The sequence below is a fragment of the Acidobacteriota bacterium genome, assembly GCA_009861545.1.
Taxonomy (GTDB): domain Bacteria; phylum Acidobacteriota; class Vicinamibacteria; order Vicinamibacterales; family UBA8438; genus WTFV01.
Map to the genome: position 1 here is coordinate 1 of VXME01000025.1, position 57,433 is coordinate 57,433.

The 57,433-nt window shown below is 68.1% G+C and carries 52 protein-coding genes and 1 pseudogene (1 of these 53 cut by a window edge); 27 read left to right on the top strand and 26 right to left on the bottom strand.

Going from position 1 to position 57,433, the window contains the following annotated elements; translation table 11 throughout:
• Both F4X11_03575 and F4X11_03580 read right to left on the bottom strand, forming a co-directional pair.
• A partial coding sequence (locus tag F4X11_03575) for a PQQ-binding-like beta-propeller repeat protein (protein MYN64095.1) occupies positions 1–1,209 on the bottom strand: 1,209 nt, incomplete at its 3' end.
• Between the two features lie 167 nt (positions 1,210–1,376).
• Complete coding sequence (locus F4X11_03580; protein MYN64096.1) at positions 1,377–3,287, bottom strand: hypothetical protein; 1,911 nt, start codon at positions 3,285–3,287, stop codon at positions 1,377–1,379.
• A 221-nt stretch (positions 3,288–3,508) separates the two neighbouring features.
• Between F4X11_03580 and F4X11_03585 the strand changes: the two genes are divergently transcribed.
• Positions 3,509–4,429 carry a sel1 repeat family protein gene (locus F4X11_03585; protein ID MYN64097.1) on the top strand — a complete coding sequence of 307 codons (921 nt, stop codon included), beginning with the start codon at positions 3,509–3,511 and terminating at the stop codon, positions 4,427–4,429.
• A 77-nt stretch (positions 4,430–4,506) separates the two neighbouring features.
• On the opposite strand, the gene mutY is transcribed toward F4X11_03585, so the two are convergent.
• From mutY to F4X11_03605, 4 genes are all read right to left on the bottom strand, one after another.
• Positions 4,507–5,592 (bottom strand): A/G-specific adenine glycosylase, encoded by a 1,086-nt coding sequence (gene mutY / locus F4X11_03590; GenBank protein MYN64098.1) that lies wholly within the window; start codon positions 5,590–5,592, stop codon positions 4,507–4,509.
• 101 nt (positions 5,593–5,693) lie between these two features.
• Positions 5,694–6,599, bottom strand: a complete 906-nt coding sequence (locus F4X11_03595; GenBank protein MYN64099.1) for an NAD(P)-dependent oxidoreductase — start codon at positions 6,597–6,599, stop codon at positions 5,694–5,696.
• 26 nt (positions 6,600–6,625) lie between these two features.
• Positions 6,626–7,588: a polyphosphate kinase 2 gene (gene ppk2, locus F4X11_03600; protein MYN64100.1), complete on the bottom strand. Its 963-nt coding sequence runs from the start codon at positions 7,586–7,588 to the stop codon at positions 6,626–6,628.
• Between the two features lie 48 nt (positions 7,589–7,636).
• On the bottom strand, positions 7,637–8,185 hold the full coding sequence (locus F4X11_03605; protein ID MYN64101.1) for a Uma2 family endonuclease: 549 nt from the start codon (positions 8,183–8,185) through the stop codon (positions 7,637–7,639).
• A gap of 249 nt (positions 8,186–8,434) precedes the next feature.
• Between F4X11_03605 and F4X11_03610 the strand changes: the two genes are divergently transcribed.
• The 3 genes from F4X11_03610 (at position 8,435) to F4X11_03620 (ending at position 11,866) form a co-directional block, all read left to right on the top strand.
• Positions 8,435–9,439: a hypothetical protein gene (locus tag F4X11_03610; protein MYN64102.1), complete on the top strand. Its 1,005-nt coding sequence runs from the start codon at positions 8,435–8,437 to the stop codon at positions 9,437–9,439.
• A 67-nt stretch (positions 9,440–9,506) separates the two neighbouring features.
• A complete protein-coding gene (locus tag F4X11_03615) occupies positions 9,507–10,625 on the top strand; it encodes an SMP-30/gluconolactonase/LRE family protein (protein MYN64103.1) in 1,119 nt (372 codons plus the stop codon).
• Complete coding sequence (locus F4X11_03620; protein ID MYN64104.1) at positions 10,622–11,866, top strand: beta-lactamase family protein; 1,245 nt, start codon at positions 10,622–10,624, stop codon at positions 11,864–11,866. Before F4X11_03615 ends, F4X11_03620 begins: the two co-directional genes overlap by 4 nt.
• 79 nt (positions 11,867–11,945) lie before the next feature.
• Here F4X11_03620 and F4X11_03625 read toward each other — a convergent pair whose 3' ends face one another.
• Complete coding sequence (locus F4X11_03625) at positions 11,946–12,563, bottom strand: Uma2 family endonuclease (GenBank protein MYN64105.1); 618 nt, start codon at positions 12,561–12,563, stop codon at positions 11,946–11,948.
• Positions 12,564–12,619: 56 nt separating this feature from the next.
• Here F4X11_03625 and F4X11_03630 point away from each other — a divergent pair, with 56 nt between their 5' ends.
• Together F4X11_03630 and F4X11_03635 are read left to right on the top strand one after the other, a co-directional pair.
• Positions 12,620–15,100, top strand: coding sequence for a carbohydrate binding family 9 domain-containing protein (locus tag F4X11_03630; protein MYN64106.1), 2,481 nt, complete (start codon positions 12,620–12,622; stop codon positions 15,098–15,100).
• Positions 15,101–15,158: 58 nt separating this feature from the next.
• Entirely contained in the window at positions 15,159–17,525 is a 2,367-nt protein-coding gene (locus F4X11_03635; protein ID MYN64107.1) for a carbohydrate binding family 9 domain-containing protein, read from the top strand.
• Here F4X11_03635 and F4X11_03640 read toward each other — a convergent pair.
• Positions 17,503–17,706 (bottom strand): type II toxin-antitoxin system HicB family antitoxin, encoded by a 204-nt coding sequence (locus F4X11_03640; protein MYN64108.1) that lies wholly within the window; start codon positions 17,704–17,706, stop codon positions 17,503–17,505. The genes F4X11_03635 and F4X11_03640 overlap by 23 nt on opposite strands.
• Positions 17,707–17,805: 99 nt before the next feature.
• Between F4X11_03640 and F4X11_03645 the strand changes: the two genes are divergently transcribed.
• The 3 genes from F4X11_03645 (at position 17,806) to F4X11_03655 (ending at position 23,231) form a co-directional block, all read left to right on the top strand.
• The gene (locus tag F4X11_03645; GenBank protein MYN64109.1) at positions 17,806–19,734 is read left to right on the top strand and encodes a Na+:solute symporter; all 1,929 of its coding nucleotides are present in this window, start codon (positions 17,806–17,808) and stop codon (positions 19,732–19,734) included.
• A 74-nt stretch (positions 19,735–19,808) separates the two neighbouring features.
• Positions 19,809–22,040 (top strand): amidase, encoded by a 2,232-nt coding sequence (locus F4X11_03650; GenBank protein ID MYN64110.1) that lies wholly within the window; start codon positions 19,809–19,811, stop codon positions 22,038–22,040.
• A 546-nt stretch (positions 22,041–22,586) separates the two neighbouring features.
• Positions 22,587–23,231: a hypothetical protein gene (locus F4X11_03655; protein ID MYN64111.1), complete on the top strand. Its 645-nt coding sequence runs from the start codon at positions 22,587–22,589 to the stop codon at positions 23,229–23,231.
• Here F4X11_03655 and F4X11_03660 read toward each other — a convergent pair.
• On the bottom strand, positions 23,114–23,470 hold the full coding sequence (locus F4X11_03660; protein ID MYN64112.1) for a hypothetical protein: 357 nt from the start codon (positions 23,468–23,470) through the stop codon (positions 23,114–23,116). The two genes, F4X11_03655 and F4X11_03660, sit on opposite strands and share 118 nt — an antisense overlap.
• A 19-nt stretch (positions 23,471–23,489) precedes the next feature.
• Between F4X11_03660 and F4X11_03665 the strand changes: the two genes are divergently transcribed.
• The 3 genes from F4X11_03665 to uppS all read left to right on the top strand — a co-directional run bounded on the left by F4X11_03665 (position 23,490) and on the right by uppS (position 26,310).
• The gene (locus F4X11_03665; protein MYN64113.1) at positions 23,490–24,938 is read left to right on the top strand and encodes a transcriptional regulator; all 1,449 of its coding nucleotides are present in this window, start codon (positions 23,490–23,492) and stop codon (positions 24,936–24,938) included.
• Between the two features lie 215 nt (positions 24,939–25,153).
• Positions 25,154–25,483, top strand: coding sequence for a hypothetical protein (locus F4X11_03670; GenBank protein ID MYN64114.1), 330 nt, complete (start codon positions 25,154–25,156; stop codon positions 25,481–25,483).
• A 107-nt stretch (positions 25,484–25,590) separates the two neighbouring features.
• On the top strand, positions 25,591–26,310 hold the full coding sequence (gene uppS, locus F4X11_03675; GenBank protein ID MYN64115.1) for a di-trans,poly-cis-decaprenylcistransferase: 720 nt from the start codon (positions 25,591–25,593) through the stop codon (positions 26,308–26,310).
• On the opposite strand, the gene F4X11_03680 is transcribed toward uppS, so the two are convergent.
• The gene (locus tag F4X11_03680; GenBank protein ID MYN64116.1) at positions 26,265–26,573 is read right to left on the bottom strand and encodes a hypothetical protein; all 309 of its coding nucleotides are present in this window, start codon (positions 26,571–26,573) and stop codon (positions 26,265–26,267) included. The two genes, uppS and F4X11_03680, sit on opposite strands and share 46 nt — an antisense overlap.
• On the opposite strand from F4X11_03680, the gene F4X11_03685 reads away from it, so the two are divergent.
• The gene (locus tag F4X11_03685) at positions 26,559–28,031 is read left to right on the top strand and encodes a cytochrome P450 (GenBank protein MYN64117.1); all 1,473 of its coding nucleotides are present in this window, start codon (positions 26,559–26,561) and stop codon (positions 28,029–28,031) included. The two genes, F4X11_03680 and F4X11_03685, sit on opposite strands and share 15 nt — an antisense overlap.
• Before the next feature lie 164 nt (positions 28,032–28,195).
• On the opposite strand, the gene F4X11_03690 is transcribed toward F4X11_03685, so the two are convergent.
• Positions 28,196–29,062 (bottom strand): aminoglycoside phosphotransferase family protein, encoded by an 867-nt coding sequence (locus tag F4X11_03690; GenBank protein ID MYN64118.1) that lies wholly within the window; start codon positions 29,060–29,062, stop codon positions 28,196–28,198.
• Positions 29,063–29,109: 47 nt separating this feature from the next.
• Complete coding sequence (locus F4X11_03695; protein MYN64119.1) at positions 29,110–30,891, bottom strand: PQQ-binding-like beta-propeller repeat protein; 1,782 nt, start codon at positions 30,889–30,891, stop codon at positions 29,110–29,112.
• Between the two features lie 137 nt (positions 30,892–31,028).
• On the opposite strand from F4X11_03695, the gene F4X11_03700 reads away from it, so the two are divergent.
• The 7 genes from F4X11_03700 to F4X11_03730 all read left to right on the top strand — a co-directional run bounded on the left by F4X11_03700 (position 31,029) and on the right by F4X11_03730 (position 36,187).
• On the top strand, positions 31,029–32,474 hold the full coding sequence (locus F4X11_03700; GenBank protein MYN64120.1) for a hypothetical protein: 1,446 nt from the start codon (positions 31,029–31,031) through the stop codon (positions 32,472–32,474).
• Entirely contained in the window at positions 32,471–33,391 is a 921-nt protein-coding gene (locus F4X11_03705; protein MYN64121.1) for a hypothetical protein, read from the top strand. The genes F4X11_03700 and F4X11_03705 overlap by 4 nt, the downstream gene beginning before the upstream one ends.
• The gene (locus F4X11_03710; GenBank protein ID MYN64122.1) at positions 33,388–34,674 is read left to right on the top strand and encodes a hypothetical protein; all 1,287 of its coding nucleotides are present in this window, start codon (positions 33,388–33,390) and stop codon (positions 34,672–34,674) included. Before F4X11_03705 ends, F4X11_03710 begins: the two co-directional genes overlap by 4 nt.
• Before the next feature lie 3 nt (positions 34,675–34,677).
• Positions 34,678–35,187: a hypothetical protein gene (locus tag F4X11_03715; protein ID MYN64123.1), complete on the top strand. Its 510-nt coding sequence runs from the start codon at positions 34,678–34,680 to the stop codon at positions 35,185–35,187.
• Positions 35,188–35,309: 122 nt separating this feature from the next.
• On the top strand, positions 35,310–35,510 hold the full coding sequence (locus F4X11_03720; protein ID MYN64124.1) for a hypothetical protein: 201 nt from the start codon (positions 35,310–35,312) through the stop codon (positions 35,508–35,510).
• Complete coding sequence (locus F4X11_03725) at positions 35,507–35,767, top strand: hypothetical protein (GenBank protein MYN64125.1); 261 nt, start codon at positions 35,507–35,509, stop codon at positions 35,765–35,767. The genes F4X11_03720 and F4X11_03725 overlap by 4 nt, the downstream gene beginning before the upstream one ends.
• A 33-nt stretch (positions 35,768–35,800) precedes the next feature.
• A complete protein-coding gene (locus F4X11_03730) occupies positions 35,801–36,187 on the top strand; it encodes a hypothetical protein (GenBank protein ID MYN64126.1) in 387 nt (128 codons plus the stop codon).
• A 45-nt stretch (positions 36,188–36,232) separates the two neighbouring features.
• Here F4X11_03730 and F4X11_03735 read toward each other — a convergent pair whose 3' ends face one another.
• The 4 genes from F4X11_03735 to F4X11_03750 form a co-directional block, all read right to left on the bottom strand.
• Entirely contained in the window at positions 36,233–37,987 is a 1,755-nt protein-coding gene (locus F4X11_03735; protein MYN64127.1) for a hypothetical protein, read from the bottom strand.
• 51 nt (positions 37,988–38,038) lie between these two features.
• The gene (locus tag F4X11_03740) at positions 38,039–38,605 is read right to left on the bottom strand and encodes a nucleotidyl transferase AbiEii/AbiGii toxin family protein (GenBank protein MYN64128.1); all 567 of its coding nucleotides are present in this window, start codon (positions 38,603–38,605) and stop codon (positions 38,039–38,041) included.
• Between the two features lie 221 nt (positions 38,606–38,826).
• Positions 38,827–40,128, bottom strand: coding sequence for a flagellar biosynthesis protein FlgA (locus F4X11_03745; protein ID MYN64129.1), 1,302 nt, complete (start codon positions 40,126–40,128; stop codon positions 38,827–38,829).
• Positions 40,129–40,138: 10 nt separating this feature from the next.
• Positions 40,139–40,933 (bottom strand): proline hydroxylase, encoded by a 795-nt coding sequence (locus F4X11_03750; protein ID MYN64130.1) that lies wholly within the window; start codon positions 40,931–40,933, stop codon positions 40,139–40,141.
• A gap of 29 nt (positions 40,934–40,962) precedes the next feature.
• Here F4X11_03750 and F4X11_03755 point away from each other — a divergent pair, with 29 nt between their 5' ends.
• The 4 genes from F4X11_03755 to F4X11_03770 all read left to right on the top strand — a co-directional run bounded on the left by F4X11_03755 (position 40,963) and on the right by F4X11_03770 (position 43,848).
• Positions 40,963–41,340: a cupin domain-containing protein gene (locus F4X11_03755; GenBank protein MYN64131.1), complete on the top strand. Its 378-nt coding sequence runs from the start codon at positions 40,963–40,965 to the stop codon at positions 41,338–41,340.
• A gap of 405 nt (positions 41,341–41,745) precedes the next feature.
• A complete protein-coding gene (locus tag F4X11_03760; protein MYN64132.1) occupies positions 41,746–42,702 on the top strand; it encodes a hypothetical protein in 957 nt (318 codons plus the stop codon).
• Positions 42,699–43,088 carry a type II toxin-antitoxin system VapC family toxin gene (locus F4X11_03765; protein ID MYN64133.1) on the top strand — a complete coding sequence of 130 codons (390 nt, stop codon included), beginning with the start codon at positions 42,699–42,701 and terminating at the stop codon, positions 43,086–43,088. The genes F4X11_03760 and F4X11_03765 overlap by 4 nt, the downstream gene beginning before the upstream one ends.
• Positions 43,089–43,110: 22 nt before the next feature.
• Positions 43,111–43,848, top strand: coding sequence for a haloacid dehalogenase type II (locus F4X11_03770; GenBank protein ID MYN64134.1), 738 nt, complete (start codon positions 43,111–43,113; stop codon positions 43,846–43,848).
• Between the two features lie 137 nt (positions 43,849–43,985).
• Here F4X11_03770 and F4X11_03775 read toward each other — a convergent pair whose 3' ends face one another.
• From F4X11_03775 to F4X11_03820, 10 genes and pseudogenes are all read right to left on the bottom strand, one after another.
• A complete protein-coding gene (locus tag F4X11_03775; GenBank protein ID MYN64135.1) occupies positions 43,986–44,687 on the bottom strand; it encodes a hypothetical protein in 702 nt (233 codons plus the stop codon).
• A gap of 31 nt (positions 44,688–44,718) precedes the next feature.
• Complete coding sequence (locus tag F4X11_03780; GenBank protein ID MYN64136.1) at positions 44,719–45,426, bottom strand: DUF4433 domain-containing protein; 708 nt, start codon at positions 45,424–45,426, stop codon at positions 44,719–44,721.
• Between the two features lie 492 nt (positions 45,427–45,918).
• Positions 45,919–48,886: pseudogene (locus tag F4X11_03785) on the bottom strand (HsdR family type I site-specific deoxyribonuclease).
• Positions 48,887–48,912: 26 nt separating this feature from the next.
• Positions 48,913–49,269, bottom strand: coding sequence for a hypothetical protein (locus F4X11_03790; protein MYN64137.1), 357 nt, complete (start codon positions 49,267–49,269; stop codon positions 48,913–48,915).
• Positions 49,266–49,493, bottom strand: coding sequence for a DUF433 domain-containing protein (locus F4X11_03795; protein ID MYN64138.1), 228 nt, complete (start codon positions 49,491–49,493; stop codon positions 49,266–49,268). Before F4X11_03795 ends, F4X11_03790 begins: the two co-directional genes overlap by 4 nt.
• Positions 49,494–49,755: 262 nt before the next feature.
• Entirely contained in the window at positions 49,756–50,919 is a 1,164-nt protein-coding gene (locus F4X11_03800; protein MYN64139.1) for a restriction endonuclease subunit S, read from the bottom strand.
• A complete protein-coding gene (locus tag F4X11_03805; GenBank protein MYN64140.1) occupies positions 50,912–52,441 on the bottom strand; it encodes an SAM-dependent DNA methyltransferase in 1,530 nt (509 codons plus the stop codon). Before F4X11_03805 ends, F4X11_03800 begins: the two co-directional genes overlap by 8 nt.
• A 41-nt stretch (positions 52,442–52,482) precedes the next feature.
• Positions 52,483–53,988: an SAM-dependent DNA methyltransferase gene (locus tag F4X11_03810; protein MYN64141.1), complete on the bottom strand. Its 1,506-nt coding sequence runs from the start codon at positions 53,986–53,988 to the stop codon at positions 52,483–52,485.
• Positions 53,989–54,113: 125 nt separating this feature from the next.
• Positions 54,114–54,830, bottom strand: coding sequence for a hypothetical protein (locus F4X11_03815; protein MYN64142.1), 717 nt, complete (start codon positions 54,828–54,830; stop codon positions 54,114–54,116).
• 7 nt (positions 54,831–54,837) lie between these two features.
• On the bottom strand, positions 54,838–55,551 hold the full coding sequence (locus F4X11_03820) for a haloacid dehalogenase type II (protein MYN64143.1): 714 nt from the start codon (positions 55,549–55,551) through the stop codon (positions 54,838–54,840).
• Between the two features lie 136 nt (positions 55,552–55,687).
• Between F4X11_03820 and F4X11_03825 the strand changes: the two genes are divergently transcribed.
• From F4X11_03825 to F4X11_03835, 3 genes are all read left to right on the top strand, one after another.
• Positions 55,688–55,903 (top strand): hypothetical protein, encoded by a 216-nt coding sequence (locus tag F4X11_03825; protein MYN64144.1) that lies wholly within the window; start codon positions 55,688–55,690, stop codon positions 55,901–55,903.
• A 153-nt stretch (positions 55,904–56,056) separates the two neighbouring features.
• The gene (locus tag F4X11_03830; protein MYN64145.1) at positions 56,057–57,067 is read left to right on the top strand and encodes an ornithine cyclodeaminase; all 1,011 of its coding nucleotides are present in this window, start codon (positions 56,057–56,059) and stop codon (positions 57,065–57,067) included.
• A gap of 328 nt (positions 57,068–57,395) precedes the next feature.
• Positions 57,396–57,433, top strand: partial view of an alpha/beta fold hydrolase gene (locus F4X11_03835; protein MYN64146.1) — the 5' end (the start) only. 889 nt of this gene lie beyond the right edge of the window; 38 of the gene's 927 nt are visible here — the first part of the coding sequence; it begins with the start codon at positions 57,396–57,398; its stop codon lies off the right edge, out of view.

Here is a 57,433-nt window from a genome sequence, read left to right on the forward strand (position 1 = left end):
GGTGGGAAACGGCTGCGTCGGTGCGGCCTGCTCGCCAGGCACGGTCGATGCGGGTACCGGGCGTTCTTCAATCGGCCAGACCGGCTCGCCGGTGACCCGGTCGAACACGTACGTGAACGCCTGCTTGGTTATCTGCGCCACCGCCTTGATCTCGCGGCCGTCCACGGTGATGTCGATCAGCGTGGGCGGGGTCGGAATGTCATAGTCCCAGATGCCGTGATGGATAAGCTGGTAGTGCCAGACCCGCTCGCCGGTCCGCGCGTCCAGACACACCAGGCTCTCGGCGAACAGGTTGTCGCCGGGCCGATGGCCGCCGTACAGGTCGTTCGTGGGGGTCTCGACCGGAACGTATACGTAGCCGAGCTCGTGATCGGCGGACATCGGGGCCCACACCCCGGTGTTGCCGCTGTAGCGCCAGGAGTCGTTCTCCCAGGTGTCGTTGCCGAACTCGCCCGGCTGCGGGATGGTGTGGAAGATCCACAACTGCTCGCCGGTGCGCGCGTCGAACCCGCGGACGAATCCGGCCGGAAAGTCCGGCGACGGCGCGGTGGCGCGCAGCGCCGCCCCGACCACGATCACGTCGTTGACGACGAGGGCCGGGGAGTTCAGGCCGATCTGGCCGGGCTCGATGGGCGGGCGGTCGGTCCCGTCGTTGATGCCCTGGAAGAGATCGACGACGCCCTGCTCGCCGAAGGTGGGAATCGGATATCCGGTCGCGGCGTCCAGCGCAACGAGGTGATACCCCTTCGTGACATGGATGATCCGCTCGTCGCCCTGCCCGTCCGTCCAGTACGACACGCCCCGGCCCGAGCTGGCCCGCACGGGCGCGACGTCGCCCCGCTCGCCCTCGTCGAGGCGATACATCCACAGCGTCTCGCCCGTGGCCCCGTCGATGGCCGCGACGTTGCGCCGCTGGCCGGCGGAGGTGTACAGCACCCCGCCGACCATCAGCGGCGTCGCCTGGTAGTTGAAGTCGACGCGGGGGCCGAAGTTGTCCGTCCGCCAGCGCCACGCGATCTGGAGGTCGGCCACGTTGTCGCGGTCGATCTGGTCGAGCGCCGAGTACTTGGTGCTGCCCGAATCCGCGCCGTAGTACCGCCACTCGCCGTCCTGCGCGCCCTGTTGCGCCGGAGCGGACACGCTCGTAGCGAGCAGGACGGCGACAACGACCGGAATCGTCCGGATACACCGATTCAACAGCGTCGACATGTGGTGCTCCTGTTCTCCACGGCGCGGGACGAAGCGCGATCCCGACAGGTGTGCGAGGGCTCGACGCCACAAAGGCGCGGCCTCACAAGAAAAGTGGGGAGAGCGTCACGCTCTCCCCACTGCCAGCTCGACAATCGTCGCCGAACGCGACCGCTGCGGTCGCGCTGCTACTGTCCGCCGGAATTCGTCTCGGTGGACGGCCCCGGGAACGGATACCCCGGCGGTCCGTACGTGTAGTAGGCCCCCAGGTCGTCGATCTTGTCCATGTCCGGATACAGCACGCCGAAGGCGGGCGCCTCACGGCTGCCGCGCGGCGAGTACCAGACGGCGCCGTCCCGCGTGATCTGAATCTTGGGCGAATCGGCGTGCCGCTGCGGCTTCGGATAGAACGTGAACTCCTCGCTGCGCGGATCGAACTTCCAGAGCGTGGCGCCGTACTCCCCGTCCGTCCGCTGGCCGACGTCGGGGGCCCAGATGTTGTCCTCCGGGTCGGCGGCGACGTCGTACGGCTCCGCGTTCTGCTGCGGGATCGACCACTCGGTCATCTTGCCCGTGGACTGGTCCAGCTTGACCAGCTTGCCGTCCCGCTTGCCGGCCGAGTAGATGCCCCACCAGATGTTGTTCTGCGAGTCCACGTTCAGGCGCCGCGTGTGCCCGGGGTAGGTGGGCGCGGTGAACTCGGTCCACGAGTTGTTGGATGTGTCGAACTTGACGATCTTGCCGCCGCTCCACAGCGCGATCCAGATGTTGTCGTTGCGATCGGCGATGACGCCGTAGGGGATGGCATGCGGGGTCGGGATGCGGAACACCGACACCTCGCCGGTCGCCCGGTCCCACTTGCTGATGGCGCCGCCCATGATCCACCCGATGTAGATGTTGCCCTTCGAGTCCATCGCCAGCGACTGCAGGAACTTGGTCGGGTTGCGGACCACGTCGTCGGGATCCATCGGGATCTGGTACTCGAACTCCTCCGTCTCGGGGTTGAACCCCAGCAGCCGCTTCTCCGCCGCGCCGGTGCGGCCGCGGTGCTCGGGCAGCCAGATCAGGCCGGTCGGATCGATGAGGATCTCGTGGTTGCCGTTGCGCGGATCGGGATACAGATACTCCCACTGCTCGCCGGTGCGGGGATCGAGCTTGACCAGCCGGTGCGGGATGCCCCGGTCCACCAGCCAGACGTTGCCGTCGGCGTCGAAGCGCGGATCCTGCCCGTAGCGCCCGACCCGGTCGCGCGCCCACGGCTCGGCGTTGACGCCCTCGTCCGGCCCGTCCTTGGCGAGGTAGTACTCGATGTACATCGCCTTGCCGAGGGCCTCCTCGTCGACCGGCGTCTGCTGCTCGATGGCCACGCGCCGGCGCTTGCTGTCCGGCCCGAAGTTCTTCACGACGTAGGCGAGCAGGTCGTCGCGGTCCTGCCGGCCGAAGCGGAACATCGACGCGCGGAACGACAGCAGCCCCTGCCCGTAGCGCGTGGGATCCTGCTCCCCGAGCGTGCTGCCGACCATGTGGTCGATCCAGGACATCCATTGCCGCTCGGTGCCCGGCCGCGTGGGGAAGAAGTTCTCGCCGTGGCACGCCATGCAGACCTGCTCGGCGACCTCCTTGCCGGGGCCCGGCGGGTAAATCTCGTCGTAGCTCGCGTACTCGAAGGCCCCGGCCCGGCCGCTCTCCATCGCCGTCCGGCCGGCGGGGATGACGAGCGGGGGCGCGTCGCCCTCGAGCGGGCCCAGCGTCAGATCGATCTCCCCCGCGTCGCCGGCGCCCAGCGTCAGGGTCTGAACGTCCGACTCGAGGTGCTTCGTGCTGGCGCTCACCTCGTAGGCGCCCGGGAACAGGGCGACGGCCCGGTAGCGCCCCTGGTTGGTGTAGACCATGTACACCATGTCCCGGTCGAGGTTGCGCAGGTAGACCTGCGCCGCCGTGAACGACTCGGAAGCGGTCACCGTCCCTGACAGAGTAGCCGTTCCAGGCACCTCCGCCTGCAGGCCGACCCCGGTCAGGACCAGGACCGCCGCGCACGCGGCCGCGGCCAGCAGCCGGGCAGGGTGTCGGTTCGCGCCGCGCATTCTCGAAAGCATCATCGTCTCTCCTTGGACGTCCGCGCGCCGGACATCTGTTCCCTGGACGTTCGATGGGATGTGTGAGACAGAGAATGCGCCCGGCGGCAGGTCAAGTCAAGTCGCGCGCGCCCGCGCCGACCCGTGTCGACAACCGGAGACAGCGCCTGCCGACGACGCGCAGAGCCCGGACCTCGCCTCCCCGCGTGCGGATCCCGCCCGGCGGGTCATGACGCCGGAATAGAATCAGGTTTCCACGGCGACCCCTCGGCGCCGCGGCGCCCGCAACGCCGGCGGTCGCCCAGACGAAGGAGATCGACAGCGTGAGGCCCGCGAGCCTGCTCGTCGTTTCGCTGTCGGCGCTCGCTCTCATCCAGTGCGCGGCCGCCGTCGATACGGTACAGCGGCCTGACGTCGCGCCGGCCGACATCGCCGAGTTCGGTATCGCCCAGCTTCGTCTCGCCGCCCAGGAGGGAGACGCACGGGCGCAAGTCGAGCTTGGCGCCCGGTACGAGAACGGTCGCGGCGTGGAACAGGACTACCGTTCCGCGGTGGTGTGGTTCCGGCGCGCGGCCGAGCAGGGCCACGCGCCCGGCCAGGCGGCCCTGGGTTTCCTCTACAGCACCGGCCGCGGCGTGGAGCGGAACGATGCGGTCGCGACGTCGTGGCACCGCCGGGCAGCCGAGCAGGGGAACGCCCGCGCGCAGAACAACCTCGGCACCCAGTACCGGAACGGCCACGGGGTGGCGCGCGACGACGAGGAGGCGGTCCGCTGGTTCCGGCAGGCGGCCGAGCAGCAGAACGGCTTCGCGCAGAACAACCTCGGCGAGATGTACCGGGACGGCCTCGGGGTGGCGCAGGACGACGCCGAGGCGGTGCGCTGGTTCCGGCGGGCGGCCGAGCAGGGGCACGACTTCGCGCAGGTCAACCTCGGCTTCATGCACGACCGCGGTCGGGGCGTGCCGCAGGACGACACCGAAGCGCTCGGGTGGTATCGCCGCGCCGCCGAGCAGGGTCACGTGCAGGCGCAGTTCAACCTGGGCGTCATGTACCTGGAAGGCCGCGGCGTGCCCCGGGATTTCGTGGAGGCGGCGCGCTGGTATCGTCTGGCCGCCGCACAGGGCCACGCCGAAGCACAGCAGTTGGTCGGCGACGACGGCCGCTGAAAGCTGGAAACGGCCAACGCTCTTACCGCGGTTCGAAGTGTCGCTCGGGAAGCCTCCTCACGCCCGCGGGTCCGGGATCACGCGCCGGTCTTCGGCGCATCGAACAGCGTGGTCACACCGACGAGCCGGGCCGCGACGGTCGACAGGCCCAGCCGGTGATCGGCCGGATCGATCCAGCGTCCCACGCCGTCGCGCACTGCCGCCGGCCGCGCCCGCAGACGTACGTAGACCGGCTCGACGTCGAGGTCGAAGTGAGTGAACCCGTGCCGGAAGACGCCGGCCTGCTGGACCTGATCCACCAGGTCCGCCGCGATGCCGGCCTGCTCGAGGAACCGGCTCACGGACTCGCCGGCGTCACGCTCCGGCGGCGACCACAGGCCGCCCCAGATGCCGTCCGGCGGCCGCCGCTCCACCAGGCAGGCGCCCTCCGGATCGACGACCACGAAGAAACGGCTGCGCTCCAGACGGCGCTTCCGGCGCGGCGGCTTCTCCGGGTAGCCCTCGGGATTGCCCGCCGCATGCGCCTGGCAGTCCGCGCGAACGGGGCAATCGGCGCAACGCGGCCGGGTCCGGCGGCACACCGTGGCGCCCAGATCCATGATGGCCTGGGTGTAGTCCGCCACGCGTTCGTCAGGCGTGTGGGATTCGGCCAGCCGCCACAGCTCGTCGAGGGTTCCGGCCGACGACACCGCCCCGGCGACCCGGTGCCGGCGCGCCAGCACCCGCTTGACGTTGGCGTCCAGGATCGCCGCCCGCCGGCCGTGGCTCTGGGCGGCGATCGCCGCCGCGGTGGAGCGGCCGATCCCCGGCAGCCGCTGGATTCGCTCCAGTTCGTGGGGAAAGACCCCGCCGTGCTCCCGCACGACGACGCCGGCCGCCCGGTGCAGATTGCGCGCCCGCGCGTAGTACCCCAGGCCGCTCCACAGGTGCAGCACCTCGTCGAGATCGGCGTGCGCCAGGCTCGCCAGGTCCGGGAACCGCGCAAGGAACCGTTCGAAGTAGGGGACGACCGTGCTCACCTGGGTCTGCTGCAGCATGATCTCCGCCACCCAGACCCGGTACGGCGTGCGCTCGTATTGCCAGGGGAGGTTCTTGCGGCCTTGGACGTCCCACCAGGCGAGGAGGCGATGGGAGAAACCCGCCGCCGACCGCTCATCAGCCACGTTTCTTCATCAGCGGCGCGCCATGCGAGGCCAACCGCACGCCGGTCGCCGGACCCCGATGGTTCGCCTTCCTTCTCGCCGGCCGCTTCCGTGCCGCAGCCTCAGGCGGACCGGGGGTCGATCCGGACCTCCTGCCCCATCCGCTCCTCGTAGACCTTGACCATCGCGCTCTTCGGCTCGTCGCCGAACCCCATCTCGATGGCCGCGCGGTAGGCCTTCACCATCGCCTCGACGAGCGGCAGCGAGGCGTCCAGATGCGACGCCGCCTCCTGGATGTTCACGATGTCCTTGTAGGCGGCCCGCAGCGAGAAGTCGCCGTCGAAGCGGCGCTTCATGATGCGGGGCACGAAGTGCTCGCTGGCGAAGCTGCGGGAGTTGCCCGTGGTGAGGACCTCGGCAACCTGGGCCGGTTGCAGTCCTGCTTTCACGGCGAAGGGCAGGACCTCGCAGAACGCGGCGATGTTGACGTCGTAGACGATGTTGTTGACCGCCTTCATGAGCTGGCCCATGCCGACGTCGCCGCAGTGGACGACGAACTCCCCCATGACGTCGAGGTACGGCTTCGACCGCGCGAACAGATCGTCGCTGCCGCCGAACATCATGGTCAGCGTCCCCTGCTCGGCCCGCAGGGGCATCCCGGAGACCGGACAGTCGGCGTAGGACAGCCCCGCGTCCCGAGCCCGCTCGGCCAGCCGCCGCGCCGCCCGGTGGTTCATGGTCGTGGTGTCGACGACGGCCGGGGTCTTTCCGCCCCGGGCTACTCCACGCTCGCCGAACAGAACCTCGCCCGCTTCCTTGTCGGACGGCACGCACAGAAAGATCAGCTCGGCGCTCGCGGCCAGCGCCGCCGGATCCGCGGCCACGGAGGCGCCGTCTTCGGAGAGCGATCGCGCCGCCTCCGGAAGCACGTCCCAGACGACGAGCGGAACCCCCGCCTTCAGCAGGTTCCGGGACATGCCCGAACCCATGCGGCCGAGCCCGATGAATCCGACGGTGCGTTCGTCCATGCGCGCGCAGCATAACACCGCGCGGCCTACCTGCCGGCGGCGGGATCGGCGGCCCCGATCATGTCGGCGCTGGCGACGATCAGCGGGTCGGCCCGGCCCACGACGCGGGCGTCCTTGTTCGTATAGGGCAGCGCCGCCAGGAAGTGCCGCATGCAGTTCAGCCGCGCGCGCTTCTTGTCGTCGGACTTCACTATCGTCCACGGCGCGTCGGCGGTATCCGTATAGAAGAACATCGCCTCCTTGGCGGCGGTGTATTCATCCCACTTGTCGAACGACTGCCGATCGATCGGCGACAGCTTCCAGTGCTTCAGCACGTCCTTCTCTCGCGCCTCGAACCGGCGCCGCTGTTCCTCGCGGGTGACGGAGAACCAGTACTTGAACAGCCTGATCCCGCTGCGCACGAGCATGCGCTCCAACTCGGGCGCCTGGCGCATGAACTCCAGGTAGTCCTTGGGACCGCAGAACCCCATCACGCGCTCGACGCCGGCGCGGTTGTACCACGAGCGGTCGAACAGCACGATCTCGCCGCCGTGCGGCAGGTGGCGGACGTAGCGCTGAAAGAACCACTCGGTCTGCTCGCTCTCGGTGGGCTTTTCGAGCGCCACCACCCGGGCGCCGCGCGGATTGAGATGCTCGGTGAACCGCTTGATGGTCCCGCCCTTGCCGGCGGCGTCCCGGCCCTCGAACAGGATGACGACCTTCCCGTTCGTGGCCTTCACCCAGTCCTGAACCTTGAGCAGCTCGACCTGCAGCGCCGCCTTCTCCCGCTCGTAGGGCTTGCGGGCGAGCTTCTTTCCGTAGGGGTACTCTCCGGTCTCGAAGAGCCGGCGGATGACGTCGCGGTCGCGCTCGACCGGGGCGGCGGAGCCCCCCTTTCCCGCGCCGTCCTCCACGAGACCATCGTCCATTCGCGGCGCATCCACCGCCGGCCCGCCGCTGTCTCCCGCCTTCTTCATTGCCTTGTCCCGCGAAACCCTCATTCGAGGCATGCCCAGCGGTGTCACCGCTTCAACCGGATTCGGACAGATCGGACCGCCTCAGAAACCCGCCTTCCAGATGGCTGCAACGTCGAGCACGAACCCCGGTAGCACGGACTCGCCGGTAAGGACGCCCGATCCGGTGCGCTGCTCCGCGACGCCATCGGCGCGGTAGATGGCGACCTGCCGCCGACCCGGATCGACGAGCCAGCCCAGGCGGGCGCCGTTGTCCCGGTATTCCTCCATCTTTCGCCGGACCACGGCGCGGGAATCCGACGGCGAGAGCAATTCGATGACGAAGTCCGGACACAGCGGCAGGAATCCCTGCTTGTCCTCGGCCGGAAGCCGCTCCAGTCGGGCGCGCGCAACCCAGGCCGCATCCGGCGACCGCACGGCGCCGTTGGGAAGCTCGAAACCGGTCGAGGAATCGAAGGCCACACCGCTCCCGTCGTCCTCGGCCCAACGAAAGACGGCGGCGAACAAGCGGCCGCTACGCGCCCCCGTTTCCCCGCCCGTGGGCGCCATGACCGCGATGCTCCCTTCCGCGTTGCGCTCGATGCGCACGTCCCGATTCAGTTGGCAGAACCGCAGGAACTGCTCGCGGTTCATGTCGATGACCGGTTGCACGTGCAATTCCAACGCCAAACTTTGCGCACGAAACCGCGGGGAGCCTACCACCATGACCACAGGCTAGGAGATTGTGCTGTAGAACGCAACGGAGCGACTTCATACAGCTCAAGCGCCCGGCGCATGCGTTCCGCGCAATCAACGGCGGCTCGGTCGAGCTTGCGCCCGAACCCGTCGGAGGCCATCATGGGCCTGCGTCTACAGAAGACGGGTACGCACGAGGAGGACGAGATGAGCCGAAGGTGTCTCGCGGCGGTATCGATCGTGGCTGCGATCATGGCGCTGACGCCCGCGTTTGCCGCGGCTCAGGATGCCGCGGAGGCTTCGCTCCGGACCGGCTGGGGCGACCCGGCCCTGCACGGCATCTGGGATTTCCGCTCCATCACACCCCTGCAGCGGCCCGAGCAGTACGCGGGCCGGGAGTTCCTGACGGCGGAAGAAGCGGCAGGCCTCGAGCAGGCGACCGTCGACCGCGAGCTGGAGTTGCTGCTGCGGCCGGCCCGGCGTACGCGGGCGGGCGCCAGCGTGGACCGCGGAGAGGACGGCGCGCTCGGCGCCTACAACGACCTCTGGCTGGACCGGGGAACGACGACCCAGAACTCGCGGCGCACGTCGCTCATCGTGGACCCGCCGAACGGGCGCATGCCGCCGTTGACCGCCGAGGCCCAGCGCAGGCGCGAGGAACGGGCCGCCTACCGGCGCGAGCACCCCGCCGATTCGTGGGAGGATCGGGGCCTGAACGACCGGTGCATGTTCACCACCGGGCTGCCGATGGTCCCGAGCGCCTACAACAACAACGTGCACGTGTTCCAGACGCCCGACCACATCGCGATGCTCGTCGAGATGACCCATACCGTGCGCATCGTCCCGCTGGACGGACGCCCCCGCGGCGAGCAACCGATCCGGCAATTCGTGGGCGAGTCGCGCGGCCACTGGGAGGGCGACACCCTGGTCGTCGAAACGATGCACTTCAACCGTCTCGTCGGCCTGCGGGGCTCGACCCCGAACGCGCGCCTGGTCGAACGATTCAAGCGGGTTGGCCCGGACGTCATCGAGTACGAGTTCACCATCGAGGACCCGGCCACTTGGACGAGCCCGTGGGCGGCGCTGGTGGAGCTGCAGCGGACCGACGAGCCGCTCTACGAGTACGCTTGCCACGAAGGGAACTACTCGATGGAGGGCATCCTGGCCGGTGCGCGGGCCGATGAGCGGAAGGCGGCAGCGCAGGCGAGATGACCGAACGGGCCGATAGAGAACGCGAGACGCCGTTCCAGGCCCTGAATGAATAACGGAGGAGAGCCCCATGACGAGACGCACCGTTTGGATGATGACGATACTGCTGCCGCTGCTGATGGCGGCGTGTGGCGACGACCAGCCGCAGGTGACGGGAACCGCCCACGTGCTGCGGGTGCTCGAATCGCTCGAGAGCCAGCAGGAAACCGTGATCGACCGGCTCACGGCGCTCGAGGAGAGCGTCGGAGCGCTGGAGGAGGGCGGCGGGGCGGACGCCGCGCCCGCGGGCGGCGGGGCGACGGGCGCCGAGGTGACGGTGGCGACCACGGTGGCCTTCACGGAGGGTCCGACGGTGGCCGAGGACGGCACCCTGTACTTCACGGACCTGGGCAACAACCGCATCATGCGGCTGTCGACCGACGGTGAGCTTTCCACCTTCCGCCAGCCGAGCAACGACGCCAACGGCCTGATCTTCGACAGCGAGTGGCGTCTGGTGGCCTGCGAGGGGGGCGACGGCGAGACGGGCTTGCCCCGCGTCACCCGCACCGACATGGAGACGGGCGAGATCGAGGTGCTGGCCGACGCCTACGAGGGCCGGGAGCTGCATCGGCCCAACGACCTGACCATCGACGGCCAGGGCCGCATCTACTTCACCGACCGGCCCGGCCCGAGCCCGACGCCGGAACAGACCGGGGTGCATAGCGTCTACCGCATCGACCCGGACGGATCGATCGAGCGCATCCTCACCGAGCCCGAGGTCCTGCGCCCCAACGGCATCGTGATCTCGCCCGACGACGCCACGCTGTACGTCATCGAGATCGATCGGGCCGAGGGCGGGCCGCGGATGGTCCGCGCGTTCGACCTCAGTCCGGAGGGAACGGCCGGCAACATGCGGGTGCTCTACGACTTCTATCCGGGACGGAGCGGGGACGGCATGACCATCGACAGCCAGGGCAACCTGTACGTGGCCGCGGGGCTGAACCGGCCGCGCGGGACCACCGAGACGCTCGACACGGTCGCCGGCGTCCACGTCATCTCGCCGGCCGGCGAGCTGATCCGGCACATCCCGATCCCGGAGGACACGATCACGAACGCGGCGTTCGGCGGACCGGATCTGCGGACCCTGTACGTGACGGCCGGCAAGACGGTGTTCAGTGTGCGCACCGACATCGAGGGGACGAGACGATGACGCGACAGCACTCGCGAGCGCGTGACATGGCGCCAGCCGTCGTTACGCAGTCCTACCGCTTCCACGCGCTCCTGCTGCCGGCCGCGTTGGGATCTCGTCGCCTTCACGGGCTCCTGCTCGTGGCCGGGCTGGCTGTCGGCACGGCGGCCGCGACCGCGTCGGCCCAGTCGGCGGGCGCTCCCGCCACGGCCCCCTCGGTGGCTCCCGCCCCGCTGCATTACGCGGAAGTGGTCGAGGAGGCGCGCGCGCTGGTGCGTGCGGATCTGGCCGCCCGCGGCTACCCCGGCATCGCTATCGCCGTGGCGGTCGACGGCGAAACCGTCTGGTCAGAGGGCTTCGGCTACGCCAACCTGGAGCACCGGGTGCCGATGCAGCCGTCGGTGAAGTTCCGCGTCGGCAGCATCTCGAAGTCGCTGACCGCGGCGGCGGTGGCGAGGCTGGTCGAGGACGGCCGCCTGGATCCGGACGCACCGGTCCAGGAGTACGTCCCCTCGTTCCCGGAGAAGTCGCACCCCATCTCGGCGCGGCAGCTCGGCGGCCACCTGGCCGGTATCCGGCACTACCGGGGCAACGAGAACTTCATCCGCGACCCGTACCCGACGGTGCTCGACGGCTTGACCATCTTCGCCGACGATCCGCTGCTGCATGAGCCGGGCACGATGTTCGCCTACACCAGCTACGGCTTCAACCTGCTCAGCGCCGTGGTCGAAGGCGCCGCGAAGAAGCCGTTCCTCGACTATATGCGCGAGGCGGTCTTCCGTCCCCTGGGCCTGCGCGACACGGTCGCCGACTTCGTGGTCCCCATCATCCCCGGGCGGACGAGCTACTACGTGCGCGACGACGCCGGCAGCGTGGTGAACGCGCCGTGGGTAGACAACAGCTACAAGTGGGCCGGCGGCGGATTCCTCTCGACGACCGGGGACGTGCTGGCGTTCGCCAACGCCCACCTCGACGACGACTTCCTGTCCGAGGCGTCCCGGAAGCTGCTGTTCACCGAGCAGAAGACCCGCGACGGCGAAGGGGTCGGCTACGGCCTCGGCTGGTTCATCCGGACGCGCGAGGACGGGCGGCGCCTGCTGTCCCACTCCGGCGGCTCGGTCGGCGGCACGTCGCTGATGGTGATGGAGCCCGAGTCGCGCGTGGTCGTGGTCGGCCTGATCAACCTGACCCGCGCGAACAACGGCGTCGTGCGCGAGGTGCTCGATCTGTTCATCGACGCCGCGGCAGCGACGGTGCACTGAGCTTCCCGACGGGGAACGACCGTCAAGTCGAGCGCCGGCGCGGTGACCGATCCCGGTGGTCGCCGAGTACGGATGGCGGCTATCCCTCGGCGTCGAACAGAGCTGTCACGTCGACGGCGACGCCGTCCAGCAGCGGCGACGTCGCCACGTCGCCGCGGGCGAACACACCGTGCTCGAAGTAGGCATTGGCGGTGAGGCCGAGCACGGTGACGGTTTCGGCGCGGGGATCGACGATCCAGTATTCGGGTATGGCGGCCTCGGCGTAGTCGGCGCGCTTGACGACGAGATCGCGGGCAGGGTCATCGGGACTGACGATCTCGACCACCAGGTCCGCGCCCAGCCAGAAGCGGTCTCGACGACGGAAATCGGACCGGTCGCGAAGCAGCAGCAGATCCGGCTCGCGGAACTTCCCCTCGCGCACCCGCATCCGCAATCCCGAGGTCACGACGACGCCGTCGCGGGGCGATTCATGCACGTGGGCGTAGAGCAGCCGGTAGAGAAAGAGCAGGATGATCTGATGCCTCTCGGTCGGCATGGGGAGTACTTCGACGCGGCCGTCGGTGAACTCGATCAGGCGGCGTGTGCGGTCCGTGAGCCAGAGGTAGTGCTCGTCGCTCCAGGAGCCCTGGGACGGCATGGCATCGGAGAGGACAGCGTTCAGCGCCTCCTGAGACGTTGCCGCCACGCTCGTTGCCATGCCACAGGCTAGCGCAAGCGCCCTGCGCGATTCAACGGGCGAGTAAACTCCACTGCATGTCGATGGATCAGCCCGACGGAAAGGCGGCTCGCACGAGGCAGACCGCAAGGCTCGCAGGCGCGCTCGTGGTGTGCGCCTTGGCGCTGGGGGGAGCGACACCGCTGGCCGCCGCCCCCCAGGAGAACGCCGGCCCGGAGCGTGCCGCTGTTGCTGCCGGCGCGGAGACCCTGCCCTCTTCGCAGCCACCACGCCAGACCACGCCCCCGCCGGCGGGGTTTCAACCCGCAGGCCCGTTCATCGATGGTCCGCCGGCCCCGGTGCCGCCGGCCACGATCAACCGCGACGCCAGCGGCGGGGCGACGGTGCGCGCCGTCCGGCTGGATGAACCCCTGCGGGTCGACGGCGTGCTCGACGAGCCGATCTACGCTCGCGTCGAGCCGTTCGGCGGGTTCATCCAGCAGTCCCCCGACGAGGGGGCCCCGGCCACGGAGGGAACCGACAACTGGATCCTCTTCGACGACGAGTCGATCTACGTGGGGGCACGCGTCTACGAGTCGGTCCCCGAGTCGGAGTGGGTCGCCAACGAGATGCAGCGCGACTCGTTCCGGATCATCAACAACGACGGCTACATCGTCGTGTTCGACACGTTCTACGACCGCCGCAACGGCTTCACCTTCCGGGTCAACCCCATCGGGGGCTTCCAGGATCAGCAGATCACCGACGAAGGCAACCCGAATCCCGACTGGAATCCCGTCTGGGACGTGCGCACGGGCCGCTTCGACGGGGGCTGGACGGTGGAGATGGAAATTCCGTTCCAGTCGCTCCGCTTCCGGCCCGGCCCGAACCAGGTATGGGGCATCCAGTTGGGCCGGGACATCAGGTCGAACTTCGAGGAAGCCTATCTGACGGCGGTGCCGATCTCGGCCGGACCGGGACAGTTCCGCCTGTCGGTCGCCGGCACCCTGGTGGGCCTGGAGGTGCCGGCCGACAGCCGCACGTTCGAGATCAAGCCCTACGCGATCGGCTCGCTCAACACCGACCGGACCGCCGTGCCCCCGATCTCGAACGACGGTGACGGGAACGGCGGCGTCGACGTCAAGTACGGCCTCACCGAGAACCTGACGGCGGACTTCACCTTCAATACCGACTTCGCGCAGGTCGAGGTGGACGAGCAGCAGATCAACCTGACGCGGTTCAGCCTGTTCTTCCCGGAGAAGCGCGAGTTCTTCCTCGAGAGCCAGGGCATCTTCGACTTCGGGCGGGTGGCCGGCTTCGGCGGCTTCGGCGGCTCCGCGCGGGGAATCCTCAACGCGCCGCCGGGCGTGTTCCCACCCGGCGACGCGCCGACCCTCTTCTTCAGCCGGCGGATCGGTCTGGACCAGGGGGGACGAACCGTGCCGATTCGCGGCGGCGGACGACTGACCGGCAGGGTGGGCGACTTCAGCGTGGGCGCCATCAACATCCAGACCGACGATGCGCGGGCCAGCGACGCCCTCCCGACCAACTTCAGCGTGCTCCGCGTCAAGCGCGACATCCTCCGCCGGAGCCGCGTCGGCGCCATCTTCACCAACCGCTCGGTCTCGACGAGAGGCGACGGCGCGAACCAGGCCTACGGACTCGACGGGTCGTTCTCGTTCTACGACAACGTCAACATGTACGGCTACTACGCGCGGACGAACACGCCGGGCCTCGAGGGACGGAACGAGAGCTACCAGGCGGCATTCTCCTACGAGGGCGACCTCTACGGACTGCTCGTCGATCACCTGCAGGTCGGCCGCAACTTCAACCCGGAGATCGGTTTCATGCGCCGCGAGGACTTCCGGCGCAGCTACGTCTACGCGCAGTTCAGCCCGCGGCCGGAAGGCATCGAGGCGGTGCGGCAGTTCACCTGGGGCGGCAGCGTCGACTACATCGAGAACAGCGCCGGGCAACTCGAGACCCGCATCCTGTCGGGCCGCTTTCAGACCAGCTTCGAGAACAGCGACAGGCTGAGCGCGGACATTCAGCAGGACTACGAGTTCCTCCCCCGGCCCTTCGAGATCATCGACGGCGTGACCATCCCCGTCGGCGGCTACGAGTTCACCGACTTCCAGGTGTCCTACAGCATGGGACCGCACCGGCGCGTGGCCGGCGGCCCCTCGTTCCAGTACGGCGAGTTCTTCGCCGGCAACATCACCGCGGTCGGCTTTTCGCGCGGCCTCATCGAGGTCTCGCCGCAGTTCGCGGTCGAGCCCAGCATCTCGTGGAACCGGATCACGATGCCGCAAGGGGACTTCACGGCCCGGGTGGCCACCACGCGGCTCACCTACGGATTCACGCCCCGCATGTTCGCCAGCGCGCTGCTGCAGTACAACTCGACCAACAACGTGCTCAGCACGAACGTGCGCCTGCGCTGGGAGTACCAGCCGGGGAGTGAACTGTTCGTCGTCTACAACGATCAGCGGGACACCTTCATGAACCTCAGGAACCGCGGCGGCTTCCCGATGTTGGAGAACCGCGCCTTCGTGGTGAAGCTCACCCGGCAGTTCCGCTTCTGAGCCGTGACCGTCAGGCAGCGCCGCCAAACCCGTCGCAAGGCTCCGTAAACTCCACGACATGTCGCCGCCACAGCTCGACGGGAGAGCCCCCGCCGCCGGTCACGCCGCGAGGCTCGCGGCCGCGCTCGTCTTCTGGGTCCTGCCACTGACGGCGCCGGCGCAATCCCCGCCAGCGGGATTCGCGGGCCCGCTGATCGACGGTCCGGCGGCACCAGTGCCGCCTGCCACCATCAACCGCGACGCCAACGGCAGGGCGACGGTCCGGGCCGTGCGCCTCGAGGGACCCTGGCGGCTCGACGGCGTGCTCGACGAGCCGATCTACGACCGCGTGGAGCCGTTCGGCGACTTCATCCAGCAGGCGCCCGACGAGGGGGCGCCGGCAACGGAGGCGACCGACGCCTGGATCTTCTTCGACGATCAGTCGATCTATGTGGGCGCCCGCGTCCACGAGTCGGTTCCCGAGTCGCAGTGGATCGCGAACGAGATGCAGCGAGACTCGTCTCAGCTCATCAACAACGACGGATTCATCGTCGTGTTCGACACCTTCTACGACCGCCGCAACGGCTTCGCCTTCCGGGTCAATCCCATCGGGGGGTTCAGCGATCGGCAGATCACCGACGAAGGAGACCCGAATCCCGACTGGAATCCGGTCTGGGACGTGCGCACCGGTCGCTTCGACGGCGGCTGGACCGTCGAAATGGCGATCCCGTTCAAGTCGCTCCGCTTCCGGCCCGGGGCCGAGCAACTGTGGGGCATCCAGTTGGGCCGGGACATCCGGTCGAGCTTCGAGGAGGCGTACCTCACGGCGGTGCCGATCTCTGCCGGGCCGGGACAGTTCCGCGTGTCGGCGGCGGGCACCCTCACCGGCCTGCAGGTGCCGGCAGGCAACCGCACGTTCGAGGTCAAGCCCTACGTGATCGGCTCGCTCGCCACCGACCGGACCATCGTGCCCCCGATCTCGAACGACGGCGCCGGCCAGGCGGGCGGCGACGTCAAGTACGGACTCACCGAGAATCTGACGGCGGACTTCACCTGGAACACCGATTTCGCGCAGGTCGAGGTGGACGAGCAGCAGATCAACCTGACGCGGTTCAGCCTGTTCTTCCCGGAGAAGCGCGAGTTCTTTCTGGAGAGTCAGGGCATCTTCGACTTCGCGCGGGCGCCCGGCGCCGGCGGCGGCGGGGCCGCGCGGCGGAGCGTCGGCGCGTCGGGCTTCTTTGGAAGCGGGGACGCCCCCACCATCTTCTTCAGCCGGCGGATCGGCCTCGAGCAGGGACGCACCGTGCCGATTCTGGGCGGCGGACGCCTGACCGGCAAGGTGGGTGATTTCAGCGTGGGGGCCATCAACATTCAGACCGACGACACGCCGGGCGCCGGCGCGGTGCCGACCAACTTCAGCGTGCTCCGGGTCAAGCGCGACATTCTGCGGCGGAGTCGGATCGGCGCGATCTTCACCAACCGGTCGGTCTCGCTGACCGGCGATGGCGCCAACCAGGCGTATGGAGTCGATGGGGCTTTTTCGTTCTACGACGACGTCAACCTCTACGGCTACTACGCGCGCACGAACACGCCTGGCCTCGAGGGAAGGAACGAGAGCTACCAGGCGGCGTTCTCCTACGACGACGACCTCTACGGCCTGCGCGTCGATCACCTCCTCGTCGGCAGGAACTTCAACCCGGAGGTGGGTTTCCTGCGCCGCGACGACTTCCGGCGCACCTTCGTCTCCGGACAGTTCAGTCCGCGACCGGCCGGCCTCGCGGCGGTTCGCCAGTTCACCTGGGGCGGCAGCGTCGACTACATCGAGAACGGCGCCGGGCAGCTCGAGACCCGGATTCTCCAGGGGCGCTTTCGGACCGCCTTCGAGAACAGCGACAGCCTGAGCGCGGACATCCAGCGGGACTACGAGTTCCTTGCCCGGCCCTTCCACATTACCGACGACGTGACCATCCCCGTCGGCGGCTACGAGTTCCAGGACTTCCAGGTGTCCTATCGCATGGGACCGCACCGCCGGTTGGCGGGCGGCCTGGTGTTGCAGCACGGCGAGTTCTTCGACGGCGACATCACCGCGGTCGGCTACTCGCGCGGCCGCATCGAGGTCTCGCGCCAGTTCGCGGTGGAGCCGAGCATCTCGTTCAACCGGATCACGCTGCCGCAGGGACAGTTCACGGCCCGGGTGGCCACCACGCGGCTCACCTACACGTTCACGCCCCGCATGTTCGCCAGCGCGCTGCTGCAGTACAACTCGACCAACAACGTGCTGAGCACGAACGTGCGCCTGCGCTGGGAGTACCAGCCGGGGAGCGAGCTGTTCATCGTCTACAACGACCAGCGGGACACGTTCATGAACCAGATGCGCGGCCGCCGCTTCCCGATACTGGAGAACCGCGCCTTCGTGGTGAAGCTCACCCGGCAGTTCCGCTTTTGAGACGGGAGCGGCAGAAGCCGTCCTCGCGGCGGTCGTTGAGAATCAGTGCGATGGCTGCCAGGAGGCTGCGTCGCGCTTCACCCTTGGTTCGTCCCTGTCCGTTGGCGCCGGGGATCTCCGGGCAGTAGGCGAGGTGCCATGCGCCGTCACGCTCGAACACCGCCGTGAACTCGTTTCGCATCTCGACAGCTACGATGGTCCGGCCTCGACCGGGAGTCAAGCGTCAACCCGCAGTCGGACGCCTCCTTCGTCGCAGGCCAGCCCATGGCAGAATCGACGCGTGAGCTCGATCGACGCGCTGATCGTCATCCTCTTCATCGCCTACGCCGTCGGCGTCGGCCTCCGGAACCGCCGGCAGGCGTCGAAGAACCTCGAAGAGTACTTTCTCGCCGGCCGGTCCCTGCCCGGCTGGAAGGCGGGGCTCAGCATGGCGGCCACCCAGTTTGCCGCCGACACGCCCTTGCTCGTGACGGGTCTGGTGGCCACCGCCGGGATCTTCGGACTGTGGCAGCTCTGGATCTTCGGCGTCACCTTTCTGGTGCTCGGCTTCGTGCTGGCCGGCGCGTGGCGCCGGGCCGGCGTGGTGACCGACGCCGAGCTGGCGGAGGTGCGCTACGGCGCCAGGCCGGCGGCCGTGTTGCGGTGCGTCAAGGCTCTCTACTTCGGCACCATCATCAACTGCGTCGCCCTCGCCTGGGTGCTGTTCGCCGCCGCCAAGATCGCCGAGCCGTTCCTGCTGTGGAACGAATGGCTGCCCGGGGAGATCTTTCAACCGGTCGTCGGCCTGGTGGACGCGGTAGGCGTGCCGCTGACCATCGGCGGGCTCGCCGATCCCGACGTCTGGATCAAGACCGCCAACAACCTGCTGTCGCTCGTCATGATCCTGACGGTCGTGGCGCTCTACTCGGCCACCGGTGGACTGCGGAGCGTCGTCGCGACCGACATCGGCCAGATCACCGTCATGGCCGTCGGCACGCTGGCGTTCACGACGATCGTCGTGTCGGAGGCGGGCGGGCTCGGCGGGATGCAGGCGAAGCTGCACGAGATGTTCGCCGGCGGCGGACCGGGGGGGATTCTGCCCGACGAGATCCTGGCGTTCACGCCGGGACGAGCGAAAGACGTCACCCTGTCGGTGCTCTCGCTGCTGGGACTGCTGTGGCTCATCAACTCCGTTTCCGACGGCAGCGGGTATCTCGCCCAGCGCGCCATGGCCTGTCGCAGCGATCGCGACGCCAGGACGGCCGCGGTCGTCTTCACGTTCGCTCAGGTGCTGCTGCGCAGCCTGCTCTGGCTGCCGCTCGCCGTCGGGCTGCTGGTTCTGTTCCCACCCGACCCGGGGCTCGCCCCCGGCCTGATGCAGGCCGACCGGGAGGCGACGTATGTCCGGGGGATGGCGGAGCTGCTGCCGCCCGGCGTGACCGGGTTGATGCTGACCGGCATGCTGGCGGCGCTCGCCTCGACCGTCGACACGCATCTGAACTGGGGCGCCTCGTACTGGACCAACGACATCTACAAGCGGTTCATCTGCCAGGCGTGGCTGAAGACGGAGCCGAGCGGCCGCTCGCTCGTCTGGGTGGCGCGCGCCGCGAGCGTGCTGACCCTGGTGATCGCGATGGCGGTGATGAGCCAGTTGACGTCCATCAACCAGGCCTGGCAGATCAACCTTCTGTTCGGCGCCGGGCTCGGCGTGGTGCTGGTGCTGCGGTGGCTCTGGTGGCGGATGAACGCGTGGGCGGAGATCGCGGCCATGGTCGTCGCCTCGGCCGTCGCGCCGTTGCTCATCGCCTATCTCGGTGACGACCAGCAGCCGCTGCGGTTGCTGCTCGCGGCCACGGCATCGACAGTTGCGGCGCTGGTCGCGATCTGGATCAAGGGACCCGAAGACCGGGAGCGCCTGACCGCGTTCTACCGGCGCGTGCGGCCGGTCGGCTTCTGGGGTCCGATCGCGGCAGGGCTCGGCGAGGAGGAAGACCTCGGTCCCAGGCGCCTCGCACGGGCCCTGGGCGCGACGGTGCTCTGCTCGGCCACCCTCTTCGCCGCTCTGGTGGGAATCGGGAGCTGGCTGGTCGGCAGCCCGCCGCCGGTGTGGCTGCCGTCGGCGCCCGTCTGGATCGGCGGGCTGCTGGTGATTGCCCTGGCGCTGTGCCCGCTCTGGTATCGGCTTGGATTCGGCGCGACCGCCGTGGCGGAGCGCAGGAGCAGACGATGACAACGCTGTCGGATCACCGGTACGACGTTGGACGAGTGGTCGCCGTGAGCGCGGCGCTCGGATGCGTGTGGACGATGGGTGTGACCGCCGCGTTCGCACAGAGCGCCTTTCAGATTGAAGAAGCCTCCATCGGCGGTATTCAGCGCGCGATCCGGCAGGGCGAGACGACCTGCGTGCAGGTGGTGGAGGCCTATGTCGAGCGGGCGAGGGCGTACAACGGCATCTGCACGCAGCTCGTCACCGCGGACGGTGGACTGGTTGCGCCGGGCCGGGGCGCAGTCCGGGCCGGCGTCCCGATAGAGTTTCCCTCCACCACCGTGCCCGTGCGCGAGATTCTGCCCGACTACGACGACTACCGGGGGTTGCCGATCGAGTTCGGCCGCATGGAGGCGACGCGGTCCGACCCCAGCGTCCAGCAGCAGTACGGCATGGTCGTCGGCATGCCGGACGCGGGCCAGCTCAACGCGCTGAGCACGCTCAACCTGCGCGGCGAACGATCGGTGACCTGCCAAGCCGAGTGCGATGCGCACCCGTCGGACGGCAGTCTGCCCGCGCATTGCCCCGCCGCGTGCGAAGCGTTCCGCCAACAGCCGGACGCGCTCGAGCGAGCAGCCGAGCTCGACGCGCTGTACGGCAGGAATCCCGACCTCGAGCGGATGCCGATGTACTGCGCCGCGATCTCGTTCAAGGACGTCTTCGACACCACCGACATGCGGTCGACGAGCGGGGCCGACACCGGCTACGCGATGGATGCGCCGCCGCGGGACGCGACGGTCGTCGCCGAGCTGCGCGCCAAGGGCGCCATCATCTATGCCAAGGCCAACCTCTCCGAGTACAACGCCGGCGGCGGGAACCCGGGGGGCGCGGTTGCCGGCTCGCGGACGTACGGCGCGGGCGTCTCGCGCAGCAGTTGGGCCGGCCCGTCGTGCAACGTCTACGACACCGCCCGCGAACCCGGCGGCTCGAGCTCGGGGTCGGCCGTGTCGGTCGGCGCGAACCTCGCCACCTGCTCGATCTGCGAGGAGACCGGCGGATCGTGCCGGCAACCGGCCTGGCGCAACGGCGTCGTCGGCTTCGTGACGACCAAGGGGCTCGTGCCCTACGGCGGGTCGACCGGCGTGGAGCCCTACCTCGACCGGGGAGGCATCAACTGCCGCACGGTCGAGGACGCGGCCCTCGTCCTCGACGCGCTCAGGAACCCCGGCCGCGGCTTCCACGATCCGCGCGACATCTACGCCGCGCTCCCGCGCGCACTGATCCCCGAGGCGTCCTACGCGAGCTTCGTCGTCGACGACGAGGAGACCGCCGGCGCCAGGCCGCTCGCCGGCGTGCGCATCGGCGTGGTCCGGGAGTACATGGTCAAGCACACCGACAACGACGCCGCGATGAGCGATCTCGTCAACGAACAGATCCTGCGCGTGCTGCGCGACGAGCTCGGCGCGGAGCTCGTCGAATCGTCCGATCCGGAGTATCCGGACGACCCGTCGATCCCGAACATGGCGTACGACTTCCAGCGAGCGATAGCCGAGATCCTGCCCGTCCACATGCCGGAGCTCATCCAGGCCCGCGACGCCGACGGCGCGTACCGGTTCGCCGTGCCCGGGCACGACGTGACCAGCCGCGACTATCTCGCGCGGGCGGCCGAGGGCGTCGCGCCGCTGTCGGCCGACCTGAACCTGCGCAGCATCAACCGCTCGCCACCCACCTTGAGCCTCAGCTTTCACCTGGCCCAGTACCTGATGCGCCGCGGGGACTCCAGGGTGACCGACTGGGCGAGCCTGAACGCAAATTCGAAGTACTACAGCGAGCGGCGCGCGGTGGCGATGCGCAACTGGGAGAACGCCCGCAACATCGTCTCGGAGGGCATCACCCGGCGCGTGAAGATGCGTGACGTCATGCGGCTCGTCCTGCTCAACGTGCTGCACAGGAACGATCTCGATGTGCTGGTCAACCCGACGATCACCGTGCCGCCGGTGCGAATCGGATACGCCGGGGAGCCGTCGGTCGAAAACCGTCCGACCGGCCGGTTTCCCACGAGCGCCAACCTCGGCATTCCGGAGATCACGGTGCCAGCCGGCTTCAATCGAATCGTCTACGACCCCGAGTACGCGCTGAACGAGGACCAGGACGGCTACGACAACGTCACGGGCAGCCGGCGCACGGAGCTCGACGCCCCACTCCCCGTCGGCATCTCGTTCTGGGCGGGGCCCGGAGACGAGCCGCGCGTCCTGCGCGTCGCGTCGGCCTACGAGGCGGCAACGAGGCATCGCCGGCCGCCGCCCGACTTCGGGCCCGTCGGTCGATGATACCGGCGCGTGCGCCGGGGATCCCGCCACGTTCGCGACCGTCCCGATCATCCTCGCGGTGGTCGCGCTCGTCGCCGGCCACCTCCCTGCGCGACGCGCGGCACGCGTCGACCCGCTCGCCGCCTTGCGCTGCGACTAACGCGCTGGCTTGGGTGTACACGAAATGACTACGATCCAGCGTCGCATGTCACCCTTCAGCGTTTCGGCCGGTGGCGACAGGTAACCTGCTCTTCTCGTAAACGGCTGAAGAAGAAGGTCTTCTGGTGTTCTTGGCGCGCCTGGCACCCCGTCTGCAATTCCCCCTTTCGGCGTCTCGGATCGGCCGCCGATGCCGGGAGAAACCGGAGAGGGAGGGGTGCGATGGGCGTTGCCGCCATCTTCCACCGCGGAATCGTCGCCGGAGGTCTCGTCGCGCTCCTGAGTCTGAGTGGGCTGCCTGCCGCTGCGCAACCCCCGCCGGAGGACGCCACGGCCATCCCGTCGGGGTCGACCCCTCTGCTCCGTAGTACTCCCACGCGTTCCGGGAAGCCGCCGGGTGGACTCCCGGTGCGTGGGGATCCGGCTAGCCAGGAGAAGCGAAGTCCGTACTTCGACAGGTGGGGTATCGAGCTGTCCGTTGGCTACGAGGTGTTCAAGGGTCTTCCGGGCGCGATCTCGACCGAAGGCTTCTTTCTGTCCGCGGGGCTCTACCTCAGCGATTCTCTCGCGCTCGTTGGTGAGACCGGGACCACCGGTTGGGCGAGCGGCCGCCTGACGACGCCCGGACGGGCGCCGCAGAAGTTCGTGGACGCGGCGCGGCCCTGGCCGTCGAAGCCGGCCGCGTGCCCCGAGATCGATGTGGGCTTCGGCAGTTACCTGGGCGGCGTGCGTTACCGCCGTCGCTTCCGCGGAACCGCCGTGTTCGTCCACGGCCTGGCCGGCCGTGCGGAGTACTCGGGAACGGCAACCGAGATCGGCCAGAGCGGCGTCCGAACGAGCTGCTACGAGGCGTTCGCCTCCGGTCGTGCGGTGGCTGCCGGCGGCGGGATCGACGTGCACCTCAACGACCGCATCGCCCTCCGTGTCACGGCGGACTACCGGCGTCTTGCCGTGCCGTCGTTGGAAGGGATGGAGACCGTGTTCATGGCGCCGGACGCCGCCGCACATCTCGACATGGCGCGCATCGCCATTGGTTTCGTCCTCGGTTTCTGAGATCCCGCGACCACGCTCCGGGCGGGATGGCATTTCTTCCCCGTCTGCCGCGGCGCGTGCAGCACGAAGTACTTCTCGTCCCCGACGAGCGCGAGCACCTGCTCCGGATCGAGCCGGTCCAGCGGTGGAATGCAGTAGTGCCGGTCGGGCTTGACGGGGCCGGTCGTGGTGAAGAAGCGCCTGCTGTTCCCGGCCCCGGACGCCATCGTGCGGCAAGCGTACTGCAGTACGCGAGACAACCTATACTGCCGACCGTCGATGCGACCGCCCTCCGGCAAGCCTCGCTACCGGTTCTCCGGTCACGTCCTCTCCCCCGCCCGCAGGACGCTCGTCCGCGACGGCAGGGAGCTGCCGCTCATCCCGCGCTGCTTCGACCTACTCGTATTGCTTATCGAGCGGCGGAACGAGGCAGTGTCCAGGCGCGAGCTCCTCGACGCGGTCTGGAGCGACGTCGTGGTCACCGACGGGGCCCTGAGCCAGGCGGTCCGGATCCTCCGACGCACGCTGAGCGACGATCCGCGCGAGCCGACCTTCATCCGCACGGTGCAGCGGCACGGGTACCGCTTCGTCTGCACCGACGTCGTCGAAGAGCCGGACGCGGGACAGCCGGAGCCCATGCGGGCCGCGGCGATGGAGCTGACCGCGAACGCCCGGGAACCGGCGCCAGCCGCTCCTCCGCCAGAAAACGTGCGGACCGCCGCGGCGGAGCCCGCTGCGAACGCCTCTTTCGACCAGGCTCTCGAGACGTTGCTCGAGGACGATGCCGGCGACGCCGAGACAGCGGATGTCCGGCGGCGGCAGGCCGCCGAGATCCTGCACCAGATGGGCACGGCGAAAGCGCTCCACCGGCTGGACCGTAGAGCGGGACATGCCGTGGCCCGCGCCTACTTGCGCGACACCCGCTGGGACGTCCCCGGTGCGGGACCGGTTCCGCTGCTCGGACACCCGGGGTGGCTTGCGGCCGGGAAGATTCTGTTCCTGCTTCGTATCCGGCGCGCGGCCCGACTGGCCGGGCGCAGGTGGCTGGCCGCGGCCGCCGGTGGAGCGGCCGCCGGGGCGATTGCCGGTCTCCTCGGCGGCTTCGTCCTCCGCTTCGGACCCGGATCGACGGCGGGCGATGGCGTGCTGGCAATGCTGCCGCTGCTCGGCACGGCGGTCGGCGGTCTCGCCGCGGCGGGGATCGGGGCCGGTCTGGCCGCCGCGGAAGCCGCCTTTCGCGCGCGGCGCTGGCTGGCGCTCGCCGTGGCCGGGGCGTCGAGCGGCCTGGCGATCGGCGCGACCGCTCACTTCCTGGGACGCCTCGTGCTCGAAAGTCTGTTCGGCCGCGATCTCTCGCCGCTGACCGGCGCGCTGGAGGGCCTCGTTCTCGGCGGCGCGGTCGGGCTGGGCTACGGGGTGGCCACGCCGACGGCGGACGGCGGCATGGCCACCCCGCAGGGGCTCTCCCGGGTTCGCGTCGCGCTCCTGACGGGGCTCGCCTGTGCCCTGGCCGCCGGGATGCTCGGCTGGAGCGGCCGCTTCCTCGGTGCGATGAGCCTCGACTTCATGGCGCAGAGCTTCCCCGGCTCGCAGGTAGGCCTGGCGCCTCTCGCCCGCCTGCTCGGCGAGCAGGAGCCCGGGGTGGTGACCCGGGTCGCGATCAGCGTCTTCGAGGGCCTGATGTTCGGCTCGGGCCTGGCCGCCGGGCTGACCAGGAGGCCCGGTTGAGCCGCGGTCGCCTGCGGCTTCGCTCGCCTACCAACCGACCCCGATGGGGGATCCGTACCACGCTATGGCGCAGACTGCGAGACCCGCCTCGGCCGCACTCAGCGGAATATCACCGAACCCTCACTTCTCGCTCATGTCTCGGGGCCGGCCTCTCGCCGATACTGCCGCGAACGAATCGGACCGCGGCCCTGCCCGCCAGACAAGGAGTGAGAACGATGCAACAGGCGCTCAGCGCTCTACAAGACCGGTTGATTCCCGCCGAGGAGATCTTCTTCGCCTGGCTGATGCGGGTATTCGTCGCCGCGACTCTCGTCGGGTCGGCATGGATCGACGACGCGCCCCCGCTCGAGATCGGGGCCATGGTCATCGCGCTCTACGTGGCTCTTCGCGTGGCCACGCAGTTCGGTAACCTGGTCACTGCCGCCCCGTTCGAGAGCCGACCCCTGCGGATGATCTTCGCCGTCGGCGCCCTCATTCTGCTCGGTCTGGCGTTCCTCGTCATCGCCACCCTCGTCGAGCGCCTGGCCCTCTCGATCGCCGGCTGAAGACCGAACGGGAACGGGTGCGCGCCGGCCGAACGCCTGGTGGCCCGGCCGCGGCGAGCGCCAGGTAACGACCGTCCAGCGAGAGGCGGCATGAGATGGATCGAGCGATGAACGGCGGCCTGCACGTGGGCCTGATCATGGACGGCAACGGCCGCTGGGCCTGTGCGCGTGGGCTTCCGCGCACGGAGGGACACCGACGCGGAGCCGACGCCGTGCGGCGCGCGGTGGAAGCGGCGCCCGATCTCGGCATAGCGACGCTGACGCTCTACGCCTTCTCCGCCGACAACTGGCGCCGACCGGCCGCCGAGGTGTCGACGCTGATGCGGTTGCTGCAGTCGTTTCTCGTGCGCGAGCGCACGCGCTGTCGCCGGCACGGCGTGCGGCTGGCGTTGATCGGCCGGCGAGACCGCCTGTCGCCCGCCCTGGTTCGCGCGATCGAGGAGACGGAGCGCGCGACACGCGACGGCGCCCGGCTCTACCTCCGGTTGGCGGTGGACTACTCGGCACGTTCCGCGATCCTCGCCGCGGCGGGCACGCTGGGGTCGGACGAGCGCTGCGACGAAGACGGCTTCCTGCGGCGGGTCAACCGCGCGTGCCACTCCGACCCGGCAACACCGCCGGTCGACCTGGTGATCCGCACGAGCGGCGAGCAGCGCCTGAGCGACTTCCTGCTGTTCGAGTCGGCGTACGCGGAGCTCCTGTTCATCGACAGGCTGTGGCCGGACTTCGACGGCGAGGACCTGCGCCGGGCGGTCGAGGCGTTTCGTCGCCGCGAGCGGCGCTACGGGGGCCTGCCCCGCGAAGAGACAACCCGAGCGGCGAGTTGATCTCGGAGCCCCCGGAAATCTCCTGCCACCTCCCCGCGCCACGTCGTGAAGCGCGTGACCGGCGCCGGCGGCATCGCGGTCGAGGTTTGCGCGGTCGGTGCACGCACGATCAGAAAGTGGCGATCGGGTTGATAGGCGGATCCGGTACCCCGCGTGGGCAGCGGCGCCGCCGTCAGCAGGAACTCGTAGCGGTTCAGCGACGCGGCCACTTCTCCCACGGCCTCGAGATCGAGGTTGATTGCAGTACGATGGCGGAACTCCATTCGGCGCGTCCCGCGGAATCGGGGCCACACGCTGCTCCTGCAGGCTCCGGCCGTCCAGATGGAGTTGGCGCGACGATGACGGTAGTTCACCCCGCAGTCGCCTACGCACCTGGCGTTGTACCCGAACCGCTGGCTGAGCCAGTCAGGCCGATCCAGTTCCTCCGTTTGCTGCGCGACAACCAACTGTCCGTGTACACCCGCGACTCCTTCACCACCGACTTCGGCGAAGCACGGCTTCTCTTTCACAACTTTGTTCTCCTCAATGAACCCGATTTCATCGAGCACATCCTCGTCACCAACCACCAGAACTACGTCAAAGGGCACCTCGCACGCCAGGTTCTCGAATGGGCTCTGGGCAACAGCCTGCTGATCAGCGAGGGCGACTTCTGGCGCCGCCAGCGCCGGATCATCGCCCCCGCCTTCCATCACCAGCACCTCGCCCGGGCAGCCCACGTGATGGTGCGTCGCGCCCGGCAGCGCGTCGAACGCTGGCGCACGCCGTCTGAGCGGGGAGAACGCCTCGACATCGCCCACGAAATGATGTCGCTCACGATGGAGATCGTCGCCGAGGCGCTGTTCTCCAGCGACATTGCCAACTCGATAGATGAGCTGGGCCGGGCGATGACGACACTCCATGCGTCCCTGGGCACGCCGAATCCGCTCGACATTCTCGGCTTCCCGGCGTGGTTCCCACGCTGGCGCTCGCATCGCACCCGCTCGGCGCTGGCTCGGCTCGACCGGATGATCTACGGCATCATCGCCGCACGACGCGCCACCCGGAAGGGTCCCGACGATCTGTTGGGCTTGCTCCTTGTCGCGCGCGACGAGGAGACCGGCGAGGGGATGACGGACCGGCAGCTCCGCGACGAGGTGCTCACGTTCTTCGCCGCCGGACATGAGACGACGGCGCTGGCCCTGACGTGGACGCTGTACCTGCTGTCGCGACATCCCGGCATCGAACGCGCCCTGCACGACGAGGTGGACCGTGCGCCGGGCGAAGGAGAGACGACGTTCGCTGACCTCGAAGCGCTGTCCTATACCCGCATGGTCATCGAGGAGGCGATGCGGTTGTTTCCGCCGGGCCACTCTTTGAGTCGCGCGGCGATCGCGGACGACGAGGTCGGGGGGCACGCCATTCGCGCCGGCAGCGTGGTGACCATCAGCCCCTACCTCACGCACCGCAATCCGCGGCTGTGGGAGAATCCGCTGCGCTTCGATCCCGAGCGGTTCACGCCCGATCGGGTCAAGGCACGTCACCGTTTCGCGTACTTTCCCTTCGGTGGCGGTCCGCGTATCTGCATCGGCAGGGGCTTTGCCATGACAGAGGCGTGCGTGGTGCTCGCCACCATGGCCCGTGCCTATCGCCTGCGCATGGCGCCCGGACACCGGGTCGAAGCGCACGGCGGGATTACCCTTCGCCCGCGCTACGGTCTGCGCATGACGCTCGAGCCGCGCTGACCCGGACTGGCGGTTGCAGTCCGACCTGCGCTGTTTCGCGACGCCCAGCGCGAAGACGAGGTAGTCACGGCGTGTAGAGACCGCAGCCTCCGCGTAGGCTCGTCGGAAGCACGAGATCCTGGCGTCGGGTATCCGCTCCGGTCTGCGCCGTTCCGCTCCGGAGTTCACAGCGCGAACCGCGCCCTGAACTCCGCGTAGCCTTCCTCGAACGTGCACGGATAGCCCTGGAGTGCGTCGGCCATCGTCTCCAGTGACCCGCGGCGGAAGTACAGGTGCGCTCTTCGCAGCAACCCGTCGTCCTTCCGCCCGCGATACCGTTCCAACACGCGTCCGGCGAAGTCGTGCCCGTATCCCATCAGTCCATCGAAGTCGAGGGCGGGGTCCCCGATGGAGCGGTCGCTGAAGTCGATGATGTTGACCTGCTGGCTCTCCGCGCCCCAGAGAATGTGGGCGCCGTCCAGGTCTCCATGGACGAGGCACGTCGGAGGCATCGACTGCGGTTCGGCCGCCAGTTCGGCGAGGAACTCTACGACGACGCGGGTTTCGCGCGGCGCAAGGCGCGGGAGCACGAGCGTTTCGACGTCACGAACGAGATCTTCGTGGTCCTTCTGCGGGTCCTGCTCGGACACGCCGCACTCGCGGGCGACCGACTTCGGGGTCTCGTGGACCGCGGTGAGGAACGTGGCGAGCTGTTCCGCTATCCGTTCCCGCTCCGTGTCGGAGAGGCGGCCGAACGTGGCGACGTCGAGCTCGCGGCCGGCGAGAAGCGGGTAGCCGGCGAACGAGCCATCGGTGGACTCGTAGACGTAGTCGGGAATGCCGACGTCGATCCTCGGCCGGAGGCGGCGGAGCAGCCTGGCTTCGTTCGCCAGCGCATCCCGGTACGGTTGGGCCTTGGGAGCCCGGAAGACGAGCGCCTCGTCGAGGATCAGGACCGCATGGTCCCATCCGTGCGTCAGGTACCGGTGCGACGTCCACGTGAGGCCGGGGAACTCCTCCCGTATCCGCCGCAGGAACCGTCCTTCTTCCATACCCGTCTCTCACCTGCAGCCAGCGCCGGACGGCCGCAAACCACATGCTATTCAGGCAGAGCGAACACGAAGAGGTTGTTCCCCAGGCTCGGGCGCAGCTCCGGCGTCAGCAGCAACAGGCCCATCGCCGTGCCGGCCACGCCGGTGCTCACCGCCACGTACTGCCGGCCGTCGACGGCATACGTGATGGGAAACCCGGTGACCGGCGATCCGAGGTTGATCTCCCAGAGCACCTCGCCCGTTTCGTGGTCGTGCGCGCGGAAGCGGCCGTTCGCGTCGCCCCCGAAGACCAGGCCGCCGCCGGTGGCGACGAGCGACATCGTCATCGCGCGCTGGTCGTGCTGCCAGACGGTCTCGCCGGTCTCGGCCGAGATCGCGCGAATCGTGCCGAGCTGGTCGATGCCGGGCGCGAGCTGGTTGCGCACGGCCAGCGAGTACAGCCGCTCACCCACCCCGTCATCCTCGCGTGCCGGCGTCGCCATCATCCGCGCACAGGCGTTGCGGAGCGGGAAGTACATCGTGTTCGTCAGCGGACTGTACGTACCCGCCTCCCAGTCCTTGCCGCCGAGCCATGTCGGACAGGCAAGCACCTCCTGACCGATGCTCGTGAACACGAGCTCCGCGTTCTCGCGCACCGTGCCGGTGGCGCCGTCGATGTCGCTGATCACGTTCTGCGTGATCGTCGGCGTCGCCCAGAGGAACTCGCCGGTCTCCCGATCGAGGGTGTAGACGACGCCGGTCTTGCCGGGGATCCCGGTCACCACCTTCCGCACTTCCCCCGCCCGCACGCGGGGATTGATCCAACTGACGGCCATCGGATCCGGCGCCACGGCGGTGTCCAGCAGCAGGCGCTCGAACGGGTGATCGAGGTCCCAGTGGTCGTTCAGATGCTGGTAGTGCCAGCGAATCTCGCCCGTGGCGCCGTCGAGCGCGAGCGTCGAGTTGTGGTACAGGTGCGTGTTGTCGGTTCCGCCGAGCAGAAACTTCGGGGCGGGCGAGGTGACCGACGTCCCGATGTAGACCAGGTCCAGCGCCGGATCGTAGCTGGGCACCATCCACGCGCCGACGTGGGCGCGCCGCTCGAACGGCACGCCGCCCCACGTCTCGTCGCCCGGCTCGCCGGGGGCCGGGATCGTCCGCCTGCGCCACAGCTCCGCGCCCGTCGCCGCGTCGTGGGCCGTGATGACGCAGGCGTCCGGCCCGCCCAGCGGCATGCAACTGCGGCCCGAGAACACCTTGCCGTTGGCGATGATCGGGCCCGAGGTCTGGCTGGCCGGATGCGTCCGGTAGTCGAGGATCAGCGTCTCCCAGACCGGCTCGCCGGTCGCCGCGTCGAGCGCGAAGACGTGGTCGTCGGCGCTGGTGTCGATGATCAGGTTGCCGTGGATGGCGATGTTGCGGTTGGTCGCGGAGCCGAAGAGGTAGTCCTCGACGTCGTCGGGGATCTCGCGGCGGTGCTCCCAGAGGAGGTCGCCGGTGACCGCGTCGATGGCCTGGATGACGTCGCGCGGGTTCGGCATGTACAGCACCCCGTCGTAGGCGAGCGGCGTCCCCTCCTGCGTGCCGGGCTGCAAGGCCCGCGACCAGACCATGCGCAGGTCGCCGACGTTCTCCCGCGTGATCTCCTCCAGGGGGCTGTAGCCCCATCCGTCGAGCGTCCTGCGCCACGTCAGCCAGTCCGCCGGATCGGGGTCCTGCAGCATGGCATCGGTGACCGGGACGAAGCTCTCGTCCTGCGCCCGGCCCGGCGCATCGGCGGCGACGACGAGCGCCGCGCACGCCAGCAACGAAGAACAGGATCGGGACATCGACGACCGGGGTGCACGCATGATCCCTCCTCCGGGCGCAGCGCCCGCCAGTGCCGCGATTATATGCACGTGGATCCCATTGCGGTTTGCCGTATGGACTCCTAGAATGGGGATCTCGATTCCGATTCGAAACCGCGTTCGCACCGAGGAGGCCGGAGATGACGACGACGCGCAACCGGCGGCGGACGTTCGCCTGGCAGGTCTTGCTCTCCACGGCGGTCGCGGCGCTCGTCGCGCTGCCGTCCCCGGCGGCCGCGCAGGCCGCGGCCACCGACGATGTCACCTTCACCCGCGACATCGCTCCCATTCTGCAGCGGAGCTGTCAGAAGTGCCATCGGCCCAACGCGCTGGCCCCGATGTCGCTGATCGACTATGAGGAGGTGCGGCCCTGGGCGCGCGCCATCAAGTACCGCACCGGGCTCCGCGACACGCCGGGCGTGATGCCGCCGTGGTACATCGAGAAGGACATCGGCATCCAGCAGTTCAAGGACGACCCGTCGCTAAGCGACCACGAGATCGCCCTGATCTCCAGGTGGGCGGACAGCGGCGCCCCGCGGGGCAACCCGGCGGATCTGCCCCCGCCGGTGCCGTTCATCGACGTGGACGAATGGGAGATCGGGCAGCCCGACCTCATCGTGTCGTCCCCGAGCTTCGAGATCGCGGGCGACGCGCCGGACTGGTGGGGCTCCATCGGCGAGGTGCCGACGGGACTGACCGAGGACCGCTACGTCGCCGCGATGGAGTACAAGGAGATCACCGAGCGCAGCGAGGGCGAGACCCGCGCCACCGTCGGCGGGCTCTTCGTCGTGCACCATGCCACGCTCGGCGTGACCGATCCGGATCCCGATCCGAACGAGGACGACCCGCTGGCCGCGCAGCGCCGCTGGCCGACCCACGAGGTGGGGCGCAACGCCGACGTCTTCGACCCCGAGGCGGGCAAGATCATGAAGGCGGGATCGAGTCTCCAGTTCAATTCGATGCATCTGCACGCCAACGGCGCCGACACGCGGGCGCACCTGGAGGTGGGCTTCAGGTTCCATCCCCGCGGCTACCAGCCGACCCGCAAGTGGGTGCGCATGTCCTTCGGCAACGGCGTCGACCTCGACATCGAGGCGATGGATCCCGACCAGCAGATGGAGTCCTACTTCACCCTGCCGGAGAACACGCTGATCACGATCTTCGAGCCCCACATGCACGCGCCCGGCGTGCGGATGTGCCTGGACGCCATCTGGGGGCACCACGTGCAGACGCTCAACTGCGCCGGCTACGACCATAGCTGGGTGCGGGTCTACAACTACGAGGACGACGCGGCGCCGCTGCTGCCCAAGGGCACCATCCTGCGGATGACCGGCTACTTCGACAACTCGCCCGCGAACCCCAACGTGCCCGACCCGCGCAACTGGTCGGGAGGGGGGCACCGCTCCGTCGATCAGATGTTCATCAACCTGATGCGCGGCGTCTACATGACCGACGAGGAGTTCGCGGCCGAGATGGCCAAGCGGCGCGCGAACCTCGGTCTCGCCGACGGCGAGGTCACCATCGGCTGCCCGCTCTGCGGCACGGTCGAGGTGGAGCCGGCCGACGACGCCGGAGGAGGACAGTGAGAGCGACGGGAGCGCGGCTGCCCCGCCGGCCGCTCGCGCTCGTTCTCCTCGCCGGGCTGCTGGTCGGCCTGGCCGCGCAGGACGCCGACGCGCAGCGCATGCGGCGGGCGTACGACTTCGGGCAGGAGGTAGTGCCCGCCTACGAAGGGTGGGAGCAGAACGAGGACGGGTCCTTCAACCTGGTGTTCGGGACGATGAACCGGAACTGGGAGGAGGAGCTCCACATCCCGATCGGCCCCGGGAACAGCATCGAGCCCGGCGGGCCGGACCAGGGTCAGCCCACCTGGTTCCTGCCGCGGCGCAACCGGTTCCTCTTCCGGATCCGGGTCCCCGCCGACTTCGGCGACCAGGAGCTGGTATGGACGCTCACCAGCCCCAACGGCGAGACGAAGCGCGCCTACGGGACGCTTCTCCCGGACTACTACATGGACAACAACGTCCGGATGGCGAACAACGGGGCGGGTGTCTCCGGCGAGCTGTTCAAGAACGTGGGCCCGACGCTCGCGGTGCACGGTGAGAAGACCAGGAGGGTCGAGGCGAACGAGCCGGTCACCCTGACCGCGGTGGCGCACGACGAGGACGGCCTGCCTGCGCCGCGGGCGATGCGTCCCGTGGACCCGGGCCGACCGACCAGCTTGACCCCGATCGCGGCGAGGGGCCTGCGGCTCTCGTGGTTCGTCTACCGCGGGGCGGTTCCGGTGACCTTCGATCCGGTACAGGCCAAGGTCTGGGAGGATACGCGGGCAAACTCCAACTCGCCGTGGGGCGCCGGTTGGGAAACGCCCGAGCCTCCTCCGGACAACAAGTGGGTGGTGCGGGCGACCTTCAGCGAGCCGGGCACCTATGTGCTGCGGTGCATCGCCCACGACGGGGGCCTGGGGACCTACGAGGACATCACGTTCGAGGTGACGGAGTGAGCGTGTTGTCGAAGGTCTCGGCGGGCGCCATGGTGCTGCTTGCGTTGGTGGGGGCAAATCCGACCGCCGCGGCCGCGAACGACGGCGGGACGGTCCCCGAGCACCCCACGTTCACCCGCGACGTGCTCCCCATCCTGCAGCGCTCGTGCCAGGTGTGTCACCGGCCCGACATGTTCACACCCATGTCGCTCCTCACCTACGAGGAGGTGCGACCGTGGGCGCGCTCCATCAAGCAGCGCGTCGAGGCGCGCGTGATGCCGCCCTGGTTCGCCGACCGTACGGTGGGGAGGTATCGCGACGACCCCTCGCTGAACGACACCGAGATCGCCACCGTCGCGCGCTGGGTCGACCAGGGCGCTCCGCGCGGCAACCCCGCGGACGCGCCACCGCCGGTCGCATGGGCGGCCGTCGACACTTGGTACCACGGGGAGGAGCCGGACCTGGTGGTCACCAGCCCGCCTGTCGTGGTGCCCCCCAACTCGATCGAGACCTATCCGGAACCCGAGATGGAGACCGGCCTGACCGAGGACCGCTACATCAAGTGGATCCAGGTGATGCCCGGCGAGTCGCGCGTCGTCCACCACGTGCTGGTGTACGCCGTGCGGGACGAGGAAGACGAGTCGGCCGGCGGCGGCCCCCGCGGCGTGCGCGAGCTGCTCGCCAACCGGGCGCGCGGCGACTTCGTCGGCGACTGGTTCGAGGACGGCTACGCGCGGCTGCTCCGCAAGGAAGACCGGATCCGGCTGCAGCTCCACTACCTGCCGGACGACGAGCGGAGCTTCACCGACCGGACCAGCGTGGGCATCAAGTTCTACCCGCCGGGGTACGAGCCGGCCTACGTCGTCACGACCAAGGCGGTGTCCAACCGCGATGACCTGATCATTCCGCCCGGCGAGGCCAACGCGCGCAGCGACGCCTACTTCACCCTGCCCGAGCCGACCCGGATCATCAGCTTCCAGCCGCACATGCACTACCGCGGCAAGGCGATGACTCTGGAGGCGATCCGCCCGGATGCCGGGCGGCCGGAACTGCTGACCGACATCGACCGGTTCGCGTGGGACTGGCAGCCTACCTACGTGTACGAGACCCCGTTGACCCTGCCGGCCGGGACCGTCATGCACGTGACCGCGTACCACGACAACTCGACCGCCAACCGGGTCAACCCCGACCCGACCGCGGCGGTCGGCTGGGGGCAACGGACCATCGACGAGATGAACATCGGCTGGCTGGACTACTTCCACATCTCGGAGGAGGAGTACGCCGCGCTGCAGGACGAGGAATAGGTCGTGCCGCGAGGCTCCCTCGTCCTCTCGCTGGCTGCCGCGGTCGTTTTGCCTGCTGCCGCGGTCGCCACACTTGCCGTGCCCGCTGCCGCGTCGCTGCTCGCGGCCCAACCGCGCCACCCCGTCTACCTGATATACGACGGCTTCGTCCGCAACGCCGATGGGGCCCTGACGCTGGCCTTCGGCTACCACAACGTGAACCGCGTCGAGGTTGCGCTCGACGGGGAGGACAACGCCTTCCTTCCGGGTCCGGCCGACCGCGGCCAGCCCACCGTGTTCCTGCCGGGGCGGCAGCGATTCGCCTGCGTGCTGGTCGTGCCCGAGGTGTTCGACGGCCGGCTGCAGTGGCAGGTCCGCTTCGCCGGTCACGAGTCGGTGACGACCGCGCGCGTACTGGATCCCCTGTACGCGCTCGAAGAAGCGAGCGCCGAGCAGGCGGTCGAGGGAATCGAACTGGACGGCGCGCCGCAGGGAATCTGCCTGGAGCGGGACGCCATGAGTGAACGGCGGTAAGTGTCGCGCAGTCCTTGCGACGAGGTCAACGGCTAGGAGTTCTTCTGGGACCACGGCGAGCGAACGGCGGTAAGTGTCGCGCAGCCCTTGCGACCCACTGTCAGGAAGCGTAATCTCGACACATGCCCAACGTGGCAGATATCGAGTCGGCGGTTGCTCGCCTCTCGCCAGCCGATCTCGCGGAGTTTCGGGCTTGGTTTGCCAGGTTCGACGCTGCACAGTGGGACGTACAGATAAAACAAGACGCATCAAGCGGCCTGCTCGACGCGCTCGCGGATGAAGCAATCGAGGATCTCCGAGCGGGCCGGGCGACCGACCTGTGAAGCATCGCGCCACCCGTCGGTTCTGGCGCTCCTACGACGAACTTCCCGAGCAACTCCAGCGATTGGCCGACGAGTGCTACGAACGGCTCCGCCGGAATCCTCGCCACCCGTCGCTGCATCTGAAGAGGACCGGGCGGTTCTGGTCTGTTCGCATCGGTCTCCGACATCGTGCGCTTGGCGTGGAGGACGATGACACCGTGGCATGGTTCTGGATCGGGACGCACGCGCAGTACGACCGACTGCTGAAGCGGACATGACGGGGTACACTCCTTCGACACGGGAACACCCTCATGGGCCGGATCGCAGTCGAAGCGACGATCGAGAACGGGACCGACGCGACCTTCCGCATCCGTTGCGATGCGCTGGTCGACACGGGCGCTGCCTACCTGACGCTCCCGAACGTCTGGCGGGACCGCCTGGGAACGCTCACGACCCTCGATACGGTCGCCGTCGAGACGGCGACGCAGGCGGTCGTCAGCGGCGACATCTGTGGACCGGTTCTCCTCCGGATGGAGCATTTCCGGCCGGTTCTGACCGAGGTGCTGTTCATCGAGATGGACCCGGCCGACGGTCAGTACGAGCCGCTGATAGGCTACATCCCGCTCGAGCAGGCGCAGGCCGTCGTCGACCTGGTGGGACATCGTCTGGTCAAGGTGAGCCGGGTCGACCTGAAATGACCTCGGCCAAGTGCTCGCGAACGACCGCACGGGAGTACGGATACGCTATCGCGATCCCGCCTCGTACCACGCCGTCGACGCGCCGGCCGGAGCATTGCCGCTGATGTGGTCCGCCATCCGCCGCACGAGCTCGGCGTTGGTGAACGGCGACCACAGATGGCCCTTCATCGGGCGGCCGTGCACGAACTCGCCGCCGTAGTGCGGATCGGTCGTGCCTTCGAGGAACTCCTCCAGCAGGTACACCGCGTACGGCAGGTAGAACTGGTCCATCTCGGGGTTGTAGATCCGGATCTTGCCGACGAGATCCGGACCGATGCGCGGCCAGTTCTCTTCCAGGTAGTGCCGCAGGTCGTAGCCGTTGTCGCGCATATGGTGCGCCACCTCGCGGTCGATGACGCCGGTCTCCAGGTCCCATAGGCGGCGCGGATAGCCGTCCGCGTCGGTCGGCCCGTACGCGGCGTTCCAGGCGTCGATCTGCCCCCCGGATCGGCCGCGCGAGCCTTGGGCCCGCTCGAGTTGGCTCAACTGCCGGACGCTGCCGACCGGTTGCCCCTCGATGGTCCGCTGGAACATCCGCTCCGGGGCGCCCGGTACCGCATCCGGGACCAGGAACGCGCTCTCGTCCTCGTAGATGTCGATCAACTGGTAGCGGCGGAAGTCGACGGAATCGGGGTAGAAGGTCCACGTGCCGCCGTAGAAGGTCGGGTAGTGGATCTGCGAAGCCAGCGAGATCCAACCGCCGGTGGAGCCGCCGGTGATCACCCGGGCGTAGGGCTCGCCGATCATCCGGAAGTTCTCTTCGAGGTACGGGATCAGCTCCTGGTGGATGGCGTCGCCGTAAGGGCCGTTGTTCGCCGAGTTCAGGCCGTAGGAGTCGTCGAAGAAGGGTGTGGGGTGCTGAATCGTCACCGCGATCAGGCGCGGGAAGTCGTCGCCCGTCCACGCCCGCTGGAAGTCGTACCCCGACTCGCGCATCCCGCCCGACTCGCGCATCATCTGCGCGAACAGTTGCGGCTCTCCCGAGGGCGGCTCCGCCGTGAAGCCGAAGGCGGGCTCCAGCTTGAAGTGGTCGGCCTCGAACACCACCGGGTAGCGCATCTCGGGGCTCTCGTCGTAGCCGCGCGGCAGCAGGACCACGGCGCCGAGATACATGGGGTGCCCCCACCAGTCGCTCAGGATTCGGCTCCGTATCTTGACGCGCCTGACCCACGCGGTGTCCGGCGGCGTCTCGATGGGCGGAATCTCGCCCGTCAGTTCCAGTTGGATCGGCGTGTCCGAGCCCGGATCCACGCGAACGCGTTGCGGTGCGCTGATCAGGTTCCCCGGGGAGAACGCCCAGCGCTGGCCCTCCCACTGGTCCTGCGGCGCCCAGACGACGTGGCCGTCCCGGCGGCGGTACTCCGTGTACACGTGGAGCAGAGCCTGCACCCAATAGTCGCCCGACGGCAGCTCCCCCAGGCGCGCGTAGGGATAGCCGTCCGCCGCGGCGTCGATGACCATGGTCTCGCCCGGTTCGACATCGGCCACGTCCGTCGCGAAGAAGGGCACGCGGCCATCACGCTGCCGCGCCGAGTTGTAGGCCGCAATCCGGGGCTCCGGGTCCGCCGACGGGCTGATTCCCAGGAAGAGGCGTCCGGCGAGCGGGCCTGGAACAAGACCGGCTGCGTAGCTGACCTCGATGCGGAGCCGGGAGGAGACGCCGCCCTCATCGACCGCGGCACGCCGCATCGGAGCACATGCCGTCAGCAGCACGGCCAAGGCCAGCGCGGCATATCGAATCCCGGTAGACGCCAGACGCATGATCTTCTCCCGTTGCGTGATGGCCGCGCGGCTTGAGAAGCGATCGGCCAGTCAATCACCATCAATCGAATCGACCGCGTCATCGAGGCGCGGGAGTAGATCCGACTGACCGAGGGCCTCCTCCAACTGGCCGAGAATATCGCGCACCTCCGTCAGGTCCACATCGCCGCTCGCCAACAGCGAGCGCAGGTCGTCCAGGTCCTTCCCCCGCCCCGCGAGCACCTTCATCACGGCGAGGTCCGTCGCCTGCGCCACCGGCACGTCCACGCCGTCAATCGCGACACGGCTGGCGCGCTCGAGCGTCAGCGCTTCCAATCCGGACCCGGCGAGCACGAGATCGACCTCCATTCCCGAAGCGTGGACCAATGGAACGACTGCTCCCCTCTCAATGAGCTGCTCCGCGATGTCGGGGTAGCGGTGAGTCAGCCCCTCCGATTCGAGCGCCTGGACGAGCGTACCAAGTCGTGCAGGCGCCACCTGCACAGTAACGTCGACGTCCTGTGTCGCGCGCGGGCTGCCGCGCACGGCAACAGCCTGCGCTCCGAAGACGAACCAGGAAAGCCCCTGCCCGTCGAGCACGCGGCGAAGGATGCGGAGGACGTCAGCGACGGCCGACATGGGCGGCGCGATCGAGCAGCGCGCGGACGCGCTGGTGATTGGTGAGGTCGGCGCGACGCATCGCCTCGTTCGGTGACTCGGGCCTGCCGGTCCGAGTTGCCTCGTACAGATCGATAGCCAGCCGAACCTTCTGTGCAACGGGAAGTCTCGCCCGGTGCCTGCGCGCCAGCCGTTCCGGCAGCCCCCAGTCACGGCGGGCGTAGCTCCGCAACTCGTCGTGGTCAAGCAAACCGCGCCTCCATCTCGCGCCGCGCCACGACAGCGTCGACGTTCGGATCGAGCTCCACGTCGTCCCACCGCACGACCTCGCCCGCCGCAACACCCTGCTTCAGCACCACGCCGTGCGCGAGCCCGATCGGCAGCGCGCCGCGCTCGAGCGACGCCCGCGCCGGAAGCAGCTTGCCGTAGACGGTGAACCCGCCTTCCCCGTCGAGGGTCTCCCCCGCCGCGAGATCGCGCTTCGCGGTGGCCGCCGCGTCGCCGACGAAGCTGCGGGTGGCGCCGGTCGGCTTCGCGAGTAGCCCGGCGGCCAGAATCGACACGTTCAGCTCCAGCCCGATGAGATGGAACGGCTTGTACATCGCCGAGTAGCGGCCGGTCGCGTCCGTGTTCATGCCGTACTGGCGGAAGCAGCCGGCCGTGTAGTCGTTGGGCGCCTCGATGACGACGTAGACACCCCACCGCAGGTCGTTCGGGACCGGCCGGCCGTCGCGCTCGAGCGACGACACCACCTCGACCTGTCCCTTGTGGTGAAGCTGGCCGCCGACCTTCGCGGGCCGCAGCACGTGCGCGAGGTCCTCCTTGCCGCACGGCGGGAATCGCAGGCCGTCGGGCGGTGGCGTGAGGCCGGTCGCATTGGCGATGGCGGCCATCTCGATGGCGGACTTCGTGCCGTCGAGGAACGAGTTGAACATCCGGCTGTTCATCCCGGCCGCCGCGGCCTGCTCGGCGGTGAGTCCGTAGTGCTCCCACACCGTGTCCGGCGTCGAGGCGTGGTAGGACGGCAGGTACTTCGTGCCCTTCCCTGCCGCCACGACCTCGAAGCCGCACGAGCGCGCCCATTCCACCAGCTCGCAGGTGAGGGCCGGCTGATCGCCGTAGGCCATCGTGTAGACCACGCCCGCCTCGCGCGCCTCGGCGGCGAGCAGGGGTCCGGCCAGCACGTCGGCCTCGACGTTGACCATCACGATGTGCCGGCGCGCCGCGAAGGCGGCGCGGGCGTGCGCGATGCCCGCCGCGGGGTCGCCGGTCGCCTCGACCACGACGTCGACGCCACCCTCGCCGATGGCTTCGAGTGCGTCCGCGGTGAACCGCGTCCCCGCGATGCGCTGGGCGCTCCAGCCCACCGCGCGGCAGGCGGCGCGGGCGCGGTCCGGATCGAGATCCGCGATCACGCGCACCTCGAGTCCGATCGAGGACGGCGCCTGACTCAGGAACATCGATCCGAACTTGCCGGCGCCGACGAGCCCGACCCGCACCGGCCGGCCGGCGGCGTGCTCGCGAAGCTGGTCGTAGAGGTACATGCCGTGTCGCTCAGGCCGCCGTTCCGGCGCGCGCGAGCTCCGCAAGACAGTCGTCCGCCAGCGGTTCGATCGGCGCGAAGTCACGATGCGCGATCCACGCCGCCCGCTTGAACCGCCGGATGTGGTTGTCGACGTGGCACAGCGACAGGTACACGATGCTGCGGCCGAACGGGCTGATGTTGGGCGGACTCGCATGCACGAGCGTGGAAGCGAAGACGATGATGCTGCCGGGCGGCCCGGTCGGGGCCACGCAGCCGCCCCGCTCGGCGAGCCGCGTCACCGTGGCGCGGTCGAGCGTCCAGAGCGGATAACTCGTCGTCTCCAGGTCGTGGCCGGCCTCGAACACCCCCTGCTTGTGACTTCCCGGCAGGAACAGCAACGGCCCGTTGGCGGCGGTCACCTCGTCGAGGAACACGGCGATGTTCATCGCGCGCGGCTCCGGCATCCGATCATCGCGGTGCCAGGTGCCGAAGTCCTGGTGCCACTGCCAGACCTCGCCGTCGAACGCCGCCTTGGCATTCACCTTGTACTGGTGCATGTAGACGGGGCCGTCGACGAGTTGCATCACCGGCTCGACCAGCCGGGGGTGGCGCCCGAGGCGGCGGAACGCCTCGTTGTAGGTGTGCGCGGCGAACGCGGTGCGGGCGACGCCGGTCGACTCGCGCCACACCTCCTCGCGGTCGAGCGCGTAGACCTCGTCCGCGGCGGCCCGCAGCAGCGCCGCCTCGTCGGCCGAGAAGCGTGACGGGAAGAACAGGTAGCCCTGCTCGTCGAACCGCGCGATCTCCTCGGGAGTCAGCTTCATGACGGTTCTCCCGGCTTACACTGGGCACCATGCCCAACGCAGCCACCGTCACCAAGTTTACGTGGAACGACATGCCGAAGGAGCGGGTCACCAACCGCATCGACCGCCGCATCGTGGCTGGCGAGAGCACGATGGTCGCGCACGTCTATCTGCAGAAGGGCGCGATCGTGCCGGAGCATTCGCACCACAACGAGCAGCTCACCTACGTCCTGAAGGGCAAGCTCCGGTTCTGGGTCGGCGACGACTTCTCGCAGGTCTTCGACGTCGGCGAGGGCGAGATCCTGCACCTTCCGTCGCACGTACCGCACAAGGCCGAGGCGCTGGAGGAGACGCTCGACGTCGACATCTTCAGTCCGCCGCGGCAGGACTGGCTGGACCACACGGACGACTACTTCAAGGATCAGTAGGAACCGATGATGTCGATCCGAAAGACCCGGGAGTCGTAGAGGAGTCCTGGCCGCGTGCCTCGACGCCGAGTGCGGCCGGGTTGCGCCCTGGGCTGCGCGCCGGCCTACCAGACCGGTTGGCGCCAATCATCCAGACAGGAGCGCGACCGCAAACGGCGGCAGCGGCGCACCATCTTGGCTCACTTCGACGACCGACTGCGGTCCACCGCCTGCCGCCGGACGCTCTCGACGTGCTATCTTGGCTGAGTGGCTGATTCTGTACCGCCAGCAAGCACGCATGGACGTCCGCCCCGTCGCTCCGGCACCAGGGAGGGAGCCGGCGCCTCGGATCGGAAGGTCGGGACGAAGACAGGCGACCGACTTCGTTCACCGGGACACAGCGAGCAGTCGCTGAGCGACGTCCAGGTGTCCGACGCCGTAACCGACGCCGAACACCTGTTTCCGCTGGACAACCTCCTGAAGTGCGATTACTTCGTGAAGTATCGCAAGGGCTACTACAAGGCTCGGGACCTGAATCTCCTCAACCCGTACAGGAACTACGTTGAACTCCTGACGTCGTTGAGCGAGATTTACGCATACAACGAGCGACATGCAAGATCGTTCGCAAAGCGAATCACGGCGAACGCGAGCGACTTCGGACAGTGTGAGGCGGTGTTCGCGGAGATAATCGTCTATCGTCACTACGTAAGGCCTGTTCACGAAGACCTGGTTCGCCGGGTAGAACTCCACGAATCCGAAGCCGATGTTATCGTCGAACGGCCGGACGGCTCCAGGATGTTCCTCGAAGTCTTCAGCGTCAATCCGGATTTTCCCATAGCGAAGAGAGGCGAGAAGCCAATCGTGAAGGACGTCAGGACGCATACCCAAAACGCCATGGCGTCGATCCGCCAGAAGCTGCTTCGAAAAATCAAGAGACAGAAGCAGATGTCTGCGCCGCGCGAGAACTATGCGGTCATCGAACTCAACAATCCCTCGATTGCGGGCGATTTCTCCGTCCTTTCGTCCCTGTCCGGCGGATACAAGGTGCAGCTCGACAGACGCACGCTACGGCCGGTGTCCTCCGGCTATGACTGGGGCGAATCAATTTTCAATGATCCAGCCACTCGATTCCTCAAGGGCATCATATATTTCAGCCTGGGTGACTATTCATCCAGGAAGTATCTATTGAATCCTGAAACGAGGCGGACCGATCAGGCTCCACTCGGTGAACGTTTCGATATGGACCAGTTTCTGCACGAAGCCAGACCCAGGATCTTCGATCCGGATGGAAATGTCACAGCGAGCGAAGGATTCGACGTCGATGACTTTGTTCGGACGATCCACGAGGGCCGTGGCGTGGAGCGAAAGGACCTCTCGGATTGATCGTCCTGGACACGAACGTCGTTTCCTACATCTTCGGTGGAGACGACCGCGCCCAGTACTACATCGAACAGATCCGTGGTAGTCGAGCGCTGATCTCTTTTCAGACGCTGGAGGAGCTCTGGTACGGCGCGTTCGCCAAGGGCTGGGGCATACGGCGGAAGAACGAGCTCGCCCGCCATATCGAGCAATACGAAATCGTCTGGACCGGGCCCGAACTTGCGAAGGTGTGCGCGCGCCTGCGCAGCGAACGCCGGTCGGCCGGCCGCGAGATGAACTCCGCTGACGCCTGGATAGCCGCCACCGCCATCCTGCTGGAGTGCCCTCTTGCTTCGCATGACCGTGACTTTTCCGAAATCCCGGGGCTGGAACTCATCCGGTCTTCGTGACCGACGCGATCCAAGAGATGGCATCATGCCTCGACTGACCGACTACCGCGTCCTGACCTTCGACTGCTACGGCACCCTGATCGACTGGGAGTGCGGGATCTGGGACGCGCTGCAGCCGCTCATCATGCGCAACGGCAGGGCCGGGAACCACGTCTCCCGCGGCCCCGGCCTCCGGGCCTTCGCGCAGTGCGAGAGCCGGCAGGAGCAGGCAACGCCCGGCCTCCGCTATCCGGAGTTGCTGGCCCGCGTGCACCGGCGCATCGCTGAAAGCCTGGACCTCGAGAGCAGCGCGGCGCTCGACGAGGCGTTCGGCGCCTCGGTGCCGCACTGGCCCGCGTTCCCCGACACAGCCGACGCGCTGCGCGTCCTCAAGCGGCACTACAAGCTCGTCATCCTGTCCAACGTGCACCGCGAGGGCATCGCCGCCTCGAACCGCAAGCTCGGCGTGGAGTTCGACGCCATCTACACCGCCGAGGACATCGGCTCGTACAAGCCTTCGGACGCCAACTTCGAGTACATGCTGACGCACCTGGAATCGGACCTGGGCCTGGAACGCTCCGTCGTCCTGCACACCGCGCAGAGCCTGCACCACGATCACGTGCCGGCGAAGCGCTTCGGGCTCGCCAACGCCTGGATCGACCGGCAGCGGCTGTCCGCGGGCGGAAGCTGGGGCGCCACCGAGCGCGTCGAAGAGATGCCGTCGACCGACTTCGTGTTCTTCTCGATGGGTGAGATGGCGGAAGCCGTGTCCACCATGTGAGGAACGATTCAACGTCCCGCGCGCCCCGCGGTGCCACCCAATGTGCCATGGGGCGTGCAGGGGAGCGACCCGCCGGAAACCTGCCGGGCCGGGTCGCTCCCTTCAAAAGTGTCCCTGGGGGAAGGCGGACCCGTCGCTCAAGCACGTGATCTTGAGTGCGCTCCGTCGCTGTAGCCGTGCCGCCGGAGCATCGCGATGAACTCGGTTGGGTCAGTGGTGGCCGTGCGCAGGCTACGGTTCTTGAGCAGGGCGACGTACAGGGCGCAAGACCGAGCCTGACAGTTGATGGACTTGTCTGGATTGAATTCGATATCCGTAAACGCGTCGAACCCGACGAGCGCGTCATCGATCTCACCGTCCCGCTCGGCCAGAGCGCCCAACGCCCGGACATAGAGCCAATCGTAGAACGCTGTCTTCGGGGTGAGTTCCCAGTCGCGCCCGTCGAAACGGAATCCGGTCAGGTGATCGCCGGAGAACTGCCTCATGTACCGCTTCACGTCACGGCCGGATCGCACCGAGTACAAGTGGGTGAATGGACCCCGAGCACCGAAGACCTTCGAGCCTTGGAAGGCCGCCTCCAGCAGGATCGGATTCGGCTGAGCATCGATCTCGATCGACAGACTGAAGGCACTGAGCCGCACTCCTAGTGGATTCGCCGACTTCGTAGACACCTCCAGCACGCTAGACGTGCCTAGATCGGTCGCAGCCGACCGGTGAAGTGACTCGACGCAGCGCCGCTTCTGGCTCGCGGCGAAACCCGAGAACCACTCGAATTCAACGATTCGTTCTTCGACCAGGTAACCAGCGGGATCCGGGACGAATAGAGGACGTTTGGCCATCGGACTGCAACCTGTGCCTTACGATGCCGACTCAACGTTTGTAGCCCCGAATGGTCTTGGAGAGTTCATTTCGGTCGAATAGGTCCTTCTGGACGTCAACAGTCGGCGGTTCTACAGGCCAACTCGGGAGTGGTTTGTCAGTGGGCCAAATCGCGAGCAAGGGCGCGACGCTCGCCTTGACCGCATCCGATTCGACGACTATCTGGACAATGGCCCAAGTTGGAACGGCGTGTCTTACTAGGACTTCAGCTTGAATGTCGGTCGGGCAGTTCGGAAGACGATACTCTTGTCGACGGCGTCCCCGCGCGGACACGCGTGGCTGGAACATCGATTCGAACCCTTCGATACCGTCCTGGACAAGGTCGCCGCGCGCAGTCGCGGCGTTGACCGGCGAGAATCTTGTACTCGGAAGCGCGAGTAGGACAGGCGTCAGACACAGATGAACCCACTCTTGCTCAGGTCGTTCCTTGCGGTAGTCGTCGAGCAAGTAGACGTTCGGATACTCAATCGAACAGCACACGTAATCCCGATGACGGTCCAATCGTCGGGGGTCGTTCACCACTCCGTTGACGCCCCGATTGAGCAGGCTCCGCGTCGATGCGATTTCGCGGGCGGCGATGATCCCTGCCAGCGACGTGACGCGTGTGAAGTGGACGAGACGGGTGATCGCAAGTTCCTTGATCCGTCGTAGTATTTGGCCGTTGAACGTAGCGGCTGACATGGCGTCCGTGACCGTCATGGAGCGTCGACGCGCCCGCTACAGGCGCCGCTGCGTGCCGTCAGGCGAGCTTCACGGGTGGCGACAGACATGGCACCAGTAAGACTGCCGACCATGATCAGGAGCATGACGCCCTGGATCCACGGTTTCGTCATGACAACCTCGGCGGGAGCCCGTGGATCTGGTTCCATCATGGGAAGAACACGAGCTTGATCAGCAAGCCGAGAATGGCTGGCCCGTAGCCGAACTTCAGCAACTTCATGTCGGCTTTCAGGTCGGCGATTGCCGCCTTCAGGTCATTGCCGATCCGTCCGATCTCGGTCTGCATGCGGTTGACGTCACGTTCGAGGTCGAGCTTGGTCACCAAGTCTTCGCGGCCAGTGACCATCCTTCGGATCATGCTACCACGGCCGGCGGCGGGCGCGCGGGCGGGGAACGCGGACCACGAGTAGCACAGGCCTTCCCTCTGCGGCCGTTCGGCGCATTCTTGGCCGACGGTGTTCCGGGCGAGCGTCAGTAGTACTGCCGGATGTAGCCATAGGCCCGGTCGAACAGCTCCTGGTCCTGGTGCAGGCGGTACTTGAACAACGTCTTTCGGAGCGCCCTCTTCACCTCCCGCTCGCCGGCCTTGGTCGTCTGCCAGCCCTCGAAGCGCACGTGCCGGACGATCTCGTCGATGTCGTTGACGACTCGCTCGACCATGACGGGCGTACGGTCGTTGCGGGCTTCCTCGAACAGCTCCGTCAGGGCGGCCTTGCCGCGCTCCTCGGGCGTTGCCGGCTCGACGGTCCGCTCTGCCTCTACCACGTCGCGGGCCAGATCGAGCAGTGACTTGAGGAACTCGATACTGACGAGCAGCCCTTGCTCGTGCTTCTGCCGCAGCGCTTCGAGCCGCTCGCCGAGCGCGCGAAAGCGGGGGTCGCTCAGATGTCTGCGAAGCCGCTCGACGACCCTGATCTCGATCTCCTTCGACTTCTTCTCCGGGTCCGTCGTGCCGAGCACGGCGTCCAGCACGTCGGCGTCGAGCACCAGCGTCTCCAGGTCGTCGCGCACGGCCTCGACGTGAACGTGCCGGTGGATGAGGTCGATGGTCTTGGCGCCGAGCGTGTGCCAGAGGAGCTTGTCCGTTCCCGTCGAGGGCTTCAGCGACTCGTACACCTGGCCCAGCCAGCCGTGGTCGGCTTCGTACGGCTCCAGACTCGGGTCGGGGGAAATCGCGTCCCAGAGGCGCGCCAGGTAGCTGTAGTCGGCGGCGAATCCGTCGCGTGTCTCATTGTCCGGGAGACACTCCTGCGCGGCGATCAGTCCCTCGTAGCCGGTGACCGTGCGATCTACCCCGGAGAACCACGCCAGGCATTTCTGCACCGCCGCAGGAAGCGCGGCGACCAGCTCATTGAGGTTCGTGACGACGCGGGTGATGCCCTCCTCGTCGAACTGGATCGCCTGGGCCACATCGTCGAATACCCCGAGGTAGTCGACGATCAGCCCGTGGGTCTTGGTCTCGCCGTACGGCCGGTTCGTGCGGCAGATGGCCTGCAGCAGCGTGTGGTCACGCAGCGGCTTGTCCAGGTACATCGCCTGCAGGATGGGCGCATCGAAGCCGGTCAGCAGCTTCGACGTGACAATCAGCAACTTGAGCGGGTCGTTCGGATCGCGGAAGCGGTCGAGCAGCCGCTCTTCGGCGTCCCGGTCCCGGCGGTAGGCGGCGTACTCGTCCTCTCCGCTGTTGACGGTCATGACGACATCGGACATCTCGACGGGCAACACCCGGTCGAGCGCCTGCTTGTACAGCAGGCAGCCTTCACGGTCGTAGGTGACCACCTGCGCGCCAAAGCCGTTGGGAGCCACCTTCTCCTGGAAGTGCTTCGCGATGTCGACGCAGATCCGCTCGACCCGTTCCGGCGTCTTCAACAGCACCGCCGTGCGGGCCGCGGTCTTCGAGAGTTGCTCCCGATCCAGGTCGCTCAGCCCACCGGTCAGCTCCTGGTACTCGGCGTCAATGGAGGCCCGGTCGATGTGCAGCTCCGGCAACCGCGGCTCGAAGTGCAGCGGCTTCGTCGCGCCGTCTCGGATCGACTCCTCGAAACCGTAGCGGCTCAGGTAGCCGTATTCATCCTCCTCGGCGCCGAAAGCGAAGAACGTGTTCCGGTCGGCGCGGTTGATCGGGGTCCCGGTCAGTCCGAACAGGAACGCGTTGGGGAGCGCCCTGCGCATCTTCCGCCCGAGGTCCCCTTCCTGAGAACGATGGGCCTCGTCGACCAGCACGATGATGTTTGTGACGGTCGTTCAGGACACCGTCCACCTCGCCGAACTTGAAGATCGTCGTGATGATGATCTTCCGAGCGTCCTGCGCGAGCAACCGTTCGAGATCCGCCCGGCTGTCGGCCTTCTCCAGATTCGGCGCGTCGGCCGCGTGGAAAGTGCTGGATATCTGCGTGTCGAGGTCGATCCGGTCGACCACGATGATCACCGTCGGGTTTCCCAACGCCGGATGCAGCCGCAGCTTGCGGGCCGCGAACAGCATCAGGAGCGACTTGCCGGAACCCTGGAAGTGCCAGACCAGGCCCTTCTTGGGGTGGCCGGCGACGACCCGTTCGACAATGCGGTTCGCCGCCTCGACTTGTTGGTAACGTGCGACGATCTTGGCTCGCCGCTTCCCCTTGCCCGTGGCGTAGGCCGTGTAGCTGCCCAGCAGATCCAGAACCGTGTGGGGGCGCAGCATGGACGAAACGGTCTGCCTGATTCGTTCGAGGGCCGGCGTACCTGCGTCGTCGTCCGCCCGCCACGGTCCCCAGAGATCGACCGGCAGGCCGATCGATCCGTATCGCAGGTCTTTCCCTTCGGTGGCGACCGAGCAGAGGTTCGGCACGAACAGATCGGGCACGTTGCGCTCGTAGTCGTCGTGGATCTGCGTTGCCCCGTCGAACCAGCTCTGACTCGACCGCACCGGCGTCTTCGCCTCGATGACGACCAGCGGCAGGCCGTTCACCAGCAGCACGAGATCCGCGCGGCGCTCGTTCGCACCCGATCGGACGGTGTACTGCATGCTGACGACATACTGGTTTCGCTCGACGTCCTCATGGTCGACGAGCCGCACGGTGACGTGCTCGCCGTCCGCGCCGAACGGCATCGACCGCTCTCCGGCGAGCCACGCTGCGAACTCCTCGTTCGCCTTGACCAGCCCGTCCGTCCGCACGCCCATCAGAAAGGCGCGCAGCCGGTACAGCACGTCGTCGGCCCTATCCGGCTGCGCCGCGATCTCCGGGTTGAGGCGGAGCAGCGCTTCGCGCACGTGGTCCTCGACGAGGACCTCGTGTGCCTGTCGCGGAAGGTGCTGCGGCCCGAGGTAGTGCCATCCGAGGCCGGAGAGCGCGCCGTGCCGCCGAGCGAGACCGGGTCCGACCGCCGTGTGGTGGGTTACGCCGCCGCAGAGGATGTCACGGACGAGGGCCTCGACCGTGTTCGACTCGGTGAAGGTCATGCTGGCAAACCTTGATCGGGGTGCCGCTACGACACGCCGGCACCCTGGCCGGGTTCGATCACAAGCAGCGTCGTGTCCGGTTCGGTGGTGAACGTTTCGATCTCATCGCGGTGGCTACGGAGACGCCGTTCAATCTCGCTGGTCGAGCAGTTGCCGAGCGCCAGCCAGACTACTTTCGGCGGCGCACCGTACAGGGAGGATCGACCGCTGAAGTCGCCGTCCTTCGACACGATGGTGAAGCCGTGCTGCCTCGCGTACGCCCAGACGGCCGAGTCGTCCGCGGCCGCCAGACCGACCGCTCGAACGTGAACGACCTCGGTCCAGACGTCGCGAAGGCGGTCGCACAGCCGCGGCGAGAGATTCTGGTCGAGGAGCAGCTTCACCTTCCGCCGACCGCAACCAGTCGCCGCTCGCGATCCGCGGCGAATGCGAGACAGGCCCGGATGTCTTCGCGCGTCAGATCCGGGAAGTCTCGGAGGAGGTCGTCCTCGGACATGCCGGACGCCAGGTAGTCGAGCACGTCGGAGACCGTCATGCGCAGGCCACGGATACACGGCTTGCCGCTGCGTTTTCCGGGCTCGATCGTGATCCGGTCCAAGTGCGCCATCGGCTCAGAGTACGAAACGTCCCGCCATCGGTCAAGCGGCTGGGCGGAGGGACGCATGCCACGAAACGCCCTTGTTCCATACCTCGCGCAGCCAGGCGACGCCAACCGCGTGACCGGGTCATCCGCGGCTACGCTCACGGAATGAGCCGTTCGCCCTCTTGGACCCAGCGAAGGGTATCGGCCGGCTACACGCGCATCGTGGTGGCGATTCGTCTCCACGACTGAACGCTCTCATGCTTGTGAATACTGTCACTGGCGGCGCCTACAAGGCGGACGAGAGCATGGTGGACCGCATCCGCTTCAACGCGCGTAGTCGACGTTCTACCGAGGAGCACGCCGCCCTCACGCCGCCTGCCCTTCGGAGGATGGCATCCTGGATGTCAGACGACGGTAACGCAATGGATAGCCGGCGGACGGCGTGCCCATTGATCTTCTTCATGCTTGCGCTCGTCCCGGCCGCGAAGCACTCAATCTGTCGTCGCCCCGCCGCCGAACGGAGATACAGTTCCAGGAAGTGAGGACGAGCAACGGATCGGTCCGGTCGCAATCTCATCATCGTATCCGGCCATGACACGTCGCATCGATCCTCGTTGAAGATGCCCGACAACCCGACGCGCTCACGCGTATTGGAGCGAGAAATCAATAGGTCACCTGCCTCAACGACGGAGTTGAGCATGGCGGGGGTTCGCTGGACTTGCTTGAGCCGTCCGGGACGATACCCGGACTTCGTTAGCGCATCGAGCCCCAGTACCCAGTGTCCGGTCGGAGTAGACGATTCGATGGCCGAACAGCCGTTTCGAGGCGCTTCGGTCAACAAGGAACCAAGTGCGACGCCTCTCGTGTCGGAGTTGGCGACCAAGGTGTCGAACACGCTGGCCTGCGCTAACTGCGCAGCTTCGACAAGTGCAAAGAGAGCCTCCGTAGCGCGGTCAATCTCCCGAAGAGTGACAGCGATCCGACGCTGTTCGTCCAGCGGCGGCAGGGCGAACTCGTACGTCGCGAGACTCTGCCAGTTGGTCCGAGGCGACAGAGACCCTGCCGATGTGCCGATGGCGTGCTTGAAAAACGCATCGGTCTGGCAGATAAACGGTAGCAGTTTCGGCAGCAGGTAGCCCTTGTTCCTCGACTCCAGCACGTAGATATCCCCGCTACAGACGCCGCTGAAATCCGGGACGGCGACCTTGCGGAGGTAAGCGCGGCGCTTTCCGAACAACACTTGACCGGGCCGGAAGAGGCTCGTGAACGTGGTGCCGCCGCCCACGTCGCCCCAGCGTCGAATCGCAAGTTCGCCGGGGTCCAGATGCTCCAGGCCGACGTAGCGACCGACGCCAGCGGCCTCGGGACTTGACGACCGTTCGGGGCTGCGCTTGACGACATCCCCGAAGGCGACCAGCGTCCAGCCGGGCTTGAGCTTGGCGCTACCCATCGGATCGGCTCTCCGCAGCGATCCGCTCGATCATCGCGACCACGTCTTCCATCTCCGACCAGAACGCTTTGTTGCCGGCGTCGAAATCGCTCCACGCGTCCCGCAGATCACCTCCAATCTGGGTGTCGGTGTCCGAGTGAGCGATCCGCGGGACGTAGCGGGGAATGGACAAGTTGCCGTCGTTGGCAAGCACGTCGTCGTTGGGCACGACGGCGGCGATTCCAGGCTCGGCGCCGAACGCGTCGTACGCCGTCAGGATCCGCTTCTGATGCTCCGGCGTCAGGAAGCTCTGCGCCCGCTCCCGCGCTACTTGTCGAACCGCGTCGATGAACAGCACCTTGCCGCGGCGCTCGGGCGGCTTCCGCGTCCGGCAGACCACGACGCACGCCTCCATCGGCGAGTTGTAGAACAGGTTCGGCCCCAAGCCGAGCACGCACTCGATGAGGTCGCGCTCGATCAGGGCGCGCCGCATCGCTGCCTCCTCCTGCCGGAACAGGACGCCGTGCGGGAAGAGGATGGCGCAACGGCCGGTACTCCGGTCGAGGCTCTCGAGAATGTGCTGAAAGAAGGCGTAGTCGGCCCGTCCCTGCGGCGGCGTGCCGAGGATGTTGCGGCCCCACGGGTCGTCGAGCCACGCGTCCCGGTTCCAGGTCTTGATCGAATACGGCGGATTGGCGAGCACCACGTCGAACCTCATCAGGCGGTCCCGCTCGATGAAGGCGGGATCGCTCAGCGCGTTGCCAACGGCGATCCGGAAGTCCTCGACGCCGTGCAGCACGAGGTTCATCCGCGCAATGGACGCCGTCGTGCCGATGATCTCCTGGCCGTAGAGGCCGAGCGTCCGGGCATCGCCGCCGTTGCGCCGCACCTCCGCCAGCGCGGAGATGAGCATGCCGCCGGTGCCGGCCGTCGGGTCGTAGATGCGCTCGCCCGACCGCGGCCGGAGCATCCGGGTCATCAGGTGCACCAGCGTCCGGTTGGTGTAGAACTCCTGCGCCGTGTGGCCGCTGTCGTCGGCGAACTGCTTGACGAGGTACTCGTAGGCGTTGCCCAGCTCGTCTTCCGGCACCGCGGCGAGGCTCAGCGTGTGCTTCGAGAAGTGCTCGACCAGGTTCTTGAGCGTCTCGTCCGGCATCTGCGCCTTGTCGGTCCAGGGCGCGTTCCCGAAGACGCCGGCGAGACGCTCCGGGTTGCCTGTCTCGATGGCGCGGAACGCGTTGCGCAGCGTCCGGCCCACATCGCGCGCCGCACGGCGGACATCGGACCAGTGCGCCCCGGTCGGGATGACGAACCGGTCGTTGGCGGTCGCCTCTGCGTACCCGCGGTCGCCGGTCTCATCGAAGGCGTGCCCGTAGTCCTCGTCCCACACGTCCGAGAGGCGCTTGAAGAAGAGCAGCGGGAAGACGTACTGCTTGTAGTCGCCGGCGTCGATCAGTCCCCGCAGGAGGTTGGCCGCCCTCCAGAGGTACGACTCCAGTGCCTGCTGGCCCAGGTGCCGCGGGGAGGGATGCGCGTCAGCCACGTTCCTGTGCTCTCGGTCAGCCGTTGCCCGGCGCGATTGCGTCACTCCAGCCAGCCATCCTCGACCAGCACGCGTCGCAGGCGATCCTCGGCGGCGCGGGCTTCCGTCAACGCCGTCTTGAAGGCAGCCAGCGCCTCGGGCAGCGGCGGGATGTCCTGGCCGATGGGCGGCAGGACGTAGCGAGAGATGTTGAGCGTCCAGTCTTCGCCCTCGATGTCCTCCGTCGAGACGACCTTGGCCCGGTTCTCCACGTCCCGGAAACGCCGCACCCAACCGACGATCTGTTCGGCATGCCCCGGGTCGAGGAAGTTCTGCGCCCGGCCCTTGCGGAACAGGCTCGACGCGTCGATCACGATCACCCTGCCGCGCCGGCCGTGTCGCTTCGCGCGGCGCAGCGTCACCACCGCCGGGGCGAGACCCGTGCCGTGGAAGATGTTGGGCGCGAGCCCGATCACCGCCTCGATCAGATCCTGCTCCAGCAGCGCCCGGCGGATGCGTCCCTCCGCGCCCTTGCGGAACAGCGCCCCCTGCGGCAGCACGACAGCCATCCGGCCCGAATCTTCCGCCATCGACGCCACCATCTGCTGGACCCAGGCGTAGTCGCCGTAGCTCGCCGGCGGCAGGCCGAAGGCGGCGCGGCCCCACGGATCCGCCTCCCACACCTCGCGGCCCCACTCCTTGAGCGAGAACGGCGGGTTGGCGATGACGCAGTCGAACGTCGCCAGAGCGCCGGACGCGTCGGTGAAGGCCGGGCCGCGGAGCGTGTCGTTCTGCTCGATCCGGAAGTCCTCGACGCCGTGCAGCACGAGGTTCATGCGCGCAATCGACGACGTGGTCAGGTTCTTCTCCTCGCCGAAGATGCGACCGAAGAAGGTCCGCGGGTCGCCGCCGGCCCGCTCGACGTGCTCGATCGCACCGAGCAACATGCCGCCGGTGCCGCAGGCCGGATCGTAGATGCTCTCGCCCTCCTGCGGATCGAGCAGATCGACCATCATCCGCACCACGCTCCGTGGGGTGTAGAACTCACCCGCCTTCTTGCGCCGCGTGATGTCGGCGAACTTGCCGATCAGGTACTCGTAGGCGTCGCCGAGGATGTCGGACCCGACCTTCGTGTTGCCCAGCGGCACCACGGACAGTCCCTCGATGAGGTCCTTGAGCAACTCGTCGCCGAGCATCTCGCGGTTGCCCCAGTCGGCCGCGCCGAAGACGCGCGTCAAGGTGTGGGGGTTGGCCCGTTCGATCGCCCGCATCGCCCGCGCCAGCGCCGTGCCGACACGGGCCGGCGTCTCGCGGACGTCCCGCCAGTGGCACGCGTCCGGCAGCTTGAAGCGGTGCAGCTCGGGAAAGACGCCCAGGTCGATGTCGCCGTATTCCTCCCGCGCCTCGGCCGTCTCCTCGTCCCAGACGTCGCTGATCCGCTTGAAGAACAGCAGCGGAAGGATGTAGCCCTTCCAGTCCGTCCGGTCGACGGCGCTGCCGCGGAGAATCTCCGCGCACCTCCACAGCTCGGACTTCAAATCCTTCAGGGTCAGTTGATTCGCCGGCATGGGCCGGCGATATGCTATTCGTTCTCTCGGTCAGCTTGCACGAATCGGCTCGGCACGGGCCGACACAGCGAGCCCTGACAAACCGTAGCTGCCTCGCTTCCGAACGGCTCGCAGGAGCCATCCGGTCATACCGGCGTGAGGGTGACCGATGCGCGGGTGAAGTAGATCGCCGTCCGGCTCTCGAATCCCGAGTCGACCCCGAACAGCAGCCAGGCCCGGCCATCGGGAGCTACCGTGATCGGGTCTGGTACCGGTCGGCCCTGGAAGGACTTGCGTTCCCACCGACGCGCCTGCTCGCAGCGTCTGGAGTTGGCGACGTTGCCGAGCACCACGCCCTGCGCACCGCCGGCGGACTGGTTGCCGATGTCGATGTTCATCCGCAGGTAGGAGCCGTCGCGGATCGGGAGCGGTTCGACGGCGGTTGCGCCGGCCTTGATCCAGACGCTCTCGCCCGGCGCGCCGCCGACGCCGATGCACCCGGCCGGCGTATTGGTGGCGATTTCCACGCTGACGGTCACGCTGTAGCGCGCACCGGGCGACAGGCCGCCGGCGGGTCCCTTGAAGAACATGAAGAGGTCGTCGCTCCGGTTGATTCCGGAGAGGAACAGGGCGGACTGCGGCTCCAGCGGGGGCGGGAGCGCGCGGTAGTCGGCGGTCAACTCGTAGATCGCGGCATGGGCGGGTGGATAGTCGGCGAAGCCGGCGATGAAACCCTGCGGTCCGCGACTGAAGTCGAAGGTGAACGTCAGCGCCTCCGTCGGCTCGCTCGGATGGCCCGAGCAACCGCCGGCGAACGCGGCGGCCAGCAGGGCCGCGGCGGCGAAGCGGGAATGCGGACCCATCGGGAGCTCAGCCGCACATCGCCCGCGCCAGCGCCGCGAAGTCCTCGACGATCAGATCGGGCTGGTGCGGCGTATCGCCGAAGGGGCGCCGGCGGCGGTCGATGAATGCGGTGCGCATGCCGTAGGCCTTGGCGCCGATGCAGTCGAACGCGTGGTTGGCGACGAACAGCACGCTCGAACGGTCGACGCCCAGCAGCTCGCACGCCTTCGCGTAGGTCGCATGGTGCGGCTTGAAGCAGCCGGCCTCCTCCACCGAGATCACCGCGTCGAAGTCGAATCCGATGTGCGGCTTCGCCGCCTCCAGCATGTCGCGATCGCCGTTGGAGAGGATGGCAAGCCGATACCGTTTACGCAGCCGGCCGAGGGCCTCCAGCACGTCGGGAAAGGGCTTCAGGCGCTCGATGCAGGAGACCAGTCGACGCACCTCGTCGTGGGTGTGGTCGATGCCGGCGCGGCGCATGACCTGCGCCACCGCGCAGTGGCCGATCTGCCGGTAGGAAGTGTGGCCGCGGCCGCACAGCGAATCGATCATGGAATCCTCGAAGTGCGTGCGCCGCCACCAGGTGACGAAGCGGTGCGGGTCGCCGGGCCAGCCCTTGGCGGCCAGGAACGGTTTCGCCATCTCGGTCAGTCCCCCCTGCATGTCCACGACCGTGCCGTACTGGTCGAACATCAGGGTGGTGACCTCCCGGCGCAGAAGGCCGGCCTCGGTGGCGTTCATGACGTGGCTATTCTGCCCGCAGGGCGGTCACCAGGTCGAGCCTGGTCCGGGAACGTCTCTCTCCGCTCGACCGTCGACCCTGCCGGCTACAGGTCGAATCCGGAACTTCCGATAGCTCCAACAGGAGAGCTCGCAGATGTCACAGTTCATGACCTGTCACGAGACAGGCAACCGGCGCCCTCGGCGGATCCTCGTACACGAAGTCGCCAAGGTCGAGCCTCGAGCCCCGGCGTGGGCCATCTTCAGTCCCACGACGATTACGTTGCGATCCGGCGAGCGGGTGCAGGTCATCGAGCCGCCCTGCACCGTGCGTGAAATGACCCGCCGCGCGACGGGCGAGAACGGCGCGTAGCAGGCAATCCACGCGGTCCCCGTGTCCGGAGCTCGCTACGGGCCTACTCCGCTCGCAGCGCGCTCATGGGGTCGAGTCGGGCGGCCCGGCGCGCCCCGCCCGATTCCCGCGTAACCGCTGACGCCCCTTCGAGCCGCAGGCGACCACAGGCACATGGAGATCCGCGTCCTTTCCGCCACCGACATTCGGCGCGCGCTCACCGCACGGGACGCGGTGGACGCCATGCGCATCGCGTTCGGCGAGCTGTCCGCCGGCACGGCCACGGTCCCGGTCCGCAGCCACCTGGAGAGCGCCCGCGGGCTCATGCTGGTCATGCCGGCCGTGCTCGGCAACCACCGAGCCCTCGGCACGAAGGTGGTGTCGGTCTTTCCGGACAATCCCTCGCGGGGCGCGCCGATGGTGCAGGGCGCGGTCCTGCTTCTCGACGCGGAGACGGGCCGCGCCCGCGCGTTGCTCGACGGGGCGTCGCTGACCGCGGTGCGCACTGCCGCCGGCAGCGCGCTCGCCACGGAGCTGCTCGCGCCCCGCGACGCCGACACGCTGACCGTGTTCGGGGCCGGCGCGCAAGGACGGTCGCACGTCGAGCTGCTCGCGCGGACGCGCCGGCTGCGGGAAGTGCGGATCGTGTCGCGGTCGGAGACCAGCGCCGAGCGCCTGGCCGCCCGACTGTCGGAGGTCGCGGACGCCCTGACGCCGGAGCTCGATCCGGGTCCGCCGCCGGTCGTGCGCGCGGTCCGTGACCCGGCCGAGGCGCTCGATGGCGCGCGCCTGATCGTGACGGCGACCAGCAGCAGCAGCCCGGTGTTCGACGCTCGCGACCTGGCGCCGGGCGCGCACGTGAACGCCGTCGGCTCCTACCGCCCCGACATGCAGGAGATCGACCCGGATGTGCTGCGGCGCGCCCGCGTGGTGGTGGATCAGCGCGAGGCGGCGTGGCAGGAAGCGGGCGACCTCGTCATGCCCCTGGAATCCGGACTGATCGGAAACGACGCCGTCGACGCAGAGCTAGGAGAGATCGTGAACGGGAAGGCGCCGCCCGGACCCGGAGATCGCGACTGCACCCTGTTCAAGTCCGTCGGCAACGCCGCCCAGGACATCGCGATCGCAGCCGCCGCCCTGGCCGGAGCCGAACGAGCGGACCTCGGGGTTGTGGTGCCGCTGTGAAGCCGCGGCGGCGCCCACACCGGCTGTGTCGTCCGGGTGGCGCGGCTGGCGTGCACGTGATTGCACTTGCGGGAGATGCCGATGCGTAGTACTTTGATTGGATGGACGCGCTTCTGGCCCAGGCTCCGACCATAGGCACCATCCTCGTCGCCGGGTTCTCCATCTGGCGTAGTCTCTCCCGGCGCCTGGACCGGCTCGAGGACCGCTGGGACCGCCATCTCGAGTGGCACGCCAACCGGCACGAGTAGCGCGGCCGGTCGCTTCCTGTCGGGGTCGTTCGAGCGCGGAAGGCAAAGCGCGACGCCCGACCGACCGCTACACTGCCTGCATGCCGCAGTCCCGCCTGTTCGTGGCCTGGCGTCAACG

What these genes read in the sequence shown, in the direction of transcription:
- F4X11_03580 (MYN64096.1), bottom strand. Translation starts at nt 3,287, where the DNA reads ATGATGCTTTCGAGAATGCGCGGCGCGAACCGACACCCTGCCCGGCTG.
- F4X11_03595 (MYN64099.1), bottom strand. Translation starts at nt 6,599, where the DNA reads ATGGACGAACGCACCGTCGGATTCATCGGGCTCGGCCGCATGGGTTCG.
- ppk2 (MYN64100.1), bottom strand. Translation starts at nt 7,588, where the DNA reads ATGCCTCGAATGAGGGTTTCGCGGGACAAGGCAATGAAGAAGGCGGGA.
- F4X11_03605 (MYN64101.1), bottom strand. Translation starts at nt 8,185, where the DNA reads ATGAACCGCGAGCAGTTCCTGCGGTTCTGCCAACTGAATCGGGACGTG.
- F4X11_03610 (MYN64102.1), top strand. Translation starts at nt 8,435, where the DNA reads ATGAGCCGAAGGTGTCTCGCGGCGGTATCGATCGTGGCTGCGATCATG.
- F4X11_03615 (MYN64103.1), top strand. Translation starts at nt 9,507, where the DNA reads ATGACGAGACGCACCGTTTGGATGATGACGATACTGCTGCCGCTGCTG.
- F4X11_03620 (MYN64104.1), top strand. Translation starts at nt 10,622, where the DNA reads ATGACGCGACAGCACTCGCGAGCGCGTGACATGGCGCCAGCCGTCGTT.
- F4X11_03625 (MYN64105.1), bottom strand. Translation starts at nt 12,563, where the DNA reads ATGGCAACGAGCGTGGCGGCAACGTCTCAGGAGGCGCTGAACGCTGTC.
- F4X11_03630 (MYN64106.1), top strand. Translation starts at nt 12,620, where the DNA reads ATGTCGATGGATCAGCCCGACGGAAAGGCGGCTCGCACGAGGCAGACC.
- F4X11_03635 (MYN64107.1), top strand. Translation starts at nt 15,159, where the DNA reads ATGTCGCCGCCACAGCTCGACGGGAGAGCCCCCGCCGCCGGTCACGCC.
- F4X11_03640 (MYN64108.1), bottom strand. Translation starts at nt 17,706, where the DNA reads ATGCGAAACGAGTTCACGGCGGTGTTCGAGCGTGACGGCGCATGGCAC.
- F4X11_03650 (MYN64110.1), top strand. Translation starts at nt 19,809, where the DNA reads ATGGGTGTGACCGCCGCGTTCGCACAGAGCGCCTTTCAGATTGAAGAA.
- F4X11_03665 (MYN64113.1), top strand. Translation starts at nt 23,490, where the DNA reads ATGCGACCGCCCTCCGGCAAGCCTCGCTACCGGTTCTCCGGTCACGTC.
- F4X11_03670 (MYN64114.1), top strand. Translation starts at nt 25,154, where the DNA reads ATGCAACAGGCGCTCAGCGCTCTACAAGACCGGTTGATTCCCGCCGAG.
- uppS (MYN64115.1), top strand. Translation starts at nt 25,591, where the DNA reads ATGAACGGCGGCCTGCACGTGGGCCTGATCATGGACGGCAACGGCCGC.
- F4X11_03685 (MYN64117.1), top strand. Translation starts at nt 26,559, where the DNA reads ATGGCGGAACTCCATTCGGCGCGTCCCGCGGAATCGGGGCCACACGCT.
- F4X11_03680 (MYN64116.1), bottom strand. Translation starts at nt 26,573, where the DNA reads ATGGAGTTCCGCCATCGTACTGCAATCAACCTCGATCTCGAGGCCGTG.
- F4X11_03690 (MYN64118.1), bottom strand. Translation starts at nt 29,062, where the DNA reads ATGGAAGAAGGACGGTTCCTGCGGCGGATACGGGAGGAGTTCCCCGGC.
- F4X11_03695 (MYN64119.1), bottom strand. Translation starts at nt 30,891, where the DNA reads ATGCGTGCACCCCGGTCGTCGATGTCCCGATCCTGTTCTTCGTTGCTG.
- F4X11_03700 (MYN64120.1), top strand. Translation starts at nt 31,029, where the DNA reads ATGACGACGACGCGCAACCGGCGGCGGACGTTCGCCTGGCAGGTCTTG.
- F4X11_03720 (MYN64124.1), top strand. Translation starts at nt 35,310, where the DNA reads ATGCCCAACGTGGCAGATATCGAGTCGGCGGTTGCTCGCCTCTCGCCA.
- F4X11_03730 (MYN64126.1), top strand. Translation starts at nt 35,801, where the DNA reads ATGGGCCGGATCGCAGTCGAAGCGACGATCGAGAACGGGACCGACGCG.
- F4X11_03735 (MYN64127.1), bottom strand. Translation starts at nt 37,987, where the DNA reads ATGCGTCTGGCGTCTACCGGGATTCGATATGCCGCGCTGGCCTTGGCC.
- F4X11_03740 (MYN64128.1), bottom strand. Translation starts at nt 38,605, where the DNA reads ATGTCGGCCGTCGCTGACGTCCTCCGCATCCTTCGCCGCGTGCTCGAC.
- F4X11_03745 (MYN64129.1), bottom strand. Translation starts at nt 40,128, where the DNA reads ATGTACCTCTACGACCAGCTTCGCGAGCACGCCGCCGGCCGGCCGGTG.
- F4X11_03750 (MYN64130.1), bottom strand. Translation starts at nt 40,933, where the DNA reads ATGAAGCTGACTCCCGAGGAGATCGCGCGGTTCGACGAGCAGGGCTAC.
- F4X11_03755 (MYN64131.1), top strand. Translation starts at nt 40,963, where the DNA reads ATGCCCAACGCAGCCACCGTCACCAAGTTTACGTGGAACGACATGCCG.
- F4X11_03775 (MYN64135.1), bottom strand. Translation starts at nt 44,687, where the DNA reads ATGGCCAAACGTCCTCTATTCGTCCCGGATCCCGCTGGTTACCTGGTC.
- F4X11_03780 (MYN64136.1), bottom strand. Translation starts at nt 45,426, where the DNA reads ATGACGGTCACGGACGCCATGTCAGCCGCTACGTTCAACGGCCAAATA.
- F4X11_03795 (MYN64138.1), bottom strand. Translation starts at nt 49,493, where the DNA reads ATGGCGCACTTGGACCGGATCACGATCGAGCCCGGAAAACGCAGCGGC.
- F4X11_03800 (MYN64139.1), bottom strand. Translation starts at nt 50,919, where the DNA reads ATGGGTAGCGCCAAGCTCAAGCCCGGCTGGACGCTGGTCGCCTTCGGG.
- F4X11_03810 (MYN64141.1), bottom strand. Translation starts at nt 53,988, where the DNA reads ATGCCGGCGAATCAACTGACCCTGAAGGATTTGAAGTCCGAGCTGTGG.
- F4X11_03815 (MYN64142.1), bottom strand. Translation starts at nt 54,830, where the DNA reads ATGGGTCCGCATTCCCGCTTCGCCGCCGCGGCCCTGCTGGCCGCCGCG.
- F4X11_03820 (MYN64143.1), bottom strand. Translation starts at nt 55,551, where the DNA reads ATGAACGCCACCGAGGCCGGCCTTCTGCGCCGGGAGGTCACCACCCTG.
- F4X11_03825 (MYN64144.1), top strand. Translation starts at nt 55,688, where the DNA reads ATGTCACAGTTCATGACCTGTCACGAGACAGGCAACCGGCGCCCTCGG.
- F4X11_03830 (MYN64145.1), top strand. Translation starts at nt 56,057, where the DNA reads ATGGAGATCCGCGTCCTTTCCGCCACCGACATTCGGCGCGCGCTCACC.